Origin of the sequence: Lactobacillus sp. ESL0791, assembly GCF_029433255.1 — a bacterium.
GTDB lineage: Bacteria > Bacillota > Bacilli > Lactobacillales > Lactobacillaceae > Lactobacillus.
The window spans coordinates 633,780-691,450 of the sequence record NZ_JAQTHU010000001.1 but is presented as its reverse complement, the minus strand read 5'-3'; the positions used below and the strand labels follow the sequence as shown (position 1 = coordinate 691,450).

55 protein-coding genes and 1 pseudogene (1 of these 56 only partly in view) are annotated in these 57,671 nt (G+C 39.4%); 7 read left to right on the top strand and 49 right to left on the bottom strand.

The genetic code is table 11. The annotated features are described in order from the left end of the window. The 5 genes in view from PT285_RS03405 to PT285_RS03385 are tightly spaced (at most 17 nt apart) and all read right to left on the bottom strand, a layout consistent with a single transcriptional unit that may run on beyond the window. Positions 1-299, bottom strand: partial view of a TIGR01906 family membrane protein gene (locus PT285_RS03405; RefSeq protein WP_277147842.1) — the 5' portion only. It extends 301 nt beyond the left edge of the window; 299 of the gene's 600 nt are visible here — the first part of the coding sequence; its start codon is at positions 297-299; its stop codon lies beyond the left edge, outside the window. Then, a complete protein-coding gene (locus tag PT285_RS03400; protein WP_277147840.1) occupies positions 296-1,066 on the bottom strand; it encodes a TIGR01457 family HAD-type hydrolase in 771 nt (256 codons plus the stop codon). Before PT285_RS03400 ends, PT285_RS03405 begins: the two co-directional genes overlap by 4 nt. Beyond that, complete coding sequence (locus tag PT285_RS03395; RefSeq protein WP_277147838.1) at positions 1,063-1,674, bottom strand: YutD family protein; 612 nt, start codon at positions 1,672-1,674, stop codon at positions 1,063-1,065. The genes PT285_RS03400 and PT285_RS03395 overlap by 4 nt, the downstream gene beginning before the upstream one ends. Continuing rightward, complete coding sequence (locus PT285_RS03390) at positions 1,655-3,049, bottom strand: bifunctional UDP-sugar hydrolase/5'-nucleotidase (RefSeq protein ID WP_277147836.1); 1,395 nt, start codon at positions 3,047-3,049, stop codon at positions 1,655-1,657. Before PT285_RS03390 ends, PT285_RS03395 begins: the two co-directional genes overlap by 20 nt. Positions 3,050-3,066: 17 nt before the next feature. Next, positions 3,067-3,399, bottom strand: a complete 333-nt coding sequence (locus PT285_RS03385) for a hypothetical protein (protein ID WP_277147834.1) — start codon at positions 3,397-3,399, stop codon at positions 3,067-3,069. An 86-nt stretch (positions 3,400-3,485) separates the two neighbouring features. Here PT285_RS03385 and PT285_RS03380 point away from each other — a divergent pair, with 86 nt between their 5' ends. Next, on the top strand, positions 3,486-4,859 hold the full coding sequence (locus tag PT285_RS03380) for a glycerophosphodiester phosphodiesterase (RefSeq protein ID WP_277147832.1): 1,374 nt from the start codon (positions 3,486-3,488) through the stop codon (positions 4,857-4,859). 52 nt (positions 4,860-4,911) lie between these two features. On the opposite strand, the gene PT285_RS03375 is transcribed toward PT285_RS03380, so the two are convergent. Further along, a complete protein-coding gene (locus PT285_RS03375) occupies positions 4,912-5,910 on the bottom strand; it encodes a substrate-binding domain-containing protein (protein ID WP_277147830.1) in 999 nt (332 codons plus the stop codon). Between the two features lie 148 nt (positions 5,911-6,058). Here PT285_RS03375 and PT285_RS03370 point away from each other — a divergent pair, with 148 nt between their 5' ends. Beyond that, positions 6,059-7,165 carry an aminopeptidase P family protein gene (locus tag PT285_RS03370; protein ID WP_277147828.1) on the top strand — a complete coding sequence of 369 codons (1,107 nt, stop codon included), beginning with the start codon at positions 6,059-6,061 and terminating at the stop codon, positions 7,163-7,165. Between the two features lie 63 nt (positions 7,166-7,228). On the opposite strand, the gene PT285_RS03365 is transcribed toward PT285_RS03370, so the two are convergent. Together PT285_RS03365 and PT285_RS03360 are read right to left on the bottom strand one after the other, a co-directional pair. Further along, positions 7,229-7,594: a DUF1269 domain-containing family protein gene (locus PT285_RS03365; protein WP_277147826.1), complete on the bottom strand. Its 366-nt coding sequence runs from the start codon at positions 7,592-7,594 to the stop codon at positions 7,229-7,231. Positions 7,595-7,611: 17 nt separating this feature from the next. After that, positions 7,612-8,037 (bottom strand): DUF948 domain-containing protein, encoded by a 426-nt coding sequence (locus tag PT285_RS03360; RefSeq protein ID WP_277147825.1) that lies wholly within the window; start codon positions 8,035-8,037, stop codon positions 7,612-7,614. A 110-nt stretch (positions 8,038-8,147) separates the two neighbouring features. Here PT285_RS03360 and PT285_RS03355 point away from each other — a divergent pair, with 110 nt between their 5' ends. Next, positions 8,148-8,963 (top strand): mechanosensitive ion channel family protein, encoded by an 816-nt coding sequence (locus PT285_RS03355; RefSeq protein WP_277147823.1) that lies wholly within the window; start codon positions 8,148-8,150, stop codon positions 8,961-8,963. Positions 8,964-9,009: 46 nt separating this feature from the next. Here the strand turns inward: PT285_RS03355 and PT285_RS03350 are convergent, their stop codons facing one another. Both PT285_RS03350 and murI read right to left on the bottom strand, forming a co-directional pair. Then, positions 9,010-9,630 carry an XTP/dITP diphosphatase gene (locus PT285_RS03350; protein ID WP_277147821.1) on the bottom strand — a complete coding sequence of 207 codons (621 nt, stop codon included), beginning with the start codon at positions 9,628-9,630 and terminating at the stop codon, positions 9,010-9,012. A 3-nt stretch (positions 9,631-9,633) separates the two neighbouring features. Next, positions 9,634-10,428 carry a glutamate racemase gene (murI, locus tag PT285_RS03345; RefSeq protein ID WP_277147819.1) on the bottom strand — a complete coding sequence of 265 codons (795 nt, stop codon included), beginning with the start codon at positions 10,426-10,428 and terminating at the stop codon, positions 9,634-9,636. Between the two features lie 83 nt (positions 10,429-10,511). On the opposite strand from murI, the gene PT285_RS03340 reads away from it, so the two are divergent. Further along, positions 10,512-10,922: a YslB family protein gene (locus PT285_RS03340; RefSeq protein WP_277147817.1), complete on the top strand. Its 411-nt coding sequence runs from the start codon at positions 10,512-10,514 to the stop codon at positions 10,920-10,922. A gap of 48 nt (positions 10,923-10,970) precedes the next feature. Further along, positions 10,971-11,342 carry a large-conductance mechanosensitive channel protein MscL gene (mscL, locus tag PT285_RS03335; RefSeq protein WP_277147815.1) on the top strand — a complete coding sequence of 124 codons (372 nt, stop codon included), beginning with the start codon at positions 10,971-10,973 and terminating at the stop codon, positions 11,340-11,342. Positions 11,343-11,377: 35 nt separating this feature from the next. On the opposite strand, the gene trxA is transcribed toward mscL, so the two are convergent. From trxA to PT285_RS03225, 22 genes are all read right to left on the bottom strand, one after another. Continuing rightward, positions 11,378-11,689 (bottom strand): thioredoxin, encoded by a 312-nt coding sequence (gene trxA, locus PT285_RS03330; protein WP_277147813.1) that lies wholly within the window; start codon positions 11,687-11,689, stop codon positions 11,378-11,380. Positions 11,690-11,767: 78 nt separating this feature from the next. Beyond that, positions 11,768-14,116: an endonuclease MutS2 gene (locus PT285_RS03325; protein ID WP_277147811.1), complete on the bottom strand. Its 2,349-nt coding sequence runs from the start codon at positions 14,114-14,116 to the stop codon at positions 11,768-11,770. A gap of 53 nt (positions 14,117-14,169) precedes the next feature. Beyond that, positions 14,170-14,484: a DUF1292 domain-containing protein gene (locus tag PT285_RS03320; RefSeq protein WP_277150594.1), complete on the bottom strand. Its 315-nt coding sequence runs from the start codon at positions 14,482-14,484 to the stop codon at positions 14,170-14,172. A 2-nt stretch (positions 14,485-14,486) separates the two neighbouring features. Then, on the bottom strand, positions 14,487-14,915 hold the full coding sequence (gene ruvX / locus PT285_RS03315) for a Holliday junction resolvase RuvX (RefSeq protein ID WP_277147809.1): 429 nt from the start codon (positions 14,913-14,915) through the stop codon (positions 14,487-14,489). Further along, positions 14,915-15,172 (bottom strand): IreB family regulatory phosphoprotein, encoded by a 258-nt coding sequence (locus tag PT285_RS03310; RefSeq protein WP_277147807.1) that lies wholly within the window; start codon positions 15,170-15,172, stop codon positions 14,915-14,917. Before PT285_RS03310 ends, ruvX begins: the two co-directional genes overlap by 1 nt. 51 nt (positions 15,173-15,223) lie before the next feature. Continuing rightward, positions 15,224-17,863: an alanine--tRNA ligase gene (alaS, locus tag PT285_RS03305; RefSeq protein WP_277147805.1), complete on the bottom strand. Its 2,640-nt coding sequence runs from the start codon at positions 17,861-17,863 to the stop codon at positions 15,224-15,226. Between the two features lie 273 nt (positions 17,864-18,136). Continuing rightward, the gene (locus PT285_RS03300) at positions 18,137-20,239 is read right to left on the bottom strand and encodes a Dam family site-specific DNA-(adenine-N6)-methyltransferase (RefSeq protein WP_277147804.1); all 2,103 of its coding nucleotides are present in this window, start codon (positions 20,237-20,239) and stop codon (positions 18,137-18,139) included. Between the two features lie 128 nt (positions 20,240-20,367). Beyond that, on the bottom strand, positions 20,368-22,530 hold the full coding sequence (locus PT285_RS03295) for an AlwI family type II restriction endonuclease (protein ID WP_277147802.1): 2,163 nt from the start codon (positions 22,528-22,530) through the stop codon (positions 20,368-20,370). Between the two features lie 302 nt (positions 22,531-22,832). After that, the gene (locus PT285_RS03290; protein WP_277147800.1) at positions 22,833-23,180 is read right to left on the bottom strand and encodes a hypothetical protein; all 348 of its coding nucleotides are present in this window, start codon (positions 23,178-23,180) and stop codon (positions 22,833-22,835) included. A gap of 92 nt (positions 23,181-23,272) precedes the next feature. After that, positions 23,273-23,479, bottom strand: a complete 207-nt coding sequence (locus tag PT285_RS03285; protein WP_277147799.1) for a hypothetical protein — start codon at positions 23,477-23,479, stop codon at positions 23,273-23,275. A 271-nt stretch (positions 23,480-23,750) separates the two neighbouring features. Continuing rightward, positions 23,751-24,101 carry an SLAP domain-containing protein gene (locus PT285_RS03280; protein WP_277147797.1) on the bottom strand — a complete coding sequence of 117 codons (351 nt, stop codon included), beginning with the start codon at positions 24,099-24,101 and terminating at the stop codon, positions 23,751-23,753. A gap of 27 nt (positions 24,102-24,128) precedes the next feature. Then, a complete protein-coding gene (locus PT285_RS03275; RefSeq protein ID WP_277147795.1) occupies positions 24,129-24,290 on the bottom strand; it encodes a hypothetical protein in 162 nt (53 codons plus the stop codon). A 55-nt stretch (positions 24,291-24,345) separates the two neighbouring features. Further along, complete coding sequence (locus PT285_RS03270; RefSeq protein WP_277147793.1) at positions 24,346-24,939, bottom strand: histidine phosphatase family protein; 594 nt, start codon at positions 24,937-24,939, stop codon at positions 24,346-24,348. Positions 24,940-25,054: 115 nt separating this feature from the next. Beyond that, entirely contained in the window at positions 25,055-26,791 is a 1,737-nt protein-coding gene (locus PT285_RS03265; protein WP_277147791.1) for an SLAP domain-containing protein, read from the bottom strand. Between the two features lie 80 nt (positions 26,792-26,871). Then, positions 26,872-27,696 carry a hypothetical protein gene (locus PT285_RS03260; protein ID WP_277147789.1) on the bottom strand — a complete coding sequence of 275 codons (825 nt, stop codon included), beginning with the start codon at positions 27,694-27,696 and terminating at the stop codon, positions 26,872-26,874. A gap of 157 nt (positions 27,697-27,853) precedes the next feature. Continuing rightward, positions 27,854-28,246: a type II toxin-antitoxin system HicB family antitoxin gene (locus PT285_RS03255; protein WP_277147787.1), complete on the bottom strand. Its 393-nt coding sequence runs from the start codon at positions 28,244-28,246 to the stop codon at positions 27,854-27,856. 131 nt (positions 28,247-28,377) lie between these two features. Then, a complete protein-coding gene (locus tag PT285_RS03250; RefSeq protein WP_277147785.1) occupies positions 28,378-29,736 on the bottom strand; it encodes a DEAD/DEAH box helicase in 1,359 nt (452 codons plus the stop codon). Further along, positions 29,729-30,685, bottom strand: coding sequence for a bifunctional oligoribonuclease/PAP phosphatase NrnA (locus PT285_RS03245; RefSeq protein WP_277150592.1), 957 nt, complete (start codon positions 30,683-30,685; stop codon positions 29,729-29,731). The genes PT285_RS03250 and PT285_RS03245 overlap by 8 nt, the downstream gene beginning before the upstream one ends. A 51-nt stretch (positions 30,686-30,736) precedes the next feature. Further along, positions 30,737-31,870, bottom strand: a complete 1,134-nt coding sequence (dinB, locus tag PT285_RS03240; protein WP_277147783.1) for a DNA polymerase IV — start codon at positions 31,868-31,870, stop codon at positions 30,737-30,739. After that, positions 31,863-33,314, bottom strand: a complete 1,452-nt coding sequence (gene zwf, locus PT285_RS03235) for a glucose-6-phosphate dehydrogenase (protein ID WP_277147781.1) — start codon at positions 33,312-33,314, stop codon at positions 31,863-31,865. The genes dinB and zwf overlap by 8 nt, the downstream gene beginning before the upstream one ends. A 135-nt stretch (positions 33,315-33,449) precedes the next feature. Continuing rightward, positions 33,450-33,713: a Txe/YoeB family addiction module toxin gene (locus PT285_RS03230; protein ID WP_277147779.1), complete on the bottom strand. Its 264-nt coding sequence runs from the start codon at positions 33,711-33,713 to the stop codon at positions 33,450-33,452. Beyond that, positions 33,706-33,996, bottom strand: coding sequence for a type II toxin-antitoxin system Phd/YefM family antitoxin (locus PT285_RS03225; protein ID WP_277147777.1), 291 nt, complete (start codon positions 33,994-33,996; stop codon positions 33,706-33,708). The genes PT285_RS03230 and PT285_RS03225 overlap by 8 nt, the downstream gene beginning before the upstream one ends. A gap of 422 nt (positions 33,997-34,418) precedes the next feature. Here PT285_RS03225 and PT285_RS03220 point away from each other — a divergent pair, with 422 nt between their 5' ends. Then, positions 34,419-36,020, top strand: coding sequence for an ABC transporter ATP-binding protein (locus PT285_RS03220; protein WP_277147775.1), 1,602 nt, complete (start codon positions 34,419-34,421; stop codon positions 36,018-36,020). A 142-nt stretch (positions 36,021-36,162) separates the two neighbouring features. On the opposite strand, the pseudogene PT285_RS03215 reads toward PT285_RS03220, so the two are convergent. The 4 genes and pseudogenes from PT285_RS03215 to PT285_RS03200 form a co-directional block, all read right to left on the bottom strand. Then, a pseudogene (locus PT285_RS03215) lies at positions 36,163-36,432 on the bottom strand (type II toxin-antitoxin system YafQ family toxin); the annotation flags it as partial. 38 nt (positions 36,433-36,470) lie between these two features. Then, the gene (locus PT285_RS03210; RefSeq protein ID WP_277147773.1) at positions 36,471-36,758 is read right to left on the bottom strand and encodes a damage-inducible protein J; all 288 of its coding nucleotides are present in this window, start codon (positions 36,756-36,758) and stop codon (positions 36,471-36,473) included. Positions 36,759-36,969: 211 nt separating this feature from the next. Next, positions 36,970-37,932, bottom strand: coding sequence for an SLAP domain-containing protein (locus PT285_RS03205; RefSeq protein ID WP_277147771.1), 963 nt, complete (start codon positions 37,930-37,932; stop codon positions 36,970-36,972). Between the two features lie 109 nt (positions 37,933-38,041). Continuing rightward, positions 38,042-38,965: an SLAP domain-containing protein gene (locus PT285_RS03200; protein ID WP_277147769.1), complete on the bottom strand. Its 924-nt coding sequence runs from the start codon at positions 38,963-38,965 to the stop codon at positions 38,042-38,044. 277 nt (positions 38,966-39,242) lie between these two features. On the opposite strand from PT285_RS03200, the gene PT285_RS03195 reads away from it, so the two are divergent. Then, the gene (locus tag PT285_RS03195; protein WP_277147767.1) at positions 39,243-39,626 is read left to right on the top strand and encodes a hypothetical protein; all 384 of its coding nucleotides are present in this window, start codon (positions 39,243-39,245) and stop codon (positions 39,624-39,626) included. A gap of 599 nt (positions 39,627-40,225) precedes the next feature. Here the strand turns inward: PT285_RS03195 and PT285_RS03190 are convergent. The 13 genes from PT285_RS03190 to PT285_RS03130 form a co-directional block, all read right to left on the bottom strand. After that, a complete protein-coding gene (locus tag PT285_RS03190; RefSeq protein WP_277147765.1) occupies positions 40,226-41,281 on the bottom strand; it encodes an SLAP domain-containing protein in 1,056 nt (351 codons plus the stop codon). Between the two features lie 201 nt (positions 41,282-41,482). Next, positions 41,483-42,511, bottom strand: coding sequence for an SLAP domain-containing protein (locus PT285_RS03185; RefSeq protein WP_277147763.1), 1,029 nt, complete (start codon positions 42,509-42,511; stop codon positions 41,483-41,485). Between the two features lie 129 nt (positions 42,512-42,640). Next, entirely contained in the window at positions 42,641-43,417 is a 777-nt protein-coding gene (locus tag PT285_RS03180; protein WP_277147761.1) for an ABC transporter permease, read from the bottom strand. Between the two features lie 3 nt (positions 43,418-43,420). Continuing rightward, positions 43,421-44,191, bottom strand: a complete 771-nt coding sequence (locus tag PT285_RS03175; protein ID WP_277147759.1) for an ABC-2 family transporter protein — start codon at positions 44,189-44,191, stop codon at positions 43,421-43,423. Continuing rightward, entirely contained in the window at positions 44,181-45,134 is a 954-nt protein-coding gene (locus PT285_RS03170) for an ATP-binding cassette domain-containing protein (RefSeq protein WP_277147758.1), read from the bottom strand. Before PT285_RS03170 ends, PT285_RS03175 begins: the two co-directional genes overlap by 11 nt. A gap of 264 nt (positions 45,135-45,398) precedes the next feature. Further along, positions 45,399-45,860 (bottom strand): preprotein translocase subunit YajC, encoded by a 462-nt coding sequence (gene yajC, locus PT285_RS03165; RefSeq protein WP_277147757.1) that lies wholly within the window; start codon positions 45,858-45,860, stop codon positions 45,399-45,401. Between the two features lie 72 nt (positions 45,861-45,932). Then, entirely contained in the window at positions 45,933-46,958 is a 1,026-nt protein-coding gene (gene ruvB / locus PT285_RS03160; RefSeq protein WP_374211461.1) for a Holliday junction branch migration DNA helicase RuvB, read from the bottom strand. 27 nt (positions 46,959-46,985) lie between these two features. Then, positions 46,986-47,570 carry a Holliday junction branch migration protein RuvA gene (gene ruvA, locus PT285_RS03155; RefSeq protein WP_277147755.1) on the bottom strand — a complete coding sequence of 195 codons (585 nt, stop codon included), beginning with the start codon at positions 47,568-47,570 and terminating at the stop codon, positions 46,986-46,988. Between the two features lie 2 nt (positions 47,571-47,572). Continuing rightward, the gene (gene mutL / locus PT285_RS03150; protein WP_277147754.1) at positions 47,573-49,444 is read right to left on the bottom strand and encodes a DNA mismatch repair endonuclease MutL; all 1,872 of its coding nucleotides are present in this window, start codon (positions 49,442-49,444) and stop codon (positions 47,573-47,575) included. A 2-nt stretch (positions 49,445-49,446) separates the two neighbouring features. Further along, positions 49,447-52,017 (bottom strand): DNA mismatch repair protein MutS, encoded by a 2,571-nt coding sequence (mutS, locus tag PT285_RS03145; protein WP_277150590.1) that lies wholly within the window; start codon positions 52,015-52,017, stop codon positions 49,447-49,449. Between the two features lie 130 nt (positions 52,018-52,147). Continuing rightward, the gene (locus PT285_RS03140; protein ID WP_277147753.1) at positions 52,148-53,980 is read right to left on the bottom strand and encodes an RNA-directed DNA polymerase; all 1,833 of its coding nucleotides are present in this window, start codon (positions 53,978-53,980) and stop codon (positions 52,148-52,150) included. 388 nt (positions 53,981-54,368) lie between these two features. Further along, a complete protein-coding gene (locus PT285_RS03135) occupies positions 54,369-55,952 on the bottom strand; it encodes an ABC transporter ATP-binding protein (protein WP_277147752.1) in 1,584 nt (527 codons plus the stop codon). Then, on the bottom strand, positions 55,942-57,537 hold the full coding sequence (locus tag PT285_RS03130) for an ABC transporter ATP-binding protein (RefSeq protein ID WP_277147751.1): 1,596 nt from the start codon (positions 57,535-57,537) through the stop codon (positions 55,942-55,944). Before PT285_RS03130 ends, PT285_RS03135 begins: the two co-directional genes overlap by 11 nt. Positions 57,538-57,671 lie beyond the last annotated feature (134 nt).

Genomic DNA, 57,671 nt, shown 5'->3' with positions numbered 1-57,671 from the left:
GCAAAAATAACTAAGATAAAAAGCTTCTTAACATCGGCAAAATGGGCAGCCGCCATTTTAGAAGTTGGAAAATTCGTCATTTTTAATTGCTGTTGAAATGGCCAAACTAAGTACCATAGCAACTGATTATAGTTATGCATTATTTGCATAAGTGACATTTTGACCGTCTGGTTAGTTTTCTGGATCAGAATAAAAATTACTAATAAAGGCCAACTTGCAATAATTGCCCCTACCACACTGCTGGTAATTGCAAAAATAAAATGATAAAGCGGGGAAATAAGACTATTTTTCTTACTCATAATGGAAACTCATCTAAACTAGCAACCGCAAATGTCGGCTGCCGCTTTTCTTTAATATCTTTCTTACTAGTAATGCCTGTAAACACAAGCAGCTGGTCAACTTGACTATTGAAGCCAGCTTTAATATCGGTATCATAATTATCACCTACTAGCAGGGTTTCATTTTTTTGATAGCCAAATTTAGCCAGGGCCATTTCAACAATAACTGCTTCCGGCTTACCAATATAAAGCGGTGATTGCCCGGTAGAAGCGGCAATCATTGTACACTGCGAGCCGTTGCCTGGCAGCCACTCATCGGCACTAGGGAGATTCATATCAGCATTAGTCCCGATAAAAGTTGCACCATTTCTAATCGCATTACAGGCAATTTTAATTTTATTATAAGTTAAGTCGGTGTCCATCCCAACAATAACATAGTCAGGATTTTTTTCGTTCAGCTCAATTTCAGGATGCTGCAATAATTCAGACCACAAGCCAATTTCACCGATAATATAGACCCCTATTTTTTGGTGCGGATTCTCACCTAAAAGATAACTTGCCGTTGCCATGCTAGGTGTATAAACATGCTGGATATCAGTCTCGATCCCATGCTGTTGCAACTTATCAACCACCATTTGCGGCGTTCTTGTCGTGTTATTCGTTAAAAAAATATAGTCCTTACCTGCAGCATTCAGTCGCCGAACAAACCGCACGCCCGAAGCAATTGTTTCTTTTCCCCGGTAAATAGTTCCGTCCAAGTCCAGCAAGAATAAGCGATAATTTTTCACTGATTACTGCCCCTTCTCTTTCTAATAACAAAAGAATGATGATTTCCGTGTTCTTTTTTGACCGCAACTGTTTCTTTCTTTTTAAATTTTGTTTGGTGAACACGCCGCTTTTTAAAATTATTGCCCGTATTATTTTTCCGGTACCGTGAATGCTGAGACGAAAAACGGCCATGGCGTTTACGTTCATGCGTCTTATATTGGTGCACGGGGGTAACTAACTGCAAGACAAAATATGGACCACCAGGATTGCAGTATTCAAACAAATAATCAGCAATTGTCTGCTCCTTCTTGTCAAGCGCTGCCCTGACATTTTCTTGAAAAAAGCCCTTTAGGCGCAGGTGGTCACTAGAAACATCCCCTACTAGAAAGTCATATTGGTCAAGATACGGATCATACTTTTTGCGCAGCATTTCTGTATCCAACGCATCATTTTTATTAAGCAAAACCTTATAGAGCTGGTTATTTATTTTCAATTCCGTTCCATCTTGCGCAACCTTAGCCAACGAATGACGCACAGGCTGCTCTTTTTGAAATTTATTCTCCCGTTTCGCAGCAGAATCCCGTTCATCGGTTTGTGCTGAATTACTTTTATAGTTTTCGCCTGTCATCTTCTTCACTTCCCGTGTTAATTGGATATTTCTTCGTCAAATAATCACCGATAACTTCACGCAAAAATTTTGGAAAAAGAAATTTATTGCGGCCAACAATTGCCAGCGTCGGGAAAAATGGCACCAAAACATAATGGTCTAAAACCGCAAGGCGATATTCCTGATTAAAATCAATTTCTTTTCCATGAACATAGACCTTTTTAGTATGATGGTCAAAGCGCAGGCCCTTATACTGCATCTGTCCAAAAATCTTGCCTCGAAAACTCATCCCCTGCAAATGAAAATGATCCAGATAATGGCGATTTTTTTCGATTTCCATCACGAGCCGCCAAAGATCGCTGCCCTTTAACGTTGAACGCACAACGTGCATTGAATGCGGCAACGCCTTTTGCAAATCGCATTTGGTTAAGATTCCAGCCTTAAACGGTGTCAAAAATAAACCCGAACTAAGCATGGCAATATCCGTGCCAGCAAAGTCAGCAATTGCATCGAGTGAAATTTTAATGGCTGCCTGCCGATTGTCAGCAAATTTTTCCGGCAGCTCGGCTACCTTTTCCTTAGACAATATTTTTTGGCCCCGATCGCGGTATGCCTGAACTACCGTCTCATCTTCCGGCAAAGCTGGTAAAGTTGCCGTTGCAATTACCTTCGGAACAAGCTTTTTCACCCGGTGCTGTGCATCAAGCTCCAGATGGATATCGCCAACATAATTACCCCACTTACCCGTCTGCGTGATCCAGGTGCCGTTATCAAACTCACCATTTCTGAGCAGATCATGGCTGTGACCGCCAATAATTAAATCAATTGGGTAATTTTTTGCAAGCCAGTGATCAAACCGTAACCCAATATGGGTCAGCAAAATTAAAACATCGTACTGGCCTTCAAGTCGCGGTAATACCTTGTCCATTGCCTTTTTAAGCGACAAAACGTGCCAGTGATTAGGGGCATAGGACAACGGATAGTCAGCAGTCAAACCGATCAGCGCAATTCTTGTCCCCTTCTTGGTCGTAATTATTTTAGCCTGCAGCGCCCATTTGGGCATGTCCCCATTTTCTTCACGTAAATTAGCCAAGACAACAGGAAAAGCCGCATGATCAAATAAATGTTCCAGCGCCCGGTGAGAATTAGAGATACCCTCGTTATTGCCAACTGTCAAGGCATCATAGCCAAAGCTGTTCATCAGCTCTACGTTGGCGTGCCCCTTGGTTGCGTCGGTCAGAGGATGCGAGCGATCCATAAAGTCCCCGGCATCAAAAGTATAAACTTGGTCAACGCTTTGATCGGCCTGCGCCTTTTTCAAGTAGCGGCCAATCTTAGGGAAATGTTCAAAATGTGAATGAAGGTCGTTAGTATGTAAAATACGGATTGTTTCCATTTATTTGTTGCTGCTTTCTAGCCTATTCGATTGGACTTAAGAATCATTTGGTACGCATCAGCTACTTTGCCCTTAGGCTTTTTCCATTCGACCCACTGCGGGTTTTTCCAATCATCTTCGTTCGTCAAAGTTTCAAGCTGGTAAGTTTGGTTGATGTACTCTTCGTAAGTGACTAATGCTTTGGTCCGCGGAATATTCAACTGCAAAATCCGCACGTTTTTGATCATATCATGATCAACAGCCAGTTCGGCAATTCCGTTCTGGTCAATATTTGAAATCTCAAAATATTTGCTGCCGTCATTACGCGTTATCTCTTCAATTAAATCCAATTCTTCATACTGCTCAGCCATTCAACCACACCTAACTTGAAATAAACAGAAAATATAGAAAAAAAAGTGTAACCATGCTATTGTAATATGCGATAGGGGTTGTACACATGAAACGTAAAAGCCAATTATTTCTGGCCCTTTTTTTTAGTTTAATCTTTTTAACAATGAGCGGATTTACCGTTGTCGGCCACCGCGGTGACCCCAGCAAGTATCCTGAAGAAACAATTCAAAGTGACAACGCCGCTTTCAAATCGGGTGCCGACTATGTCGAACTCGATCTGCGCCTATCTGCGGACGGCGTGATAGTTATTTCACATGACGATGACCTCTTCCGCGTCACACACACACATGCAATTGTAACACAAAATAACTGGCGGGCCCTCAGCCAATTAACCTATGATAATGGTGAGCACGTTATGTCGCTTAGTCAGTTATTTTCGTATTATAAAAACAAACCAAATGCAAAATTTGTTTTAGAAACTAAAATTGACCACAGCGTCGACCCCTCATACGAACTAGAAGAAAAAATCGCGGAAACGATTAGCAAATACCATATGCAGAAGCGAGTCATGATCCATTCTTTTTCTGCTGCCAGTCTCTTTAAGCTGCGCGAGCTAATGCCGGATGCCTATCTGATTTTGATTGTCGGCAGCCTCAAACGGATGAATTTCAGCAATTTGCCCCAAATTAATGCGGTAAACGTCTCATCAGATGTTATTCAAAATCATTCTTGGTTGATTCATTGGCTCCACCTGTTAGACAAGCAGGTTTACGTCTGGGCCGAGATGGATGAATCACCGCAACTGTGGCACTGGCTGATCAACAAAAATGTTGACGGAGTTGTCACCAATTTCCCGGCTACCGGTTTTAAATATAAGTTGGCCAAGGAAAACACCAGAAAGTATGATATTCACCGCACCGGAATATATTTTGGCAAGGACAAGACACCAATCATGATGAATCCGTATGTCAGAATCATGCAAAAAAGGTTCGTATATCCCGGACAAAAATTAAACGTCATGTATGGTGTGCGGGTACATGACCACCTCTACTACCAAATTGCCGAAAAAACATTTATTTCTGCAGAATTTGTCAATCTTGATTTAACGGAAAAAGACATCATGCCGTATGAAAATAAGCAGCTCATTGCCAAGCCCGGTAAAATGGTTCGGCTTTACTATTATCCCGATAACCAGTCCCAGGGCACCAAGGTGTTGCCAGCAGACCAAATTTTCAAAATTATTAATTTCAACGGCAGTCCTAAGAGCATGTGGCTGTATACTCAACTTGGCTGGGTCAAGGCTAAAGACGTTCTCTTTTACGGCTTTTTTGACAATCATGATTTCCAAGAATATAACCGACTGCCCCGGATGAGCCGTTACACCAATATTGCCCTGCTTGTCTTCCAGCAGCCGGTTCCGGTCACACCGTCATATACTAAATTAGTCAAGCAAACCGGCAAAATTATTTACCAGTTTTAACGAAAAAAGAACGATTTCAGTTCATCATTCACTTGAAATCGTTCTTTTTATTTTATTGATTTGCAGTACTTTGCTTTTTCAATAATTCGTACGGCAGCAAAATATGGGTATCAGCCACTTCTTCATCGCGCATTAATTTCGTCAGCATCCTCATGGCAACGGCACCGATATCGTATAATGGCTGCTTAATCGCCGTAAGTGACGGCCGGACAACGGAAGCAATTTGGGTTGCATTAGTCACAATCTCCATCTCCTCCGGAATCTTTTTGCCTGCATCCATTGCCGAATTCAAAATACCAACAGCAGCAATGTCATGACTGACAAGAATGGCATCAATTCCATCTTTTACCAATTGTGAATACAGGTTATAGCCATCAGAATAATCCTTGATGTTGTCATAAACGTGGCCTTCACCCAAATCATGATCAGCCATAAATTTTTTATATGCTGGGAGCCGATTTTCCGCATTGACAACTGCGTTAGCGTCAGCAATTACCAAGGCAACATTGCGTTTACCATCGTTATACATCAAATTATATGCTTCAGTATCAGCCTTTTGGTAGTCAATCGTCACGGATGCAAATTCCTGCCGGTTATCTTTGGTTCCTGCCAAAACCACCGGCGTATCGGTCCGCTTAAAAGCATCAGCCGCTTCTTTGGATAAACGGTCAGACATATAAATTGCCCCATCGACTTGCTTATTGAGCAGGCTTTGAATCGCCTGATCCTCTTTCATCAGCCGGTTCTCGATCGTGGTGATGATGATATTGTATTTGTAAATCAGTGCAATATCGTCAATCCCCTTGGATAATTCCGCAAAGTAGAGGTCGGTTAAATCCGGGACGATCAGGCCAACCGTCGTTGTACGCTTGGAGGCCAGTCCTTGTGCAACCGCATTTGGCTGGTAGTGCAGACGGTTAATTACTTCCATTACCCGTTCGCGTGTATCCTTACGCACATTCGTATTGCCATTTACTACCCGCGAAACAGTAGCCATTGAAACCTTAGCTTCACGAGCAACATCATAAATTGTTATTTCTTGCTTACGCATTTTACATTTCCCCAGTTCTAAAAATATTTAGTATTTAATTTACCATTTTTCGCAAAACATTGCGAGCGTTTACACCTGTTCTTTCATTTTTTCATATAAAAAAGCATGATATACTTTTAAATAAGCGTAATACAGAAAGGATCTTTACATGAATTTAGATAAATTACAGGAATGGCTGCAGCAAACTGCTACCGATGTCGCCTACATCTCAAATCCAACAACTATTGCTTATTTTACAGGTTACGAAATGGAACCGCACGAGCGGATTTTTAGTCTGCTGGCCTTTAAAGATGCTGAACCCTTTGTTTTTGTTCCGGCCCTCAATGCCGAAGAAGCCAAAAATTCTGAATGGAAGGGTAACGTTTATGGTTACCTCGACTCAGAAAATCCGTGGCAACTGATTGCCGACAAAGTCAGACAAACAACTAAGGAATACCAATCTTGGGCAATCGAAAAGGACTTCTTGTCCGTTGCCCACTACCAAAATCTACGTGAACAATTTCCAGCCGGAGATTTTACTGCCGACGTGTCACCGTTTATTCAAAAAATCCGGCTCTACAAAACCCCAACAGAAATCAAAAAACTGCAGGCTGCTGGTGCTGAAGCAGACTTTGCCTTTCAAATTGGTTTTGATGCCATCAAGACCGGTGTTACCGAACGTTATATTGCCGGTCAAATCGAATACCAATTAAAATTACAAAAAGGCGTCATGCATGAAAGCTTTGAAACCATCGTGCAGACCGGTGCTAATGCTGCTAACCCGCATTTAGGCCCAACAATGAGTAAGGTTAAGCCGAACGAACTAGTTTTATTTGACCTCGGCACCATGCATGAAGGCTACGCATCGGATTCCAGCAGGACGGTTGCCTACGGCACGCTTAGCGCCAAGGAAAAAGAAATCTATGAAGTTAATCGGGAAGCTCAACAGGCCGCAATTGATGCAGCTAAGCCGGGAATTACTGCCCAAGAACTCGACAGTGTCGCCCGTGATATCATCACTAAGGCCGGCTACGGCCAGTACTTTATCCACCGCCTGGGCCACGGAATTGGTAAGGAAGTTCATGAATATCCGTCAATTGTTCAAGGCAATGACCTGGTGCTGGAAGAAGGGATGTGTTTTTCAATTGAACCCGGAATTTACATCCCAGGACTTGCCGGCGTGCGAATTGAAGACTGCGGCGTCGTAACCAAGAACGGCTACGAGCCATTCACCCACACAGACAAGGAACTAAAAATTTTGCCGCTTAAAGATTAAAACAAAAAGGCAAACTAAAACTGCACTTCAATTTGAGGTGCAGTTTTTATAATATGCAATTAATTAAAGATTTGGATAAGGTGCAGAAGAAGAATTAGTTTCCTTTTCCGCATTGTCGATATCAGAAACAGATTTTTCAGCATTATCATTTGCAGAGAGCTTATCATCCTTAGAATCATCAATGACAATATCATCAAAGTCTTTTAATTCCGAATCGTCCTCAACATTTTTAGAAAATGCAGATAACTGGTTCTTAACTACTTCGGTACCGTTATCATACTTCTTCTTCAGGTCCTGAACCGTATTGTTGTCCTTGACTTTCTTCTTCAAACTATCAATTTTTTCATCGCTTATTAAAAGTGAGCCAGCCACGAAGCCTGCTGCGCAACCGACAACAGTACCAACTAAAAAACTTGTAAATTTACTCATGCTGTTTATCTCCTTTATTAATCTTCGCCCCGGCGGCGTTTACGTCGTGCCAAAAGCGAAGTTAGTACGGAGGAAACAAAGCCGGTACGTCCAATATGTGCATTGCTGACGCGTTTTGCCATCTTCCTCGAAGAAGCATTCACCGCCGAAACACTTTCACCAAGATCAGCAGCCGCTTTAACTACCGGATCCAATGTTTGCATTTTATTATCAACATCGGCCATCAATGAATTGGTTTTATCCAGCAGGCTGCTAGTCTGATCAAGCAGGCCGTCAACATCATCTGTCAACTTCTTAATTGCCTCATCGGTTGACTGAAGCGCCTTATTGGCTTCTTTAACTGCTTTTGTCATCCGCACAAGCAGTGGGATAGTGAAAAGTACTAAAATTAGAAACACGCCAGCAGCAATTAATCCTGCTAATGCACTTAAAGAAACTACCATCTTTTACCTCCAATTTAACATCTAAAAAAAGTCTATCATTAAAACACTTTTATCTCAATCTATAAGTAATCTTCTGCTATAGTAAACATTATAAAGGAAAGGGCTTAAAAATGCAGACACAACTTTTTTCAGGAAAAAATGCTTACGATATCAACTGGGACAAAATTGGTGAAAACCTCTTAACAATCGTTTGGCAGTTGCTGGTAACCACTCTAGTTTTTTATCTGATTTCTCATTTTGGCAAAAAAATCATCAAGTTTTACCTTGATCGCAGAAAAAAGAACTACAGCAAACGGACCAAAACGGTCACAGCGTTAATCAATAGTGTCTTTCAGTACACTGTGATTTTCTTTTATTTATTCGGTGTCCTCTCGATCATTGGTATCCCCGTTGGCACCTTGCTTGCCAGTGCCGGAATTTTCTCCCTTGCCTTAGGTATGGGGGCACAGGGTTTTGTGTCTGACTTAGTCAACGGCTTTTTTATTCTGAGTGAAGATCAGTTCGATGTCGGCGACACCGTGCAAATCAACGGTCAAACAGGCACCGTTATCCAACTAGGACTGCGGACGACTAGATTAAAGGGCGCGGACGGCTCAACTATCTATATTCCTAACCGCAATATCTCCCTTGTACAGAATCTCGCCCACGGCGGCATTGGTCTCGATCTTGATTTGCAGTTGAATGCTGCTGATGATTTTGCAAAGGTTAAAAAATTAATCACGCAAGTAAACAAGACAACCAAGCCTGAAAGGCGATCACTTGTCCAAGAACCCAAAATTGTCGGTATCACCACACAAACGGCACAAACCGTCACCTTTACCATTCATTTTCAGGTTAGTCCTGGAAGAGAGTCTGCAATCCACAGTCTTTACCTAGAAAAATATCTCAAAATTTTACAGGAAAACAATATTAAATTAGCAGGTTAAAAAAGCTGGAGAAATTTTCTCCGGCTTTTTGTATTAGTACGGAATTCTACTTAAACTGGTTAATCCACGCAGGAAATTCTTCCAATAATTTCTTGATTGCCTTGCCGCGATGGGAAATTTCGTTCTTTTCGTCAAGCGTCATTTGCGCAAAAGTTTTGCCTTTTTCCGGAATATAAAACAAGGGATCATAGCCAAAGCCATCTTCACCACGTGGACTGGCTAAAATTCTGCCCGGGCATTGACCACTAACAACTAAGTCGCGATCAAAATTCTCCGGCTTTGAAGCAACAATCGTTGTTGTAAATTTTGCCGTCCGTTTATTTTCCGGCACGCCACCCAATTCTGCTAATAATTTGGCATTATTTTTGGCATCATTATGTTCATCACCGGCATAACGCGCAGAATGAACACCAGGCGCGCCAAAAAGTTGGTCGACCATCAAGCCAGAATCATCGGCAATCGTTAATAAACCGCTGAAGTCAGCCAGTGCGTGCGCCTTTAGCTTGGCATTTTCTTCAAAAGTCGTGCCCGTTTCATCAACCACGGGCGGATTAATCAAATCACTGTTGGTTTTGATATTTACATTAATTCCCGCCTTTTTAAACGCTTCTTTCAGCTCCCTAGCTTTGCCCTGATTGGTTGTCGCAAATAAAATTTCTTTCATCATTGTTTATCCTTCAATATGTTTGGCAGTAAAATTAGGCTCTTGTAAAAAGGATTTTCCTAACTCATTAACCATCCTAACGTCACCCGTCGTGTAATATTCATGCACTCCTGGCTCAGCAGACGCACTAAGTAAATTATCGCGCTGCAAAACATTGTACGTGTACTGTGCCACCTGATCAGCTGGGTCGACAATCTGCACCCCTTGGCCCAGCACCTGTGCAAATTCTTGGCGAATAATCGGGTAATGGGTGCAGCCCAAAACAAGCGTATCAAATTCCTGCCCTTTCAGTGGCTGCAAGGTTTCTTTTACTACCGGCAATATTTCTGCATGCGGCGCATCCCGCTCAATCAGCGGCACTAATTTCGGTGCTGCTAACTCCGTTACTGCAATTGCGGAATCACGAAGGCCGATTTCTTTTTTATAAGCATGTGAATTGGCCGTTACTTGAGTGCCGACAACCACCACTTGCTTATTTTTGCTAGTCTTAATCGCCGCCACGCTACCCGATTGGATCACCCCAATAATCTGCGGCGCGACTTCCTTCTGAATCGCAGCCATCGCCGCTGCCGTTGCCGTGTTACAGGCAAAAATAATCAACTTGACATTTTTCTGCAGTAAAAAATTAACACTTTCTCTGGTTAAAGCGATAATTTCCGCTACCGACTTATCGCCATAAGGAATATTGGCATTATCACCAATAAAAACCGTCGCTTCATGCGGTAATTTTTGCACAACTTTTTTCACAACAGTCAATCCGCCCACGCCAGAATCCAAGAGTCCAATTGGTCGATTATCCATATTACATTACTCCTAACAAAAATTGTTTCCTACTTCTAACAGTTTACGGTACAATTATAAATAATAAAAGGGATGATTTATTGATGGACGAAAATAAGACATACACGAATGAACATGTTTACTTTGTTAACCAGTTGTACCGGGATTTTCTTCTCCCGACAATTTTAGGCGATGACAATGCAGCAATTCTCTATTGGGCCGGCAAGCGGGTTTCCCGCCACTACGACCTTTCCTCATTTGAAGATGTCAACAGTTTTTTTATAACCGCAGAATTTGGCGAATTAACTAAAATTAAAGAACGAAGAGGTTCGATTATACTAGAATTAAGCGGGCAGAATGTTAGTGACCGTTTAAGCAGCGACAGCCAGGAATTTTCTCTGGAGGCCGGCATTATTGCCGAGGCAATTCAAAGGGAAAAGAAGCAAACCACCGAATGTGACGCTAAAATCCTTGCGAAAGAGCAAAAAGTACAATTTACCGCCAGCTTTGATTAGAATATACTTATAACTAAAAAAGATTTTGTGGTAGAAGGAGAAAATCTTATGTTAAAGGAATTCAAACAATTCATTGCCCGCGGCAATGTCATGGACTTGGCAGTTGGCGTTATCATTGGCGGGGCTTTCACGGCCATCGTCAATTCATTTGTCACGGATCTGGTCAACCCGTTTATCGGCTTATTTCTTGGGAAAATTGACCTGTCTAATCTGGTTGTGAAAGTCGGAAGTGCCACTTTTAAGTACGGCAGCTTCATCAATAACGTAATTAATTTCTTAATTATCGCGTTTATTGTCTTTCTGCTGATCAAGGCTGTCAATAAGCTGACCAAGAAGGGCCAGGAAGAAAAACCAGCTCCCTGTCCATCTGCCGAAGATTACCTAAGGGAAATTCGCGATTTGTTAAAAGAAAAGAATTAAAAAAATCAACCTGTCACATCAGGTTGATTTTTTAATTAAGCAGTATATTGATTTAAGATCTGATCAAGCTTAGCCTTGGGTGTATAGCCCGTAATTCGGTCAACAATCTTGCCGTCTTTCTTGATTACCAAGGTTGGAATTGCCATGATGCCTAAGTCCTGCGGCGTCTTTTTATTTTCATCAACATCCATCTTTGTAAACTTAACGTCTTGGCGTTCCTCTGCCAACTGGTCAATTACTGGTGATTGCATCTTGCACGGACCGCACCAAGTTGCCCAAAAATCAGTCAAGACAACGCCTGTATTAGTTTCTTCTTCAAAATTTTGGTCTGTAATTACGTCAACCATCTTTTACCTCCATCGTAAAATAAATATTTCTTATTGATGTTCTTAATTATAATAAATCAACTTACTTTTTACAAGTAATTACTCCAAGTGAACAATTGTTGCTCCTGTTCCACCTTCATTAGCGGGTGCATAATTAAAACTTTTAACATGACTGTTTTTCTTCAAGTACTGCCACACGCCCTTCCTGATGGCACCGGTACCAATACCATGAATAATGGTCACTACATCAAGTCCGGCTAATAAAACCGAATCAATGTAACGGTCAAGGTTAGTCATTGCCTCATCATAGCGCTGACCGCGTAGGTCCAACTCACCATGGGCATTATTGCGCCTCAGTGAGCTGACTGCTCGTACTGGCGTCTTTTTAGCCGCAGAAGAAGCGGCAATCTTTTCAACATCCCGGTCACTAACTTTAACCTTCATAATGCCCAGCTGCACCTCGTACTCATGATCGGCTAATTTTTTGCTGATCGTGCCGGTCTGACCATAAGACAAAACTTTGACCCGGTCACCGACACTGACATGGTGACGACGTTTCTCGCGCTGCAGGACCTTATTATTCGCCAGCTTGGCGTTTTCCTGCTGCAGACTGTTTAATTCACCCTTGGCATCGATTAACTCATTTTCCTTGGTTCCATGATGCTGTTCTAGCCGGGCAATAATTTGATCAGCCTTCTTGCGCTTCTTGGCAACAATTTCGTTTGCCCGCTCCTGAGCGAATTCCAATTGTTTCTGCACCCGCTGATTATACCAATCGAGTGCCTGCTGTAATTTTTGTTCAAGCTTTTGGCTGCGGTCGAGGCTGGTTTCAAGATGATTGCGGGCAGTCGTTGCCGCCTTGGTTTGCTTATTCAAGCGTTCGATCATCTTATTAATATCAGAATTGGTATCGGTCATCAAGCTTTCGGCATTCTTGACCACATCCTCGCGCATCCCCAATTGACGCGCAATTGCAAAGGCATTACTGTGTCCCGGAATCCCTATCTGCAGGCGGTACGTCGGCGACAGTGTCTTTAAGTCAAATTCCATCGAGGCGTTAGTTGTCCGCGGCCGATTATAACCGTACAGCTTTAATTCAGGATAGTGGGTCGTCACCATTATCTTGGCTTTTTTCTTCTGTAAAAAGTCCAAAATGCTGATCGCCAAACTGGCCCCTTCTTCCGGATCGGTACCGGCGCCAATTTCGTCAATTAGTACCAAAGTTTCCGCACTGACATTTTTCATGATCGCAATCACGTCATTGATATGTGAAGAAAAAGTACTGAGTGACTGCTCAATCGACTGTTCATCGCCGATGTCGGCACAAACTTCTTTGAAAACACCCACCTGACTGCCTTCTCCGGCCGGAATAAACAATCCGGCCTGGGCCATTAACTGGATAATGCCCACGGTTTTAAGCGTAATTGTTTTACCGCCGGTATTAGGGCCCGTGATCAGCATCGTATCAAAATCCTGACCCAACTTGATATCGTTAGGTACCACCTTCGACGGATCAATTAAGGGATGCCGTGCCTTCAGCAGATTGGTAATATGCTGATCATTTAAGCGTGGCTCACTCGCATTCATTTCCTGCGCCAGCCGTGCCTTAGCCTGCAAAAAGTCCAGCTTGGTTAGGGCTGCAGCAATTTTAATTAAGTTTTCTGTTTCCGTACGTGCCATTTCCGACAAATTGCGCAAAATGCGGTGAATTTCCCGGCGTTCCTGCGCCAGTAAGTTTTGCTGGCGGTTATTTAAAGGCAAAACTGCACTCGGTTCCACAAACAAGGTTTGGCCACTGGCACTCTGATCGTGAACAACCCCGCCAAACTTTCCCCGGTATTCCTGCCGCACCGGGATGACATACCGTTCGTCACGAATTGTCACAATCTGCTCCGACAAGTATTTACTGCTGTTGCCTTTAAGGTAGCCTTCCATCCGCTGCTTAATCTCTTCTTCATTGCTGTGCATGTCGTGGCGCAGGCTAGCAAGGGCACTTGATGCCGTGTCAAGAACCGTGCCGTCATAATCAACCGCCCGCTTCAATTCATTAAACAGCAATTCGGGAACATCAAGCTGAGAAGTAATTGCAGCAATCGCACTCAGATCTAATTTTTCGGGATCAACATCATCAAGAAAATCATTAAGATCATTAGCAAGGGCCAAAACAAGCAAAAGATTTCCCAATTCCTGGGCGTTCAAATTTGCTTTGACTTTCAGCCGTTTAATACTGGCCCTGACATCAACAAAAGCAGTCAGCGGCAGCTGTCCTTTGACTCGCAGCAAATTCACCATAGCCAGTGTTTGTTTCAGCGAATGGGCAACTGTGTCATAATCACCACTGGGTAACAATTCTTGCGCTTCCTCCTTAGCTGGCACAGTAATTGCCAAATTGCTCAGCTTTTGTGTGATTTTACCAAATTCTAAAGTTTTTAATATCTTACTATTCATTTCTCCAAAATATTTCTATCAACAAAAAGGGCTGGCACTGCCAGCCTTTTTTGTTACTCACCACTTAACCGGTCATCGTCCAAAAAGGTGTTAAGCACTCCCTGAACCATGTTCCATTCGTCATCTGCTTCGATTTCGTGCAAGTCACTGCTTGTCACATCACCGTCCTCATCAGCATCATAACTGAATGCTAGAACTTCAACATCCTCATCATCGCCAACAGCAGCGGGATAAAGGAGAACATAGGACTTATCGTAGTCATCGGAATGAAATGTAAATAAAATTTCGTATAGTTCTTCGTTGCCTTTTTCATCAACTAGGGTAATCTGGCGGTCTTGATCGCCAGCACCATGAATTTGTTCTGTCATCATTAGTCCTTTCGCTTCTGGTCCAGATAATTTTGTAAAATCAGAACCGCAGCCATCTGGTCAATTACTTCTTTTCGCTTATGACGGTCATGAATGCCGGCTTCTTCAACCAAAACCCGCCTTGACTCAATTGTCGTTAAACGTTCATCAGAATAATAAACCGGCAAGCCAAACTTTTTTTCAAGCCGTTTGCCATACGCCTTGCTACGTGTTACTGACGCGCCACTTGTACCATCCATATTTTTGGGTAAGCCTAAAACAAAACCATCTGCATTATATTGATGCACCAATTTTTTTAGCGGTCGCATGCCAAAATTAAAGCGTTCCTCATCAACTGGGATCGTCATCACCTTTTGTGCAGTAATCCCTAATTCATCGCTGACAGCAACCCCCACAGTTTTGGCGCCAACATCTAGGCCAAGCAGACGCATTACTTTTCTTTGCCTAGATAATTCTTAACCAGCTCTTCAATAATTTCGTCGCGTTCATGCTTTAAAATCAAATTACGTGCATCATTATGTCTTGGGATGTAAGCAGGATCGCCAGAAAGTAAGTATCCTACAATCTGATTAATTGGATTATAGCCCTTTTCTTCAAGCGCATTGTAAACATCCTCCAGAGTTTCATGAACATTTTTTCCTTTATTTTGGTTAAAGTCAAAATGCATTGTCTTATCTAGCGAACTCATAACATACCTCCTAGCATAATTTTACTTGAAAACGAGCACAAACTCAATCATTTAATTTTGTGAAATTTCTGCAACTAAAGTGTCAATCGCCTTTTGCAGGCCTTCAGGTTTCTTCCCACCAGCTTGTGCCATGTTTGGACGGCCGCCCCCGCCGCCGCCAAAGATTGGCGCAGCAATCTTGATTAAGTTGCCAGCTTTCAGGCCTTTCTTCAAAGCCTTGTCTCCTAGGCTGACAATCATGTTGGCCTTGCCGTCACTAGCAGCCGCTAAAATCAGAACGTCAGACTTGCCGCTGCTCTTCCAGTTGTCGGCAAGTTCACGCAAATCATTCATGCCCTTAACATCAACTTTAGCAGCAATGACCGATAAATCACCGGCTTGCTTGACGTTATTAAAGATCTCACCGGATTTTGCTTGATTAATCTTCAAGTGCAAGTCCTCAACCTGCTTTTGACTGTTGTGCAAATCCTTTTCCAGGCTATCAATCTTGTCGGTAATGTCCTCCGGCTTGGTTGACTTAACCTGCTCTTGAACTTCTTCAAGCAAATTAGAACGGTTAGCCAAATATTCATAGGCTTTCTTTGAGGTCACAGCTTCAATCCGCCGCATCCCCGCGCCAACGGCAGATTCAGAGATAATCTTAAAAATACCGATTTGGTTAGTGTTAGCACAGTGCGTCCCGCCACAGAATTCACTGGAGAAGTTACCCATCTGCACAATCCGCACTTCATCACCATATTTACTATCGAATAGGGCCAAGGCACCCATCTTTTTCCCAGTTTCAACATCGGTAATCGTGGTTTCAACATCCAAGGCTGCCCAAATCTTCTGGTTGACCAATTCTTCAACCGATTGAATTTCCTTAGCGGTCATCGGTTCCATCGCCGTAAAGTCAAAACGCAGGTAATCCGGCTCAACTAAACTGCCGGCCTGGTGAGTATGCTCGCCTAAAACACTGCGCAGTGCCGAATGAAGCAAGTGCGTAGCTGAGTGCGAGTGGCGTAAACCTTCACGGCGCTCACGGTCAATCTTTAAAACATACTCTTGACCTTTTTCTAAAGGCAAAATCACGTCAACAAAGTGCATGTTCTGGTCATTTGGCGCGTGCTGAACATCCGTCACTTGGGCAACCAGTTCACCGGCCTGATTATAAATATCACCGTGGTCGGCAACCTGTCCCCCGCGCTCACCGTAAAACGGGGTTTTATCAAAAATCAAAACCGCATGATCACCGTCAGCCCGGTCAGCCAATTTGTCGTCAACGATAATATCGATTAATTTGGCATGCTTTTCTTCGTACACGCCGTATTCAAATTTAGACTTGTCCTTGATGTTCATCAAGGTAACGTCCTGGCTGCCCATTGACTGCAAATCACCACGGGCCTTGCGTGCCCGATCTTTTTGCGCCTGCATTTCGGCATCAAAGCCTTCTTTATCGACTTTTAAGCCGGCATCCTGTGCCGATTCAAAAGTCAATTCGTAAGGAAATCCGTAGGTATCAAAGAGCTTAAAGGCATCCTTACCGGAAATCGTCTTATCTTTTGCATCCTTGGCTTTAGCAATCAGATCATCAAGCAAGGTTAAGCCAGAATCCAGCGTTACCTGGAATCTTTCTTCTTCATTCTTGATCACCTTAGCAATAAAATCTTTCTGGTCGCTGACTTCTGGGTAGTGACTCTTCATGATTTCGCCAACAACCGGCACTAACTTGTATAAGAATGCACCTTTGATGCCTAAACGCTGACCATTCAGATCGGCACGACGGATCAACCGGCGTAAAACGTAGCCGCGGCCCGAGTTAGACGGCAAGGCACCGTCGGCAATGGCAAAACTAACGGCCCGCACGTGGTCGGCAATGATCTTGAAGGCCGGCGTATTTTTGTCATCAACCTCATACTTTTTGCCAGCAGTCATCTTTTCTGTTGCGTGGATAATCGGTAAAAAGAGGTCGGTTTCAAAGTTGGTCGGCGCATCCTGCAAAATCGACAGAACACGCTCTAGACCCATGCCCGTATCAATGTTCTTATGAGGCTGATCAACATATTTGCCGTTTGCCAAATGGTTATATTGGGAGAAGACAATGTTCCAAATTTCTAGGTAGCGGGCATTTTCACCGCCAGGGAAGTTTTCCGGATCGTCTTCGGCAACGTCATTATTTTCTTGACCACGGTCGTAAAAAATTTCGGAATCAGGCCCACATGGTCCTTCACCTATATCCCAGAAATTTTCTTCCAGTTTCACAATATGGTCTTCAGGCATCCCCGTTTCAACCCAAATCTTTTGGGCTTCGGTGTCTTTCGGGTAAACCGTGCAGTAAAATTTGTCCTTATCCAGCCCTAACCAGTCGGGACTAGTTAAAAATTCCCAAGCCCACGGAATTGCTTCTTTCTTAAAGTAATCACCAACCGAAAAATTGCCGAGCATTTCAAAGAAAGTTTGGTGACGGGCAGTTTTACCAACATTCTCAATATCGTTGGTTCTGATTGACTTCTGCGAACTCGTGATGCGCGGGTTCTTCGGCACAACCGAACCATCAAAATATTTCTTCATTGTGGCCACGCCAGAATTAACCCAGAGCAATGTCGGGTCGTCCTTAGGAATGAGCGACTGGCTTTGTAAAACCATGTGACCGTGTTCTTTAAAGAAGTCTAAGAACATTTGCCGAAACTCTGAACTAGTTAATTTCTTCATTATTTTCTCCTTTTTTGAATATAAAAAAACACTGTTACAAAATTTAAGGACGCACATCATACGCGGTACCACCTTAATTGCAACAGTGTTTTGTTACCTCTTAATTATTTTAATTTTAAAACTATCAGGAGCATTTTTTAGTAGGAAATGGGCCTTCTCAACAAGCGACCCTCTCTGTGAACTGCCTTACTAAAAAACATGTCTTAAGTCACCAGTTATTGTACTACTTGGAATGGTTTTGTCAATATACACTTGATAACTTAACACTACACATTAATTATAGTTTGTTACTAAAACTTCGACAGTTCTACTTCTACCAGCTGATGTTTGATAATTACTATTATTATAATTATGATCAATAACATTCAAATTATACTTGGCTGACCATTTCTCAAGAATTTTGTTTTCAAGATTCTTATGTAAAATTACGTTAGATAAAGCAAATCTAACTCCAGCTTTATCGGCTCTATCCAAATAATTATATAGATCAACTTCATCTTTTTCAGTCCATCCACTATTTTCATTGTAAGTAGCTTCTGAAATAAGATATGGTGGATCTGCATATATAAAATCATCTTTCTTAAATTTAATTTGTCTAAAATCTTTGGAACTAAAATATAATTTTGGATTTTTTAAAATTCTTGAAAAGTCTACAAGTTTATCCTGCATTTTTTGGTTAAAATCTCTTTTACCTACTGGAAGGTTATATTCTCCTTTTGAATTAAATCGTACCTGATTATTAAATCCAAAAACAATAAGTAAATAGAATTCTAATGAATTAGGATTAGCATTATAGTCCGAACGTAGTTTTAGAAACCCTTTTTTATTAAATTTGCTAAGGCCTTTAGCACTGTCACATCCATAAAATTCATAACCGTTTAATTTTGAATTTGATAATTTATATTCTTTTATTCTGCTCTCCACATTTTTAATAAAATCATTAATATTAGTCTTTGCAAGAAATTTAAAAAAATCCATAATATGTGGTTCTATATCATTCATAATATATAAATCTGCTATATTATCGCTAATAAGATTAGCTGTGACACTACCGCCTCCTACGAACAAATCGATAAACCTTGAGTATTTTTTTGGAAATAAAGGCTTAATTTGAGGTAACACTTTATGCTTGGCCCCAGTATAATTTAAGGGAGATTGAATCACTTGATCGTATTTTGTATCAACAATACATAAATATAACAACTCTTTATGATTAGAAATTTTGGATTTACCTGTAGTAAATGCATTAAAATCTGTTGAAAAAACCTTTACCTCCCCCCTTTTTTTAAGAATATCAATTATTTCTTCATTTGAAATTTTAGCATTTGATCTTGAATTACCTTTCTTTGCCATATTATTATATGAAACCAAAATATATCTTGCATTTATATTTGAAATTAGATCACTAAATGCTTGGGGAGCTTTTGAAGTTGTATAATCTGACGACTTTTCTTTCCTATTTATAGCTTTTTTTGCAACTCCCTCAACAGCAGGCTTTTTCCATTCCATTACATTTTCTAGAACATGATACATACTCTCATATCCCCTTGAATTATATGGTGTATCAATATAAACAAGATCAGCTTTAACTTTTTTAACTAATTTATTTGCGTCTTCATTATAAATTTCATTTTCCCCATTAATATTAAGATCTGGACACCTTAAATAGATAGGCCTATAGCTATCCATGTGCTTTCTGTATGAGTCAAAGTGTCCAACAGTATTTGATACTTTATCCATTGCATATAATAAAGAAGTTAAAAGAAAAGACCTTTCACGCTTATTAACATTCTTTAATACCTCAATTTTTTCACGAATTGCATCAATTTTTTTAGCATTTTCAATAGAAAAATACCTATTACCAAAATTTTTTGTTACATAACCTTCTACACCTTTTAAAGAATTTAATTTAGATAAAATTCTTTTTATTTTCGAAATATCAACCTCTTCATTTCCAAACCAAGTTTCATACGTAATATAATTTGAAGTCAAAATATCATTGACTATAACTTTTTTCCCCTGTGCTCTAAACAAATTAGCTACAACACCTGTACCAGCAAATATATCAGCAACAGTTTTTACATTAGTCGTATTTTCACTTACAGTGCGATTGATAAAATTTAGCATTCTTTGCTTACAACCTAAATAACGTCTATTATTTATATGCAAAGGCTTTAAATCAACATCAAAAAGATTGAGCTGTCTTATATTCTTATGAGCCACCCTCTTGTCAATTAGTTTTAATTGACTCGATGTCCACACGTTTTGATGTCCTCTTTTCATTTTAGGTGAAGGGATATATTTTTTTTGTACCCAATTATTTAGGGTTTGCCTTGTAATACCATACTTAGCAGTTATTTGATTAGTAGTCATCATTTTAGGCATCACTTTCTTTTTACAATAAAACATATAATACATCGACACCTATAATTACGCAAATATTTTTAAATTATTTTTAAAATATGTTAATCAATATAATTGTTTTATATATTACAAACACAAAACTAGCCAATTTCATTTAGTATTTCTTGTTTCCATTTATTATCAAATTTTGTATTAACTAATGGCGCATATGATTTATCAATCTTTTCCCATATTTTTACTTCATCAATCCCTTTAGTTTCAATCCAGTGCTTAAATGTAACGATATCAACCGGATAAATGATAACTCTACTTTCTCTATGCTTATTACCAGTTTCTTCAATATCGGTAGCTGCTACTGAGCGCCATATATTTTCTGTATTTTTATCTGTTTTTGATGTGACAAAATAAGTTTGTACTGGAACAGAACTAGCTGCTGAAAGATTCGCTGAATGACGCAATACTGGCTCCCATTCTCCTCGCTTAATTGCATTTTTATCCATTAATGTTGCTTCTAACTGCACAGTTCTATCTTTGTACTTAGCAATAATATCACCTGCTCCTACTTCATCTTTGTTCTTTTGACCAGGTGCTTGAGTAATAGGATAACCATCAGTATCTAAAGAAAGTTGCATTGATTTTTTTAAATTATATTTATTTTTAGATAGATAATACCACCCTATGGCCACAATCCATTCAAAAATTGTTGGAACAGTTGCATCTTTTGTCGTATAACGCAGAATTTTATTATCATCACGTTCAATAAACAATGGAAGTAATTTTAATAATCTTTTTTGCGGCATGATTACCTTTAATTTTTCTAGCAGGACTTTATTTTGTTCTTTAAGCTGCTCCTCTTTAATTTCTTTTTCAGTTTTATGCCCATAACTTTTTAGATATACTTCAAGGACTTCTTGTACAGCCTTTTCAGATAAACTAAATATTTTTTCTAATGTAATATCAGTTTGAAAATCAGAGAAAATCGTATTTTCTTGTAGATTACTAGATAATTCCTTTGTTTCAAAGATATGTTTATTAAAAGGATATTTTTTATCAATTGCCTTCCAAAATTTAGGAAAAGTTAATGATACAATTCCTTCGTTACTTGTTATAACAGAGCCAATTTTTGTTAATTTCTCGAATGATTTATGATATTCATCTATATTAACTTCTCTAGTATTAATAATTGCAGCATCAACATAAAAATTATTGCTATTACCTTTACTAATAAATTCATTTTCGGCATTATTTTTCAAAAAAACATTTAATTCTCGTGAATTTTTTCCTTTAAGCATAAAAATATTTTTGTTGCCATTAAATCTTTTCTTTATTTCATTTTTTCCTTTACCATTTACAATTATTAACAGTTTGTCCAAATTATCTTGCGTATGACATTTTGCAAAAGCCCTATTAGACTTATAAAAATTATAATATAGCTCTTCCATTTTACCTGATTTACGATTTTTAAAAGCAATATTTTCCAAAAAATTTTTCTTGTCTAAAAGACTATTATCATCTCCAAAATGTTTTATTTGTTCTTTATACAATGCAACATTATAATCATGTATATTCTTAATTCCAAATTTAGATGTGATTTTTTTAATATAATCTGTTATGTTTACTTGATTGTATGGCGTTAAAGCACTTAAGCTTTTAAAAAGTAATCCTTCTTCAATACTTGATTTCTTTAATAAAGCAGCTATCAAGAAATTAAATGGAGAATACATACAAACCTTAGTTTTATCAGTTTCTTTATTATAATTAATTTTATTGACTTTAAACTTTGCAAGCTGTCGTAATATTATTAATGAATTATCAGCAATAGAAATATTGTTTTCTAATTTGGAACGAGAAATTTCTTTAGTTCCATTAGCACTTAATAAGGATTTACCCACAGGTGTAACTATACGTTGCCCATCAACTAATCCCAACTTTACGAGATTACTTGTATAATGTCTTGAGCGTTGCTCTATATTTTTATCAAGAAATTTAAGTAACTCAGAGTCTTTTTTTAATTTTCCTGTCAAAAATTTATTTTGTAGATTTTTTACAGCTACTCCTTTTTTAAAATTTTTAATTTTATTTGTATCTCTATTTTTAAATTCATTTGAAGAAGCAACTCTCTTATAAAAATTATATTGTGTTAAATTTGGATATGCCCCCCATGTCCAACTTTTAGAAGTTTCATTCTGCATATTATTTAATATAGATAAATAAACTATTAAGCTTGTATAATATGCTCCACTCCTGCCATTAGTATCTTCTAAATTAAAAACACTAAACCGATTTTTATTTATAATTCTCATTTTAAATCCTCTAAAAATTTTAGATAAAAACACTGTTACAAAATTTAAGGACGCACATCATACGCGGTACCACCTTAATTGCAACAGTTTTTTGTTACCTCTTAATTATTTTAATTTTAAAACTATCAGGAGCATTTTTTAGTAGGAAATGGGCCTTCTCAACAAACGACCCTTTCTGTGAACTGCCTTACTAAAAAAACATATCTTAAGTCACCAGTTATTGTACTACTTGATGCATCTTTGTCAATAATCACTTCATTGCTTATGACCATTTAATTAACGATTATTTGTTAATTGCACGACTAATTTTCCTTAGTCACATAGTCATTAATATCCAACTTATACTTCTTCACAGTTGCAGGCTTACTGCTTGAATCCGTGATAAATAATTCTAATTCAATTCTATCATCATTAAACTTCACTTCGTAATTTTGGAAATTATTAGTTTTCTGATATTTCAAATAGCTTGCATGGTCTACTAAAGCAACAATCTTCTTAGCCTCATCATCAGTTATATGCTTCAAGTCCTTAACTGGAACCCTTTTTCCATCATTTAACTCTTGATCAGCTCCTTGTAAGGCGGTTATCGCAGCCTTAATCTCTGCATTTGAACTAATCGTTGCATCATAAACTCTTTGAGCTTGCGCCACTCACTATCATAATAAGTTTTAGATGAAAAATAACTATAGCGCTCACTTGCTCGTACTTTTAGTGCTTTATCCAATAATACTTTTAACTCAGCTCAATCAGAGTTTGTTGCAAGCACCTTGTCACTCATCACATCAGCTTCTGTATTAGCAACTTGCAACTTCGGGCCGTATGCATATTTAACATTATCAGCTTTGACTAAATTATAAGCATCCTCCGTGGCCCATTTATCATGAAATTGATAAAAACAATTCTGCTTTATTTTGTCCTGGTAACCGCAGATACAATTCCTTAGTAACACTATAAGTGATACTACTCTTCTTAAGCGTCACTTTACGCTGGTCTTGAGTAGTATTTTCATTCGCTAGTTCACCTTTTTCGTTATATACAATCAGCCTCAGCGGTAATTGCAACCTTTTCATACTTAGCAATTGGCAGTAAAGTTTTAGTAGTATAAGTTGGAGTTAAGCTTTTGCCATCTTAATCATATTTTTCGTCAAAATACTTATTAGTTCCCTTAATCCGCAACAGACAGTAATCTCCTTCTCCCGTATCCCAATCATCATTACCATCTATTTAGGCATCAAAATAACCTTTTGACCTAATTTAAAATGCTTAGGCTTAGTCTGATCGCTCGTAGCATCATAAATATTGATCATATTTTTCTTATCAAACATCTTCTTAGTCAACTTGATCGTTACCTGATTGGTCAACAATTCCTGCTTGTTGACCGTGTTAACATTAACAGCTTTGATATATCCACCATGGCCGATACTATAATATTCTTGACCATTAATGGTTTTATATGGCAAATAAAACCAATTCCACACATCATCATGGAAAGAATAGTGTTTAGTTTTGGGATCAGTAATTGGGCTAATTTTACGGGTAACCTTAATGGTTTTCTTTTGCTTGAGCAGCAAACTATGACCGTGGTAGGACCAAAGTTTTTACCCTTTTTTATTATAAACACGCGTATTATGATTCAGATTCAGCTTAACCGTTGTTGCAGCTACTTGAACCTGCTGCGGATTATTAGCAAAAATCGCGGTTGGTGCAGCCATTAAGTTGATTGCAACTAATAATAGATTTAATTTTCTATTCTTTCTCATTTACTACCTCAAACCACATCTTATAAAATCATTTTATTAGGCAGCCAGTTTAAATTTATTCCGGCAATTTTCTTGCATCAATCATTTCTTTAAAAGTAAATTTGCCGTTGTCATATCCAAAATGCAGAACGCAGCAGTTAGGCATATCGCCCACTTGGGCCGCAATTTCCGTAAAAGACATCCATTTGGCGATAAACGAAATAATTGCCGCACCATGACTGACAATCAACACTTGTTGATGATCCGGCTTGTTCATAATTTCCGTAATTGTTTGGTTCATCCGCTCCGATACATGCAAAGTCGACTCGCCGCCATATGGTACGAGCAAATTGACTTCAGCCGGATCCTTAAAAGTAGCCTTAGGCAGCAGATAATCAGGCTCGGCTTCAAACAAGCCAAAATCAAGTTCCTTAAGTCCCTTTAACCGCTTATATGGCTGCTTGGTCACCAGTTCTAAAGTATCACTGGCCCGCTCTTGCGTTGAAGAATAGGCGTGATCAAAAGTTAATCCTTCAGCTGCAAAGTACTTCCCCACTTTGGCAGCCTCCTTGATACCCTTTTCGGTTAACGGTGAATCGGTCGAGCCTTGGGCCAATCTTTTTTTGTTAAAAATTGTTTCACCATGGCGCATTAAATATAATTCTTTCATTTTTCTACTTTCTTTATATAATAATAATTTTCTATAGCTTTAATTATACAACTATCTTTTAGTAAACAAGGGCAAAATAAAAAGAAAGCTGCTTTTTCAGCCTTCTTAAATTAATTTATTTTTCTTCCACTGCGTAATCAGCAATGTTTAATTCATGTGGAATATCCTGATATTTGCCACTTGCATCCTTAGCAATTTCTGTCAAAATCAGTTTATTTTTCTTCAAATTAAAATTAACCACATACTCAGGATACTTTCCCCCTTCAAAAGCTCTTGATGCAAGATGACCAACACTAAACCCTTCATTCTGAGTCAATTTAGCAAGATTTTTCACCGGTACCTTTTGACCGTTAAGGGCTTTCCCAGCAGCGGTCAACTCTGCATTGGCAAGGTTTACTTCCCCCACACTGCTATCTTCAGCAGCAATAACTTGCTTGGCTGTTGCTAATGCCGAATCATAGTTTGCGCGCAGCGTGCCACCAGATAAAAGATACTTTTCGGATTTTTCTACTGCGGCACCCGCGCTAATTAAGTTTTCTAGGTTCTGCCGATCACTTTTAGTTGCTGTAACCCGCTCTTTTTCTGCATCCTGCGCACTATTAATCGGCTGCAAGTATGGTCCAGAAGCATATTCAACGTCACTAGCTTTAATATAACCGTCAACCACCTGTTTATTAGTATCCTGTGATGAAGCAGTTTCTTTGGTTGGAGTGGGACTGCTCGTTAAATCGTAACTTTGTTTGTCCAACTGATAAAAGAGTTCAGCTTTCTGTTCACTTGGGACCCAGAGATAAACTGCTTCATTAACTTTTGCCATATGATTATTCTTAAGTGAATCAATGTATAGTTCAGGATACAAAGCGGTTCCTTTAGCATTATAAATTTTTGCATTTGTCTTATAACCCACTCTAGTCTCTGATAAATCTTCATATGCGGAAACTTCCAATTTATCGGTTGCACCGTTTGCATTGGCATCACCATCAACATATTCATCTTTACCAGCCAGACGATAATAATCATCCGGATCTTCATTCGTTACATACAAATTGCGGTCAATTTTAAACTTGCTTCCCTTTCGAATAACTTGATCAGTCGGATTAAAGAAATTACCGTCGTCACTATTAGAATAATTAAGCGGTCCACGATAAATTTTTAAATTTTGCGTAGCAGTAACTGTAATTGCTTTATTAGTATACAGACTTATACCATCAATATATTTAACATTACCGGCTTTAATGTAACGATTTTTACCCAGTGAATAATAATCCTGTCCTTTAATCATTCGATAAGGCAGCCAAGCTCTTGTAGCCACATGGACTCCCTCAGCATCTTTAGAAATGCCCCACTCAGCCGTATAATAATCTTTTGCTTCACTAATCGGCGCAACTTTACCTGCGTATTTGACAAAAGCACCTTTAGCAAGTACCTGCGCTTTTTTCCTACCGTTTTTATTATAAACACGTGAATTATGATCAAGCACCAGCTTACCCCGCTGAATATTTTTACCATTAAGGACATTAACATCAGCTAATTTAACATAACCATTATTCCCTACATTTAAATAACGCTCACCTTTAATTGTGCGGTAGCCATAATATTTAAGTGCTTTATCTGTCTGCAGCTCAAGCAAGTCTTTGTTATCAATCTGCGTCGGCAGTTTCCCAAGTTTGCCATATTTTTTATAAATATGGCCATTCTTGTCATAAAGATAAGTTTCGCCCATATTAATTTTAAAAGTACCTTTTTGCGACTTAGCTGCCCGAACTTGAACATTACTTGTCACTAAAAATGAACTTGGTACTGTTAATATTGCTGCTGTTAACAAGGTGAACAATTTTTTATTTCTTTTCATAATAATAGCCTCTTTAAAAGTGAGTTTTATAATTACATTATTAATTATAATTCATTTAAAGTACAAACAATCAACAAATTTTAATTATTAGGCCTAGCCTCCACAAACTTATCAAGTAGAACCATATTCAAAAATAAGGTAACAATGTCAAACAATAAAAACAATCCTAAATCACCTGACAAATTAATTTTGTTATTATAATCTGGCAGATAACGGTAGGGAATATTAAACAGCACGTGTTCAATATTGGCATCAAGATGCGCCAAAATTTGCCAGCCATTAATTACAAGCCAACTAACCACGATAATTAGCAAAAGCCTTGTCAAAAAAATGACTAGCTTTGACGAACCCGCAGGCCAAAAATCAATTAAGGCACGCTGACTAAAATTAAGAAAACTAACAATTAAGTAAACTGCTAATCCCATTAGCAGGAGGACGCATGCCACTTCAACTGCTTTACCAAATTCGCTGCCGCTGAAAATTTTTCCAATAAATTGACCAGTTTCATTCAGCCAATATTTTGAAGCTGGATACAAACAAAAAAGGCCCAGGAAAAATTCAATTACTTCCAAAACATCTAGATAAACGAAAGCGATAAATGAGCTAAAGGTGTTTGCTAAGTAAATATAACGATCCTTTACCGGAACCAGGCGCCAGGTTTGGCTGCGATTGAATTTCTCATTCTGCCAGCAAGTCACCAGCAAATAAATGGCGTTGGAAACAAAGAACAACAGAAAAAAACAAAGTCCAAATGCATTCATCAGCGTGTCGCGCGTAATTTCGGTGCCCCAAACTACAATTATCATTGTTACGAGAACCGCAACTAGTTGCAATAGCCAAACACGGTGAGTTATCCTAGTTTTCTGTCGGAAAAGGACTGCAAACAAATGGCCAAAAATATTCATTACTGTTCCTCTTTCATTATTTCGATAGCTTATAATAAATTGATTATAAAGATTAGAGATACAGAAAAACGAAGCTGCGTACAAATTTTACCGTTAATTAAAGATTCGTTGTAAACAAAAACTGCTCATTTCAACATGAACAGCTCGATTGAACTAATTAAATCAATTTTTCCTTTAAAGCCGCCGTTAGTGTCTGCGAAAAATTGATTCCTTTGCTTTTGCCCAATTTATCCAAATAACTAGGAATCGTTAAGGTCTTTTTGACTAATTTGTTCTCTTCCTTTTCTCTTGCAAGTTCGGTATTTACTTCAATTGGAATTAACAATTCGCCCTTGTCATAATGAATTTCTGTTTGCGTGCTTGCCGTTGGAATTGTTTCGCGATAATCTTCTTTAACCAATAAAACACCGGTTAACGCCTGCTTGGCGGCTGCCAAAGCTTCAGAAAGATTGTTGCCATAGGTAGCCACTTCTGGAGCAAAATCAGGGAAAGAAACTTCGTATTGTCCAGCTTTATTTAACGTGAATATAGCAAAATATAAGTACTTCATTTGACACATCTCCTCTAGTATTAATATTTACTTGTTTTCACAAAAATTATAACACGTATTATTCCACGTGTAAGCATTTTGAGAAAAATAAGGCTTTCCTAAAATTCGGAAAACCTTATTATTAAATCTATTTACTTTTCATCCCGACGCTTTTTTCGCATTCTTTTCGCTTTGCGCACTTCATGGCGTTGCTCAATTTTACGTTTTTGTGCCTTATCCTTTTGAATCGCCTGTTTAATCTTGCGCTTATAACCGGGCTTACGCTTCTTTTTCTCTTTTTTCACGTAACCATTTAACTTGGGATCAATCTTATGGTTAGTCGAAGAACGTTCGCTGCGGCGATGGTAATGGTTACGGGGAACTAATTCACCATTCTTAATCTGCACAAAATCAAAATGAATCCCCATATGCTCTAAGCCAGCAATGCGATTCATTTCTTCTTCACGGATCAAGGTTACAGCGTGGCCCGTTAAGCCATTACGGCCAGTGCGCCCAATTCGGTGGATCACAAATTCCAGATCACGCGGAATCTCATAATTAATCACCAGGCTGACACCGTCAATGTCAAGTCCACGGGCAGCCAAATCCGTTGCCACCACATACTGAAACTGACCCTGAGCAACTTCGCGTAGAGTCCGTTTACGTTCCCGTTCAGTAATGCCGCCGTGAATTTTAGCAACTTTGAGCCCCTGAGATTGCAAATAAGCAGTTAATTCATCAACCCTTTGCTTAGTATTAGCAAAAATCAGGGCGAGATACGGCTGCCCCATCGTCAGCAGCTGATACAAAATGCCCTTGCGGCTCTTGCTCCCGACATCTAACAAATCATTTTTGATGCCAGGCGCAATTACGGCCGGATTATCAATGGTTACCTGCTCAGGCCGTTTCATATATTTTCGCAGGAAATTAGTCAGCTTGACCGGAATCGTTGCGGAAAAAACTGCAAACAAAACATCTTTGGGCATCTTCTGAGCAACATAATCAATGTCAGCCAAAAAACCCATATCCAGTGTCATATCAGCTTCGTCAACGATCAAAACCTGCGCTTGGTCAACCAGCAACAATTTTTTCTGAACAAAATCATGCAGGCGCCCGGGCGTAGCAATCACAAGCTGAGGCTTGTTAGCCGTCAATTTTTGGATCTGCCGCTCCCGATCCGTGCCCCCTGCTAAATGAGCAATTGAAATGTTCAATCCGGATGCATCCCGCAGCTGGCGGGCAACTAAATAGAGCTGCTCGGCCAATTCTCGGCTGGGAGCGGTAATCACAGCCTGGGTGTACTTATGATCAACCGCAATTGCGTTCAGAACCGGTACCAAATAAGCATGCGTTTTTCCAGAACCGGTAACTGCCTGAACAATCGCATTTTTACCGTCAAGCAGCAGGGGAATAACCTCCGCTTGCACTTTGGTTGGTTTAGTAAAATTAATTTTCGCTAGGCCAGCACGTATTTCCGGCCTCAGTTTTTCATCTGTAAAAATATTATTCATGATCCTCGTTATATTTCTTGGTTACCTCAACCAATTCCGCAAAAATTTGCTTAACCTCAGCCATGTCAGCAGCATTCGCACCACTGGCCAATGCATGGCCGCCACCATCATGTTTTGCAGCCAATTCATTAATTACCGGACCCTTGGAGCGGTAATGTACGCGGAAAGTCCCGTCCTCTTTTTCAACAAATACATTCCAAGCAATGACATCTTTGATCCGACCTGGACTGGAAACCGTGCAGGAAGCTTGCTCAGAATTAACCCCCAATTTGTGCAGCGTCTTCTGGGTCAAAATTGCATAAGCAGCACCGCTGGGATCAACTTGCATATATTCCATGACACTGGCTTGCAGCTTGGCCTGTTCAAATGTGACATCGCTAATGTTGCGGGCAATTTCCGTGATATTAATACCGGTTGCCGTCAACTTAGCCACAACATTAAAGGTATGCTCAGTTGTTTCCGGGTACATGAACCGGCCAGTGTCGCCAACAATTCCCGCATACAGCGGATAAGCAACGGCTTTATCCACCGGTAAGTTTTCGGCATATAAAAAGTCGGCAACAATTTGTGATGCCGCCGGAGCCGCGTCATCAACATAACTCATCTCCGCATACGGTTCAACATCCGGATGATGGTCAATTTTAATTAAAAAATCACCGCAATCATAAAGCTTGTTGGCAATTCGCGCTGTGTTGCCGGTGTCTGTCGTAATGACCAAGGCTCCCTGGTAATCGGCCTTGGTTACCGGGTCCATGTGGTTAATCCAGACAAGATCACCCTCATCGTTTTCTCCCGCACACAAAATCTTTTTAGCCGGAAATTTCTTTTTCAGTGACCGCGCTAAGCCGGCCTGAGACCCTAACGCATCGGGATCCGGACTGGTATGCCGGTGCAGGATGATCGTTGGATACTCTTCAATTTTCTTATAAATTTCATCAAACGTGCTCATATTTTTCTCCTTAAAAACATTAATATTCAGTGTACCAGAAAAAACGCTCATTTAGTTCCCCGAAAATAAATCAATTTGGGCATAATCCGTCCGGCTGAAATCCGTCACGGTCACTCCCAGCAGCCTGATCCCCTCATTAAGATAGCCGCTTGAAATCGTCACAAATAAATCTTTGGCAGAAGCATACAACTCATTTTTATCATTAGTCGCCTGTGACAGTTTGCGTCTTTTGGTGACCGTTACAAAATCTAAATTGCGCACCTTAATCACCACAGTATTGGCATAAAAACCTCGTTCACGCATTTCCTCTTCAAGGCGCGCGCAATAATTGCGCATGTTCGTCAGTGCCGTCTGTTCAGAAAAAATGCTGGGCTCATACGTCCGCTCAATGCCGATTGACTTGCGGTTGCGCTCATCATCGGCAACAACCCGCGACAAGTCAATTCCGTTAGCGTGTTCCGCCATCAGATAACCCATTTTATTAAACTGCTTCAGCAGCGTCCGCACCGGAGTTTTTTGTAGGTCGCCACCGGTATAAATGCCCATCTTATGCAGTTTTTCCTGAGTTTTCGGGCCAATGCCATGAAATTGGGCAATTTCCTGCTTAGCTAAAAATCCTTTGGCCTCGCTGGGTAAAATAATGGTTCGGCCAAAAGGTTTGGAATATTCGGAGCCCATTTTTGCCAAAAATTTATTATAGGTGACGCCAAAAGAACTGTTTAGCCCAATTTCTTGGCGAATTTTCGTTTGTAGCCGAACTGCCAGCTGCAGTGCCGACTTTATCCCCAGCTTATTTTCTGTGACATCAAGGTATGCTTCATCCAGCGAAATTGACTGCACCTGATCAGTTATTTCGTGCATCAGCTGGTGAATTTCAGCGGAAACAGCCCGGTATTTGGGAAAGTTGGGTGTGACAAAAACAATTTGGTCACGCGGGATCAGCCGCAGGGCCTTCATCGTCGGCATTGCCGAATGCACCCCGTATTTGCGGGCCACATAATTAGCCGTAGTCACCACCCCGTGACCGTTAGTTTCGCGGGGATCACGTCCAACAATCAGTGCTTTTTTGGCTAAACGCGGATTATCGCGGGTTTCAACTGATGCATAAAACGCATCCATGTCAAGGTGAATAATCCGCCTGTGCGTATCATTGCGCGGCAGCAGGTCGCCTTCTTTTTCATTCATAAATCCAGTGCTCAGTGGCCGACTCAAAAATATGATTAGCGGCTTTTGGTCCCATGCGGTATGGCAGGTATTCACTCATCTGCGGCTGGGCGGACTGGTTATCTTCGGCCCAAACATTTTCAACAGCATCAATAAACTGCCAGTAACGTTTTAGTTCGCTCCAGTGGGTAAAGTTAGTGGAGTCGTTGACAAAAACATCCCGCAGCAAACGCTCATAGCCATCAGGCACCTGGGCCAATTCTTCTTTAGAAAATGAATAAGCAAGTTTTTCTCGCCGGATTCCCGGCTCAGTGATTTTTTTGCCATTAATCGTCAAATAAATGCACATCTGCGGGTCAATTTCAATCGTTAAATTGTTGGAATGAACACTGCCGTATGGATTGGATTGGTGCTTCAACACCACATCAATCCGACTTTTCTTTTCCTTCATTTCCTTGCCCGTGCGGAAATAAAGCGGCACTCCAGCAACAGGACCTTTGGCAAACTTGATTTCACCAGCAACATAGGTTTCAGTAAGCGAATTATCCGCAACATTAGCTTCTTGCCGGTAACCAAACGTGTTATCCGTTCCTAGATACTGACCGCGCACAAAATGCTGCATTACTTCCTCTTTAGTCGGAATAAGCAGGCTATCTAATAATTCCTGCTTGGCAGCATGAATGCTAGCAGCCTCTAAATTTTGGGGCTGGGGCATCGCTAGCAGGGTAATAATCTGAAAGATATGATTTTGCACCATGTCGCGCAACGCACCCGAAGTTTCGTAGTAGCCGCCCCGGGCTTCAACTCCCAGCTGCTCCGACAAGGTTACCTGAATATTCTTGATGGTCGCAGTATTCCAGATGTTTTTAATCAATGGATTGGTAAAGCGCAGCGGCAAAATGTTCTGCACCATTTCTTTGCCTAAGTAATGGTCAATCCGAAAAACATCATCTTCCTTAAATGAGGCATTGATCTGTTTGTTCAGCTTCTCGGCCGAGGCTAAATCGTGTCCAAACGGTTTTTCAACAACAATCCGGTTAAAGCCGGTACTAGTCAGATGCTGGTCATTAATATGCGTGGCAATTGTGCCAAAAAAACGTGGGGCCATCGCCATGTAGAAAATGCGATTACCTTCAGCGCTATAACGGTCATTAAGATCCTGAGCCAATTTTTTCAGCGTTTGGTAATGTTCAACGTTAGTGACATCGTGTGATTGATAGTAAAAATGACTAGCAAAATCATGCACATCATTTTCGTTTACTTCAGCGTGCGTTTCATGGATGGCATCACTGATCTGCTCGCGCAGATAATCATGCGACCATGGCCTTCTGGCTGTGGCAATCACCGCAAAATCGTCATGAATCAGCCCTTGTTCATAAAGATTGAATAATGCAGGATAAAGCTTGCGGTGCGCCAAGTCGCCGCTGCCGCCAAAGATAATCATTACTACCGGAATATTTTTCATAAGGAATTGCCTTTCTAAAATTCGCTACCCATTACTTTTATTTTATAATATTTTGGCAATAAACAGTAGCCGGGTGCATGAAAGAGCAAAAAAATGATCGCAAGCATTTTTAAGCCTGTGACCAATGATTTACTTTTAATAGTGATATTTAAGTTGGATAATTTCAATTTGTTTGCTAGTTACACCATAGACCATCCTGTGTTCTGCATTAATTTTTCGCGACCAAAATCCACTTAGGTCATGTTTCAGCGGTTCCAGATTTCCTAAACCAGAAAAGGGATGCCGCACCGTATCAAGAATTAGTTTATCAATTCTTTTACTGAGCAGCTTATTTTCCCTTTTCCATTCAAGATATTCCTGCCAAGCATTTGCAGAAAACAATACCCCAAGTTTAGTCATTTGCCAAACTCGCAAACTCTTCCGGCGTTAAAATATGATTATTGGAATCATCACGATCAAGCTGTGCAATTGATTCTTTTAATGCCTTGCGATTAGCCTTTGATTTAAGGAAATAATCCGTTTCTTGCCAAGAATTATATTCTTCTTCAGAAATAACGACGACATTTTTATTTTCTGGACGGGTCACGATCACTGTTTCGCCAAAATCAGCGACTTCATCAGCATATTTTTTAAAGTTTTGCCGTAATTCTCTTGTTGTGACTGCCTTGATCGAATTTGTCATGTTAATTCACCTCATTTTACATTTTATCATGTGTACACAAATAAATATACACTTTAGATTTTAAAATCTATTATTACAACAACATTAGTAAATAATTTTTGTTGAGAAAGCAAGTTGACAAAATATAATTTGCAAGCATATACTTTAGCTGATCAAATTTTAACAATTAAGTTTTTTCATAACTTTAAAAATCATAGTGGGAGTCGCAAATGTTTGCTTACAGAAAGATCTTTGTAAAAATTATCTTAATTTAATATCTATCAGCACTCACAAAATAAATAAGCGCATATTTTTTGTCGTATTTTAAGCGACAAAATATTGAATATGAGGCCCCTTTTATGTACTTCCTAATAATGACACCTACCTTCTAAAATTTTTTATTGGTTATTCGATCAGTAATTAATTTAGTGAGGTACAAAACATTGACAATTAAAAAATACCTTTTGCAAAATTGGCAAGGTAACTTATTTGCTGCGGTCTGCGTAATTTTACGCAGCTTATCCGAAGTCCTTGCAGGTTTTGCGTCGGCAAACGCCATTACAAAACTGGTCAGTCATAATCTTCCCGGCTTTGGCAAATGGTTGCTTATTCAAATCATCCTATTATTAATCTTTTGCCTAGGAATTTTCGCTGAATTATATTTCGGCAAAAAAGCCATGCAGAGAATGGACACAATGATCAGAACGGACATTGCAAGCAACATTTCCCAACTGTCTTACAGTGACTTTCACCGAAAAAATCCCGCTGATTTTGAATCTTGGCTTACTAATGACATTCAAATAATTAATCAGCAAGGCTTCCAAAATCTGCTTGATATTATTTCCGGTGTCTCTGGTTTTATTTTCGCCATCTCTGGCCTGATGTATTATCACTATTCACTGGTTATCCTGACACTAATTTTGACAGTAATCATGACAATTCTCCCCAAACTTTTCAATAAAGCCATTGAGCAAAAATCATTGGCACAAAGCAAGGCACTGGAAAGAAGCATGAATCTTTTTACAGATGCCATCAACGGTTTTGATGACTTGCTCCTATTGAATTTGGAAAAACGCATTGTTAAAAAAATTCATCAAGGTTCCAAAGATATTGAACTTTACGCCAATAAATACAATCAAGTTGATGGGTGTATGACAGCGACTATTAACGCTTACAGCACTTTTTGTCAGATTGCAATCATAGGTTTGACCGGAATTTTATATTTGGCAAAACTCGTGCCCGTGGGTTCAATTATGGCGACCCAGACTTGTGCAGGAAGCGTCTTTGCCGGAATAACTGGCATCACAATCAGTTATATTGACTACAAAGCCATCAATCCACTGTTTAAAAAGTTCAATACCATCAAAGTCAAAGACGCCCATAATAATAAAATAGTTGTTTCTTCGTTTAAGCATGACATCCAAATTAAAAATCTGTCTTTTCACTATCTAGAAGGTAGTGACATTCTGAAGGACATTAATTTTACGATTGAAAAGAATAAAAAATATGCTATTATTGGCCCATCTGGTTCAGGGAAAACCACTTTAAGTAAGCTACTCACGGGAAGCATCACTTCATATCGCGGCCAAATTTTATTTGACGGCATTGATTTGCAAAAAATCGCGCCTGAAGCACTCAGAAACCTGATGGTAATAATCAGCCAAAATCCCTTTATTTTTAACGGCACAATTAAAGAAAATATTTTGCTAGGAAGATTTTTCTCTGACAAACGGCTGACACAGGTTATTGAACAGGCTGGGCTCAGCGAATTTATTGCTGCTCTGCCTAATGGCATTGACACAGTTATCAGCAAAAGCGGCAATAATTTGTCGGGTGGACAAAAGCAGCGGATCGCAATGGCCAGAGGGATGATTAGTGGCGCAAATATTATCATTATGGATGAAGGAACTTCGGCTTTAGATAAGAAAAAGGCACGGAAAATTGAAAAAAACTTAGTTAGCAATCCTTCGCTGACTGTTTTGATGATCACCCATCATTTATCTGACTCTACTCGTTCAAAATTAGATGGTATTTTGCAAATATAGATAATCTTTCTATTTATTACTAAACCCCAGCAGTTGGTTAACCAAACTAATCAACTGGTTGGGGCTTTTTTTAGAAAAATTATACAGAATATAAAAACCAGTTACTCACTAATTAAGTAACTGGCTTAAGATAATTGAATTTTTATTTAGTAGTTTCATGAAATAAATCATTGTGGCTACCAATTCTAATCAATCTAATCGCGGGTTCAGTTTTATGCGGCATATAAATGACAAGTACATCAACTTTGCCATCTGCCAAATGAAATTCATAAAAGCCACTGTATTTTTCTTTAAGATGGTTGAGCAAATGCGGTTGATAAGACATATTTACCATGCCAAATATTGTTAATTGTTCAAGTGCCTGACGTAAATCCACAATCAGTTCTGGATGAGTCTTTTTAAGTTTTTGATAATCCTTTTTAAACTACGGCTCTGGTTTCAATTTGTAAGTCATTTGTTCAAAAATTTCATTAATTCATCGACATTATTAAATTCAGGCGTATCATCAGATATTAACCCTAATTCTTTTGCTTCAGCTAAAATCAGGGCCTTTTTAGTTTTCTCAGAAGGTTCCTCTGTTTCTGTAAGAACTTCAAAAGGAACTTTTTTCTGAAGTACCAACTGTTTTGCAGCTAAATTAAAATAGGCGTTGACACTTAACCCAATATTATTTAGTTCTTTAGTCAATTCATCTTTAAGATTGGCATTCATGCGCACCGTAGTTGTACTAATTGCCATAATCATCACTTTCTTTCACTTAATTGACTTCATTATGCCACCTTTTTGCAGTCATAATTATTATAAGTTTTTATAATTTAAGCTTGTTTAAACAATTTCGACATATATTTTTGCCAAATCAAAAAATTTTATCACACTAAGACATGCTTGATCAAATAACTACTAAAAACCAGCTACTTGCAACAGTAGCTGGCCTTAACATTAATTATGACTATTTATTTGGTACAGTAGGAACTTGGACATCTTCTGCCGTATTACTTAGATCCAATTTAGGTCCATCAATATATTTAACATCGGATGCTTTAATAAACAAATTTGTATCATTAGATACTTGATAAAAAGTTACGGTCGTATTAGTATCCGGATCTATCGTGCTTACAGCACGTGATACTGTACAAATATCGCCCTTTTTAAAAATTGTCTTTGTTATTTTACCTGATCTATCATATGTTTTAGCATCATTTATAAAGCCAACTTGCGTATAATCACTAAACCAATGTAATTCTTGTCTTAAATTGACTTTAGTGTAATGTGTACTTATAAATTCATCAGTGTTTTTTATTCTGTAAAAATTCGGTATACCATTGTATACATCGTTCATCGCATCAAAATCATCAATATTGGCTGTTCTGTCGAAAATTAATTTTTTACCAGGTTTTAGGTACTTATCAAGTTGTCTACCATGGCTGTCATAGAGAGCTATTTTGGAGTGTCCACCTGATTCTACTGTTGAGCCATTAATCTCATTAATATAAACAAATTGGCCATTGATTTTTTTAACATTTACTGCCTTAATATAGCCACCATGACCAATACTGTAGTATTCCTTGCCTTTAATAGTCTTATATGGAAGATAAAACCAATTCCATTCATCATCGTGATAAGAATACCGTTTACTGCTTGGATCGGTAAGTGATTGCACCTTGCCAGAATAGGCAATTGCTGCACCTTTTTTCAGTAGCGAACTACCGCCATTGTAACTCCGCAATTTTTGTCCATTTTTATTATAAACGCGGGTACTATGATTCAAAGTCAACGTCCCTTGTTTTTCATTTGTTCGCTGGTCAGTGCTTTGCGCAGCGTAAGTTTGATTACTGTTAGCAACTATCGCTGCCGGAGCAGTCATTATCATTGCTGCTGACAGCATCGTAATTAATTTTTTATTCTTTTTCATCTTTTACCTCAGAGTAAAATTTTAATAACTCCTTAAACTAGAAAATTATTAAATGCAAATATAATTTTTGGAACTAATTCCTAGTTCTTTTGCTTAAAGCAAGGTTTCCTTAGTTTAAAGAATTAAGCTTAGGACCACTAATATATTTAACATCGTTTGCTTTAATGAATAAATTAGTGCTATCAGATATTCGATAGAATGTTTCTGTCTTGTTGTCATCAGGGTCACTCATACTTGTAGCAACGTTTGATATTGAACAAATATCGCCCTTCTTAAAGGTGGTATTTGTTGTTTTACCTAATTTAGTATATGCTTTTGCATCATTTACAAAATAAACTTGTGTATAATCACTAAATACTTGTAGTTTTTGCCTTAAATTTGTTTTAATAGCATACGTATTAACAAATTCATTAGTATCTTTTATTCGATAAAAAGTAGCTGTACCATTTAAGTTATCAATCATTGAATCAAAACTGTCTGCAGTGGCAATTCTATCAATAATTATCTTTTGATTAGATCCCAAATATTTATCTAATTTTTTCCCATGAGAATCATAAAGAGAAATTTTTTGCTTACCAAATTCTTTTGTTACGCCAGCAGCATTATCTACATAAAGAAAGTTTCCATTAATACTGTTTACATTTACAGCCTTAACATAACCTCCATGACCAATACTGTAGTATTCTTGACCTTTGATCGTATTATATGGAAGATAGAACCAATTCCATTCATCATCATGATAAGAATATCGCTTACTGCTTGGATCGGTAATTGATTGCACCTTGCCAGAATAAGCAATTGCCGCACCTTTTTTCAGTAGTGAACTGCCGCCATTGTAACTCCGCAATTTTTGTCCATTTTTATTATAAACGCGGGTACTATGATTCAAGGTCAACGTCCCTTGTTTTTCATTTGTTCGCTGGTCAGTGCTTTGCGCAGCGTAAGTTTGATTACTGTTAGCAACTATCGCTGCCGGAGCAGTCATTATCATTGCTGCTGACAGCATCGTAATTAATTTTTTATTCTTTTTCATTTTTTACCTCAAAAGCATGATTACACTTTTCGTTCTATAAGATAGAGTTTAGTACAAAAGTAGTATTAATTAATATTCAAATTCAAAGCTTTAGAATTTCATTAAAATTAAAAATCAATTATCTTTAACAGCAGATAACTTAACTCAATCAAAGTCTATTTTCTATCTGTTGGTGCTATGAAATAAATGATTTTGATTATTCTAGGTTTTGATTTTAATTTGTGTAAAAAATTATCGAGAATTGCAATATTAAATTGAACACTTTTTAAGCAGAAACTTGGTAAATCCGATCAAGCTCCCGGTCAAAGTTAGTCACACGATTCCTAAAAAATTCTGGGGCAAGTGGTACCAACTCGATTATGGCAAGACCTATTCTATTCAAAAATATACTAAAACAACTGAAGCTTTCTATAGTACTGGTACCAAGCCTTATCCGCATGAGGTAACCGTGAAGAAATACAATTCCAATAAATATTTGATCTATCCAGGTACCAAGACCCCAACTTACAAACAATACCTGTCTCTTACTCATCTTACTTACAAAGGCAAGACTTATCGGGCCTTAATCTTTAATAATAAGAAAGACAAGATTAAGGCTTACTACTTTAACCATAAGCTTCCAGTACATTATTCTGAAAAACTTCATGAATTCTATAAATAATTTACAGCAAGAGAGGCTAAAATATCGTGATCTAAGGTTGGAACCTCAAGCATCTTGACTAATTATTGCTATGCTGAGCTCACTATATTAAAGTGTCTGGGGAAAAAACTCTAATTTTTATAGATATGCTTTAAACGCATCCATAAAAATCGAATGCTGCCAGAATCATTCCGGTTTAAAACATTAAATAAGTTATTCATACACTTAACTTGGATTAGAAAGTGTCTGGGAAAAAACTCTAATTTTTATAGATATGCTTTAAACACATCTATAAAAATCGAATATTGCTGGAATTATTTTTAACTTAGATAAGTTTTTTGCAGCATAATCCGATTAATTATTTATATCCAAAAAGGAACGTTAATATTAAAAACTAACGTTCCTTTTCGTATCTAGTTTTTTCCCAGACACTTTTATTCAAAGCTTGATAAAATTCCTTAAATTCATTATGTCTATCAAGTCGAGTATAACTCTTAAATTTTTATTTTTTCATATTTTAAGTATAGCAAGAATAAATTTAAAATCAATATTTGCTATATCTATATTTAAACTAAAAACCAGCTACCTACAACAGCAACTGGTTTTAACATTAATTATGACTATTTATTTGGTACAGTAGGAGCTTGCACATCTTCCGCCGTATTACTTGGCATTAGCTGTGGTCCATATGCGTATTTAGCTTCAGTTGCTTTAACAAACAAATCTGTTTTAAATTCATGAGACAAATCATCAGCTTGAAGTTGATAAAACAGTTCAGCTTTATGCTCTTCTGGCACCCAAAGATAAATTTCCTTAGAGACTATTTCAATTCGACCTTTACCAATCTGGGCCGTAGTCGGAGCATCTACTTTTGTTTGTGACTGATTACCAAGAATTATCCCTTGATTGCCAGTATTAGTCGTACGGACCACTTTTTCACCCTTGCTTGTATATAAATCTACTGCATTGGTGAATACAACATTCATATAATTGCTATAAGGCAGCAATAATTGCCGGCCCTGAACAACGTCTGCAGTATCTAGCCCGACAAAATTATCTGTCCCCTTAATTCTAAAATATGAGGTATCACCGTCATCATCAGCATATCTACCATTTAATCCTCCATTGTCAGTACTTCTGTCTAAAGTTAATGGGCGGCCTAAAGTAACTTTTCTACCAGTTGTTTTGCCATCTTTATCTAAAATCTGTACTTCAGAGTATTCCTTCGGAAGTCTTGGAAGTTTTAGATAGCTAGCATAAAGATAACAGCCATTAATTTGTTCAACATTAGCCGCTTTTACATAGCCCCCATGACCAATACTGTAATATTCCTGTCCCTTAATCATCTTATATGGTAAGTAATACCAATCCCAGTTATCGTCATGGTATGAAAACCGCTTGGTGCTCGGATCAGAAATTGGCTGCACAGTACTTGCATAAGTAACTGCCGTGTTCTTTTTCAGTAGCGAGCTGCCGCCACGGTAACTCCACAGCTTTTGCCCTTTCTTGTTGTAAATACGGGTATTGTGATTCAAAGTCAGTTTGCCCTGTTTTTCATTTGCTTGTTGGTCAGTTTGCGCTGCGTGAGCCTGGTTACCAGTGGCAGCTGCTGTTGTTGGCGCAGTCAGTAGCAGTACAGCTGACAACATTGTAATTATTTTTTTATTCTTTTTCATTTTGCACCTCATAGTTTATAGTTAGGATTTTTTTATCCTATAAGCTATACAGTAACATAAAATTTACTCTTGCTTAACAGGCAGTTTAAAACTTTAACATTTCGTTCCAAATAAAAAGTAGAAAAAGTGCAGCTTATTAATCAACGCAAAAAAATACCGGTGAAAAATAATATTTTCACCAGCATTAATTTTTTTCAATTTTTATTGTTCTTGCTTATTAGCCTCGGCATCCTTTGCCGTATTACTTGGCTTTACCTTCGGTCCATAAGCATACTTAACATCTGCAGCCTTAACAAATAGTTCAGATGCATCTTCCGCGTAAATACTCTTATTTTGCAATTCATAGAATAGTTCAGCCTTTTGGTCTTCAGGCACCCAAATGTAAAGTGCATTAGCAACTGGCTGCAAATCGCCCTTCACCAGTTTGCGAGCAAAAGATGATTGGGCATTTGCTTTGTCTTCATTGCCCAAATCGATTTCTTTAGAAGGATCAACATGATGGATAACTTTTTCACCCTTATCGGTGTAAAGGTATGCATCGTTCAGCAAGTAAACATCCATATAATTACTCATTGGCAGCAAAAGCTGCTTGCCCGGATTGGCATCAAGGTCAATAAATTGATTGGTGCCCTTGAGGCGGTAATTCAGCCCATCATCGTCACCATCAATACTATGACCATAAAGATCCACGTCATTAGCAGACCGATCCAAAATCACCCGCTGTCCCGGCTTGAGTACCCTTTTCCTATTTTTTTCTTTACTGTCAAAGACCTGAATACCGCCGCGAAATTCAGAACCTACCTGATATTTAACCCGGTTGGTATAAAGATAGTGCCCATCAATTTGCTGCACCTTGCTTGCCCTAATGTAGCCGCCATCAGCGATCGCATAGTATTTTTTACCATTAAAAATTGTAAAAGGCAGGTAATACCATTTCCATTGGCTATCATGGAAGGAATAACGCTTATTGTACGGATTCTTGATTGCTTTAATCCGTTTAACATGCTTGACCGATGTCCCCGCTTTCAATTCGGCGCTGCCGCCTGCATAAGTAGTTAAACGATTACCATTTTTATCATAAACATTTGCATCATGACTTAAAATTAATGTGCCCTGACCAGTCTTTGGCGTTTGCGTAGTAGTTTCCGCCTGCACCTGACTAATATTAATTACCGGTGCAATGACTAGTAAAGCCGCTATCAACATGATACTTATTCTACTTTTTTTCATGACATTCACCTCAAAAGTAATTTCTTCTATAATCATAATACTACAAAAATAGGCTATTCCAATAGGGAACAGCCTATTTCTTTTATAATCAGAAAAATTAACACTGTGCGTGCACCAAGTTCTACTTATTTAGCTTCCTGTGCTTTGATAATTATTCAAAAACAAACGCCAAACTTGGTAGACCAATATAAAGAATAAAACACAAACCAACGGGATAAGAACCAACCACAGCCATTCATGATGAACCGCAATTTTTTCTTGGGGAATTGCCGCCACCCAGCCAAGCGGCAGCACAAAAGTCAAAAACACTTTTAATATCCCTGAATAAATTGCCAGTGGGTACTTACTTAACTCAAAAAAGTCAAAGACACTTGAAGCTAAATCCGCAAGTCCGTTTGACAGCAGCGAGACCATGTTGCCTAGCAGGGCCAGACTCAGGAAGATTAACGAAGTAAACAGTGAAATAAAAATAAACATCAGCGTGATGTACCAAGGATTTTTCAGGTAGTGATCCACAACAATTAGTAAAATCAATGCAACTAATAAGTCACCCCACGCGTCTTCATCAACTCGTTCATTAATCAACTGAAAAAGTGGATTAACCGGTTTTACCAGAATCTGGTCAAGCGAACCTTCATGAATATGGTCAGAAATGTTCAGGGTATTGATGAAAAAGCAGCGGAAAATTGCAAATGACAAGGTAGCAAGTGCGTAAGTCAAAAGCAACTGCGTGAACGTAAAGCCCTTAATCGTCGGCACCAGATTGAATAAAAACCGCAGGGCAACAATATTGAGCACATTCTGTACCATCATCCCGATAATCGCAAAGTAAAAATCAACATCATAGATTGCTAACGACTTCAGATTTGTTTTTAAATAAACATAAGCCAATCTAAAATATCTCATGCTCTAACCTCCTTGAATTACAAGCCGGTCAAGCGACCGCTTAAACAATAAATTGTAAATAAGGTAGAGTACAAACAGATAAAATATCTGCCAGCAAATAACTTGGAGGAAATAATGCCCGCTTGGATTTTGTGCAAGCAAACCTACACTGCCAAAAGTATACTGAAAAGGCAGCACGCCAGCAATTTGCTTAATCAACGCCGGATAAAAATTGGCCGGAAAGTCGTTCCCCGACAGAATCAGCAAAATTGCCGACTTAAAGGTTGCAATGCCCCAGATACTATAGGTATAAAATGAAAAACTGCCAATAACCAGTTCCAATTCAAAATAAAGCAGGTAGGCAAAAATTGCCGCGATCGTCACCATTAAAAAAGCAGTTACTGAAAACTTGAAGTCAAGCAAGCAGAAGTAAATTAAAATTTCGGGTAGACCGACTATTACAAGTTTAGCAAGTGAATAACCAATCCCCTCAAACAAATATTTATCAAAGAGCGAAATTGGTTTGAGCAGGCTGACTGAAATGTCACCCGTTCTGACCTCATCGTTGATATCATAACTTGTTTTCGGAAACAGTATTGTCAAAAGCTGCATCAAGACCAGATAACTGACCGTTTGCCTAAACTCGGAAACGGGCCGACCGACAAGAACTGCCTGCCATAAAAAGTATTGGACGATAACCGAAATTAAAGCCGAAAAAAGATAGAAAACAAGGGCGTACTTAGACGAAAAGCCCTTCTTGATTCCGATCTTAACCAAAGTAAGTTTAGCCTGCATCGCAATCACCTGTTTCTTTAGCTGCGCATGCGAGCAAATATTCTAGCTTAGCGCTTTTAACCTCAATCCGGTCAACTTCAAAATTACTGGTAATCAGTTCCAGTGTGTCTTTGACATCACGTTTAGCTAGATCAGCAATTTGGTAATCACCATTTTCAAGCTGCCGAATATTTGTAAAAGCATTCTGCAGCTCTTCTAAACTTGCGCTGCTGGCAAACGTAATTGCCGTCGGCACATCAAGCCTTAAAATTTCACCAATACTTTTATCAAGCAGCAACTGTCCATGATGCAAAATAATAATGCGGGAGGAGACCTCCTCAACTTCGGTTAAATCGTGCGATGTAAAAATTATTGTTTTATTCGTCAGTGTCTTCAAAAAAGCACAAATACTTTTCTTAGTGACCACATCAAGACCAATTGTTGGTTCATCCAAAATAATTAATTCCGGATCATGAATCAACGCGGCAATAAATTCCGCCTTCATCCGCTGACCTAAACTAAGTGTGCGCACCGGCTGCTGCAGAAATTCATCGGCATCTAGCAGGCGCGACAAATGCGCCAGCCGCTTACTAAAGTCATTATCGGAAACACCATAAATTTCCTTGTTGAGCTTGAAGGTATCGAGTGCGGGTAAATCCCAGCGCAGCTGGCTTCTCTGCCCAAAGACAATGCCAATCTTCATTGCATTCTTCTGCCGGTTGCTAATGGGTTCACGCCCAAAAGTCAAGACGTTGCCAGTACTTGGTTTCAAAATACCCAGGATCATTTTAATCAATGTTGACTTGCCTGAGCCATTCAGGCCCACCAAACCAATGTGTTCACCAGGTTTGATTGTTAAGGATACATTCTTCACTGCGGAAAAAGCTTGGCTTTTTTTATGAAATAATTTCGTCGAAATTGTTTTTTGATAAACTTTTGCGAGATTTTTTGTCTCAATTAGCATCTATAAATATTCTCCGTTCATTGACAGCAGAGAATTTTAATTTATGCTGCTAAAAAAGAGAATTTTCTTTTACAGCAGCAGCAAATTCTCTGCTAATTTTAAAATATTTTCTCTTCTTTGTTCTTGCTTAGTATTTGCCATAATTAACACTCTTTTCTTAAAATAATTAGCTTAATTATATCGGAGATGCGGGGAAAAATAAATATCAATTTGTGCAAAATAAAAAAGCACCGCACGGTACTTTTACCCATCAACTATATAAAACTATTCCTTTGACGGTGTTTCATCTTTTGAATGTTCCGGCTCATCGGCAGGTTTTTCTTCCTCCGCTTTTGCTGGCTCTTCTGCAGCTGCGTCAGTTTTTTCTTCCGGCTTTTCTGCTGCCTTGGCATTCTCTTCCTTAGCGGTTGGTGCTGGTTCTTCTGCAGCTGGCTCGGAAACAATCTTCTGAACGGCCATCCGGCTAAAGGTTAAATAAATCCCGTCTGCGTCAACAACAATCGTCTTGTCTTTGGTGTTGACCGAATCAATTTTGGCATGTAACCCGTCAATCAAGACAACCGTATCACCCTTTTGCAGCTTATTCATCATTTCCATCCGCTGCTGCTGCTGCTTTTTTTGCGGTTTCATCATCGTAAAGTACATCAGAACCATCAAACCAACAAATAAAATAATCATCCACATGCTGCTGCCATTATTGTTAGCAGCTAAAAATAAAGTATTCACTATTACACCTCAACAAACTCTTTTAATAAAATATCAATACCTTAATTATACAAAAAATATTGTACTTTGACACTATTCTTCGCTAGGAAGTGGAATATTCAATTGTAAATATGCCTTTTCCGTTGCAATTCGGCCTCGCGGCGTCATCAAGATGAAACCGTGTTGCAGTAGATAAGGTTCATACAGCGCCTCCAGCGTTTCAACATCTTCACCCACATTAGCTGCCAGCGTCCGCACGCCCACCGGGCCGCCTCCGTAACTTTGAATCATTGTCCGCAAAATTTTCCGGTCAGTTTGGTCAAGTCCTTCATCATCGACCTGCAGCTGGGTAAGCGCATGTGCGGTCGTTGCTAACGAAATCACCTGCTCGCCCTTTACTTCGGCAAAATCACGCACCCGCCGCAGCAAACGATTAGCCACCCGTGGGGTTCCCCGGGACCTGCGCGCCAGTTCGTGGGCAGCTTCCGGGGCAATCTGCACATTAAAAACGTTACTGGACCGCTGAACAATTTTTTCTAGTTCTTCAACACTATAATATTGCAGGTGTTCGACAATGCCGAAGCGGTCACGCAAGGGTGCGGACAGCTGCCCAGCCAAGGTGGTAGCCCCAATCAAGGTAAAGGGCGGCAGCGGCACATGGACAGCATGTGTTGTTTGCCCCTCGCCAATCACAATATCGACGTAGTAATCTTCCATTGCCGAATAAAGGACTTCTTCAATCGGCTTAGCCAAGCGGTGAATCTCGTCAATAAAAAGCACGTCCCCCGGATCAAGATCGGTCAACAGGGCTACTAAGTCCCCGGCCTTTTCAATTGCCGGGCCGCTTGTGCTTTTTAAATTGACGCCTAGCTCGTTGGCGACAACAAAAGCCAGGGTAGTTTTTCCTAAACCCGGTGGTCCGTATAATAAAACATGATCCAGTGATTCATCCCGTTTTTTCGCCGCCTTAATGTAGACCGCCATTTCGCGTTTAACCTGCTCCTGACCCAAATACTGGGCCAGCGTTTTTGGCCGCAAAGAAAATTCTTCCTGTTCTTCTTGTGGGCCGATAACTTCACCAGAGGTTACACCCTTTTCTTCATCTGCCACCAGTCTCACTTCCTTAAATTAATTTTTTAACACAAACTACTTCTTAAGCAGAAGTGCTAGGCCTTTCTTAATATATTGTTCAGCCGTTTGCGCATCTTGCTTTTCCAGTTTAGGCGTGATCCGGTTAACTTCTTTTTGCGTGTAACCCAGAGCAAGCAAGGCCAGAAGGGCATCATTAAGCGCCGGCGTAATTTCTTCCTTATCTTGGCGGTCAACCTTCTGGACAAAGTCGCCTAGTTTTCCTTTTAGGTCAAGGACAATCTGCGATGCGGTTTTTTTACCGACACCGGGAAAGCGAGTCAGGTAGGTAACCTCACCCCGTTCAATTGCTCCAGCCAGCGAATTGCTGTCTTCCGCAGCCATGATTGCCAAGGCCGATTTTGGTCCAATACCGCTGACACTGAGCAATTTTAAAAACAGCTCCTTGTCATCCTGACTGGCAAAACCGTAGAGTGTAATTCCGGTGTCGCGCACAATTTGTTCAATGTAAACGCGCGCGGTCTGCCCTTCTTGGTATGACAAGGGAGCTGGGCTATACACCTTATAGCCAACCCCGCCGACATCAACCACAAGATAACTCGGCGCCACTTTCGTGATTGTTCCTTCAAAATATTCGTACATTATTATTTATCCTTTTTAAACATTCTGCGTAAGTCTGACTGACCAATGCGCACAACGACCAAGTTACCCTCGCCATCGTGGTATGGATCAGACGTTTTGCGCAATGCTTGCAGCAAGCCTGTCGCTTCGGCCGTGGACAATTTACTGCGCCCACTGACCTCGCGTTTTGCCTGCTGACTGGCGATCCGGTTAAATAAGCTAGCTGTGCTAGCCTGATCCACATTTAAAAAGCTGTCAAGAATCTCCCGTACCGCTTGCTCAATATCCCCGCTGAGCCAGGTCGGATATGAGCGCAAAATAAAGGTATGATCCCCAAAATCCGCTAGAAAAAGCCCAATTTTTTCGATTTCGGGCAGTTGATCCTTAATCTGAATAAAATCCAGATTATTGAATTCTAACACAAGCGGTGTCAGCAAGCCCTGCTGGGTGATTTTTTTACCAGTAAAAACCTGCTTAATTTTGTTAAAAGCAACCCGGCGCCTAGCGGCAACCTGATCAAGCAAAAACAGATCGCCATGATTTTCCGCTAACAAAAGGTTCCCGGTTTGCCCGACATAAGTAAGTTCCGGCAGATTATTTGCTAGGCTTTCATCGCCTGCCGAAATAACTGTCAAATCGCTTTGATCATTTGTAAAAGGCGTCAGTTGGCTTTGCTTTGCCACATTGTCATCCCAGGTAGCGGTCAACAGGTAGCGATCATCCTGGCGCGGCTTATTCAAATCAACATAATTATTTTCTTGGGGTACGGTAACAATGGCCTGGTCTTCATGCACCTCGTCGTTCATTCTTTTGGTATCAACGACATCTTTGTTCAAGTTAAACTTGAGCTGGTCAACCAGTGTATCGGTTTGCCCCAGCTGCACATTGGCAACCGCATCTATCTGTCCGCTATTAGCAGCAAGCGCGCTGCTCACAGTGGACGTGAGCAACCGGCCCAATTCCTTTTCCTTGGACAGGCGCACCTCTCGTTTAGTCGGATGCACATTAACATCCACTAGCAAGGGATCGACATGAATCGCAATTATGGCTACCGGATAATGCTTATTAGCAAGCTGTGAGCCGTAACCTTCCATTAACGCTGAGGTTAAATTAAAGTTTTTAATGTAACGCCCGTTAAGCAATAGCGAAACAAAATTGCGCGTTGACCGCGTCAATTCGGGTTTAGACAGGAGACCGCTGATTTTAAAATCATTATCCTGATTTTTGAACGGAAACATCTGCTGCGCAATCCGACGGCCATAAACCTGGGCCGCTGTCTGCTGCAGATCGCCATTGCCCGCCGTGTGCAATAAAATCTTGCCGGAATTAACTAGGGTAAAGGCGACGTCGGGATACCCCAATGCAATTCGGTCAACAATGTCGATTAACTGCATTGATTCCGTCCGGGCGCTGCGCAAGTATTTTAAGCGTGCCGGAGTGTTATAAAACAGGTCATTAACCGTTATTTGGGTTCCTTTGCGTGCCGCAGCATCTCCCTGATCTTTTTTCACACCGGCACTAAAAGCGGCACGTGTGCCGGTCTGGCCCTTTGTGCTGGTTAAAATCTCAACGTGGCTAACGGCAGCAATTGAAGCAAGGGCTTCACCGCGAAAACCTAAAGTAGCAACGTTAAACAAATCGTGTTCATTATTAATCTTACTGGTAGCGTGCCTAGTAAAAGCCAAATCAATTTGGTCGGCTGCAATACCCGAGCCATTATCCTGAACAATAATCTGCTTTAAGCCGGCATCAATAAATTCAACCCTGATTCTCGTAGCGCCGGCATCAAGGGCATTTTCCACCAATTCCTTGACAACGCTGGCAGGGCGCTCGATTACTTCCCCGGCTGCAATTTGGTTGCTCAGATTTTCCGATAATTCATGAATTTGTGCCATGGCTAATCTTCACCCTTCAAATCTTCCTGCCAATTTTCCACCAGCTGCATCACCTGCAGCGGCGTTTTATCGGCCAGGTAAAGGTTAGAAATTTCGTCAATAATATCCTTTTCAGCAGATGACACTTCCGGTTCTGCAGCTGCTTCTTCTTCAGCTTCGGTCTTGTTTTCACCGACAAATAAATTCAGCTGCTGACTTGCCGGACCAATGCTGCTGCCTTGAGCTTCAAGCCTTTTTAACAACTTTGTTGCCTCGCGCAAAACCTTATTAGGCAAGCCGGCAAGTTGGGCTACGTGAATCCCGTAGCTTTGGTCGGCCGGACCCGGTAAAATTTTATGCAGAAAAATCAGCTTGCCGTTTTCTTCTGTGGCACCGACATGAATATTTTTCAACCGGTCCAGACTTTGATCAAGATCGGTCAGTTCGTGATAGTGGGTAGCAAACAGCACCTTGGCGCCGACTTCATCATGCAGGTATTTAACAATCGCACCGGCAAGTGCCATTCCGTCATAAGTAGCGGTGCCGCGGCCAATCTCGTCAAACAGGATCAAACTGCGCTTGGTTGCGTACTGCAAGGCCTCGTTTGCCTCATTCATTTCTACCATAAAGGTACTCTGTCCGGAAATTAAATCATCGGCAGCACCAATTCGCGTAAAAATTTGATCAAAAATCGGCAGGGACGCACTGTCTGCTGGAACAAAGGAACCAATCTGGGCCATCACCACAATCAGCGCCATTTGCCTCATATAAGTGCTTTTACCAGACATGTTGGGGCCCGTAATTAAATAAATGTCAGTCGCGGAATCAAGCCGCAGATCATTCGGGATGTACGCGCCCGCCTTCATTACCTGCTCAACAACGGGATGCCGGCCGGCAATGACCTTGACATCCTGCTTGTCACTATGAAAACTGGGCCGACAATAATTATTCTGCTCGGCAACCTCTGCTAAACTGCAATAAACATCAAGGGCGGCTAACTGGTTTGCCAGTTTCTGCAAAGCAGGAATATATTTTTTAACTTCTTCACGCAGTTTCACAAATAAATCATATTCAAGATCGGTCGATTTCGTTTGGGCTTCCAAAATCAGATTTTCATGCTCCTTTAATTCTGGCGTAATGTAGCGTTCGGCATTGGTCAGCGTCTGCTTACGCGTGTAGCGGTCAAGCGGCACCTTGCCCTTGTTAGAATTAGTTACCTGCAGGTAATAACCGAAAACCTTGTTGTAGCCAACCTTCAGGTTTTCAATCCCCGTCTTCCGCCGCTCGTCTGTTTCCATCTGGGCCAGCCACTGCTTGCCGTTGTTCATTGCGTCATGGTAGCGGTCAAGCTGCTGGTCAACACCCTGCTTGATTAATCCGCCTTCGGTTGTCAAAATCGGTGGATCCTTCACAATAGTTGTTGTAATCACCTGAGCCACACCCTTTAACGGGTCAATTTGACTAGCAAAATTTTGTAAAGTTGAATTCTTTGCCTGATTTAAGGCATCCAAAATTACGGGCACAGCTTCAAGTGAATGTGCTAACTGCAGCAATTCACGCGCATTGACACTGCCAAAGGCGACACGGCCAGTCAAACGTTCTAGATCATAGACACCTTTCAAGGCATCAATGATGTTTTCCCGTGTGAAATAGCCGTCGAGCAGTGCTTGGACCATTTCCTGACGATCAGTAATTTTTTCTGGGGACAACAAAGGCCGGGCAAGCCATTGTTTTAAGAGTCTGCCACCCATTGCCGTATGTGTTTTATCCAATACCCAAAAAAGCGAGCCCATCTTCTTGCCGGTTTTGGCAGAAGAAATTAACTCAAGATTATTCTGGACTGTGTGTGACATCTGCAAATACTGGCTGATTTCGTAGCTTTTAGCCACCTGCAGGTGGGCTAAGCTGCGTTTTTGGGTTGTCAGCAAGTAGCCGACTAGCTGCTGAACGGCCGCTTTTTCCGCCATGTTAGTCAACCACTGCTCGACATAGGAAATTTCGGCGTGTTTTCCTTCCAATTTTGCCGGTTTCGACACCGTAATATTCGCATTCCGCATGAATTCTTTGTCTTTTTCCGTCAAGGGACCATTATAAACAACTTCCCGTGTCCGCAAAGAAAGCAGTTCATTTGAAACGGCGGCAAATTTTTTCAAGTGGGTCGCATAAATTTCTCCAGTCGAAAGATCGCTGTAAGCTAGACCAAAACCGCTTTTCGTTGTTACCACCGAAGTTAAATAATTAGTTTCCTTGCCTGCACTCGGCTTGTCGCTCATCATTGTTCCCGGCGTGACTAACTGAATAATGCCGCGCTTAACCATGCCTTGGGCCTTTTTAGGATCTTCCAGCTGCTCGCATAAAGCTACCTTATAACCCTTTTCCACCAGCGTATTAACATAGGTTTCCACCGCGGCGTGGGGAACTCCTGCCATTGGAATCGGATTTTTAGTTTTATTAGAGCGGTGAGTCAATGTCAATTCCAGAATTTGCGCACCCTTAACCGCATCATCTTCGAATAACTCGTAAAAATCACCGACACGATAAAAAAGAAAAGCATCGGGATACTGCTTTTTGATTTCATAATATTGCTCCATCATCGGAGTGGTATCTGTGTTAGCCATTTATTCCTCTTTTTCTTTTTATTACCTTACCTATTATACGCTAAAGCACGAGGCAAAAGAAAAAAGACCGCAGCTTAAACGATCCCTTCTTTGACTTTGTTAAAATTTATAAGTAACTAAATTTATTATTAATACCAAAAGATACAAAATGAATGTTTTTATTCAAGCATTCTAAAAAAAATCTATTTACATTTCCCTTTTTTCCAAGATGTAATACATATTTATAATTCAGTACAGTTATATATCCATATTTATAATCTAAGTTTGGTTTTAACACATTGCCTATTAATTGTTCTGAAATCACATCGTTTTTTACTAAATCATAAAAGAAATATTTGAATAACCATAATTTTTGAGCCATAAAATCAGTTTTATTTATATCATAATGCTTTGTAACACTTAAAAACATATCATTAATAACCTTTAACATTTTTTCTAAGCGATAATTTGATTTTATGTATAAAATCAAAGCAAGACACAACGTATAATCATCAAGTTTTTCATTCATGAAATTTAACAAATCCTTTTCACTTAAGTATTCTCTAGTATCAACATCAAAAATAACAAAATATAGCATAATTTGATAAATTTCCTGATTATATGAATTATTGAAAAAAACTTCAAGTTTTTCTCTATAATCCTTACTGTTTTTCAAAAAAAATTTACTTACTATGTGTTTTAGCTCATCTCTATTTACACCTAAATTTATCATTTCTTTAGTTAAAAAAACGAATTTATTTGACATGGTAGAATATTGCATTGATATTTTCATAAGCTTTATATATACATTAAAATTCGTTATGTCATCAAAATAAGTAAAAACTTTATTAATATCTTTTGAATTACTTTTATACGTTTTAACTAAAACATTACTAAGAACAGAAAATAAGCATTTTATAGCTCCCTTATTACCATGATTTTCTTCCTTTTCACACATATCTATAAAATCAGAAATTAATTTTATTTTTTTGTAAAATTTTTCTGTATCTTTAAATTTATTTAAATAGTTAAAAATATTTGTTTTATCCAAATCATGTGAAAATGGGAACTCTTCAATATATGTTTTTTTATCATTAATTATCAAATCATACTTGCTACAATTATATCTAAAAGCATTTAAAAATTCATTTTTTTGGTTATCGTCAAAATAAGAATAAAGAATATCATCTACGTATCTGTTATATTTAATTTCACCTTTATATTTAGATGAATTAGATAAAGTAGAATCTAATTCATCATCAAAATAGCACATATACAATTCGGCAATTATTGTGCTAATAAGGTTGCCGGTTGGAATACCATGTGTTTCACCATATTGTGAATTTCTTATTAGTCTATCTAGATTATTAGAAAAGCCCTTACTTGTATCTTTTTTTGATTCATCTCTCCCTGAAATAATCCATGGTATAGTATGGGTATACAGAGAAGGGTAAAAATTGGACAAATCAGAATGTAGTCTCTTATCTCCATCATTTAGTTGCATTTCTTTTATTTGGTCTGTCTTTGAAAAACTAAAAAACAATTCACCAAAATATTTAGACGTTGAATGGGTATCCTCTAAAAATTTATCAATAAATTTAGATTTGTTTTCACAAACGAAGTACACTAATTCTATATAGCTAAATATATTAATCATTTTATATTCTCGCCTTGAAAAAACAGTTTTGGGTATTGTAAACGAAATTGGCTCAGTCCATGTACTTTTGGGAACATTTTCAAAAAATCTACGTTTAAATTTTTCATCTAATAATAGTGAAACTTCATCCATATTAAAAATATCAGGTAAAATTACATCAGATTTCACATAATTACTTTCGTATATACGTTTTTCATTGTTTTTATCTTTTTTTGACTTAACGTCATAATACCCAAATTTTACCAAAAATTTTGGGGTAAATATTTTATCATACAGGATTTCTTCTTTAGTTCTTTTAACCAATATATTTCACCCACAATTACTAAAATTTTCAAATAATGGTTATATTATAAATCAAAGCACTGAAATAGAACAGGTAGCACTTCATAATTTTATATACGCCTTTTAGTTCACCGTGCTACATCTCATTTCTTATAGAAATTGTACCGCACGATTCAAATATACTTTTCTATTTTAGCTGAACCTTGCTTTCAAAATAAATTATAACTAACTTACTTTTGTCACCTACTACAATTCTCTATTACCTACATTGAATAAAACTATCTATTTATTTTCATTAACTTTGCCAAGCAATTTTTTAAAATAATACTTGATAATAATACAAGCTATGGCAATCTCGTTAAAAAATAATAGTACTTAATCATTGTTCATATAAAATCTAGCAAAAATCTTATTTCTTTTCTAAATGAATTTCGCGGTCAAACAGCTGGCGCATGTCTTCATTGAAATTATGCGCGATAAAAATCACGGCCGCCTGGGTGGAAGTTACCTGCCGTAAAATTTCCATTGTTGCCGCTTGGTCGATCGCACTGGTTCCTTCATCAATTAAAATAATTTCACTGTCATGCACTAAGGCCCGGACCAAAACAATCTTTTGTCGCTGGCCGCCGGAAACATTGAGCTTGTTAAGATTAATTTCTTCATTCAAGCCATTATTAAATTTGCCAACATCCCCAGCAAATTGCACTTTAGCAACTAATGGTGCCAGCCGGTCTTGCAATTTAACGTTAAACATTGTCATGTTATCGGCAATCGTTGCCGGAAACAAGACGGGATCCTGGGGGATATAGCCAACTTTACTTAAATCTGGCTTAATGACGTCACCAGTTTTATCGGTAAAAAGCACTTGCCCCGTTGTCGGCTGAATTTCACCTAGTAAAATTTTAAACAGGGTTGTCTTACCAACGCCCGAATCACCCGTCAGCAAAATCTTCTCGCCTTGCTTAATTTCAAGATCAGGAAAAAGCAGCCGCTCACCGTTAGGAAATTTCAAAGTTAAATCTTTAGTTTGCAAGGCAACAGGTGTTTGCACATCATGGACAGACTGCTGGGCCAGTGGTTCTGCGTCCTTAGCAATTGCTTGATTTAACGTTTCAGCACCCTTTATCTGCCCGTAGGCGCCAACCATCATGTTGATAGCCATGGTCGCATAAAAGCGAAAGCTGCCCAAAACACTGATTACCCCAAACAAAATCTGATGCCTAACAATTAACACACCGGCCATGATGAATAAAATCAAACTGAAAACTTGCGAAACTAAACCATCAACCACTGACAAACTCTGCATAACGCCCGTTTGCTTAACATTGGCTTCTTCAACTTTATGCGCCGACTTGTGCATTACCTTAAACAGCTTTTCGCCTGCCAAATAGCGTTCCAATTCGTCTAAGCCCGACAGCCACTTAGCAACCTGATCAAGATACTTTTTGTTGCTGCCCGAAATTCGCATTGAAGCTTTTTGCATTGGCTTTGCCGTTAGTTTCGGCAGCGTTAACGAAATTGCCGTCATTAAGGCAATTACCAGCAAGAGACTCCAATGAATGACTGCCAGTAAAATCATTACCGAAATTAATTCACCAGCGCCATTGAGCATAGTAAAAAAGGCCGCCAGATAACTCTGCTGATTTTGCTGCAGGTCATTGGTCAAACGATTTTGCGCCTGGCTAACAGTGTGATTTTGTCTATCATAAAACAAATGTTGGTTTAGCTGCTGACGAAGACTGATCATGTACTCCTCTTCTTGCTTACTCGACAAGTACATCGTTAGGCTATTCAAGCCATAACCTAGACACAGGACCACTAAACTTGCCGCAGATGCCAGCAAAAAGTTCCGCAGATTACGCTGCTGCGCTGCTGTCGTCTGCAAGATCAAAATTCCCGCATTAACAAGCGGCAAGGCCGGATTAAGGACATTAAGAACTATCAATAAACAGAAGCGAAACGGATTAGTTCGGTAAAAATTTTTAACGGTCATCTTGCACCTTCTTCGTAGTTTCCAAATGAATTTCCTCATCAAACAATTGCCGCACCTGCGGGGTTAGATTATGAGCAATTACTAAAACCGTTTGCTGGCTGTTAGTAACTGTCTGCATAATTTTGGCTGTCGCCTTACTGTCAATTGCACTGGTTGCTTCATCCATTAAAAGCAAATCCGGATCATGAATACCGGCTCGGGCCAGCACCACCTTTTGCTTTTGCCCACCGGACAAGTTAGCACGGTCTAAGTCAACTTCAGTTTCAGTCCCAGCAGGAAATTTAGCTAAATCGGACGCCAACTGAAATTGCTGCGTTACCTCTTCAAGTTTGCTATTCAATTTACTATTAAACATAGTAATGTTAGCGGCGATCGTTGCCGGAAACAGCTTGGCATCTTGTGCTAAGTAGCCAATTTGCGAAAAATTCGGCTTGACCTCCTGACCGTTTTTATCAAAATAGGTGATGATTCCTTGCTTAGGCTTAATCTGACCTAAGAGCACCTTGAACAAGGTTGACTTACCCGTACCCGAATCTCCTGTCAGTAAGAGCTTGGTTCCCTGTTTAACCGTAAAATCGGGATAAGTGATGGTTTCACCATGATCATATTGCACAACTAAGCCTTTAACACTAAGGCTGGCCGGAGAAGCCAGTTCCTTTTCTTTTTCAACCGGGGTTAGCAACTTAGCCGCATCCTGGCGCAATTTTTTAGTCGAGTTAATCTGGGTCATAGCCGCTGTCACACCATATAAACCGTTAAAGATTGTGTAGGCAAAACTACTGGCAACCATCCAACTACCAAAATCGATCTGGTGGGTAAAAAAGAGAATCCCGCTCCAAACCGTCAGCAGTGTTTGGGCCACCGCATTACCGCTGCCGGTAAACAGCCAAGAAATGGCCTGCACTTTTTGCCGGGCAACATTAGCCTGTGCTAAGTCATGGCTGCACTTGTCAATTTCATGATTCAGCCTAGTAAAGGCGTTGTAACGGCGCAACTCATTCAACCCGGCAAACCAATTAGCAATCGTATCTAAAAATTGCGCATTCCTTTCCGAAGCAGCCTTGGTTGTTTTAGCTGTCTGCTTTTCCATGATCTTGGGTACGAGCATCACAAGCCCGCCCGCAATCACCGTGGCAATAATTAACGACCAATGCAGCACTAACAGGGTGGCAACGGACATGATAATCATCAAAACATTACTCCAAATTTGCACCCAAGGGGCCGCGTAATTATCACTCAAAACTTGCATGTTATTACCCAAGTCGTTCTGCATCTGCGCTACAGTTTCATTATTGGCACCGTAATAATGACGTACAATTCTGTCACGAATTCCATCCAAATAGCCTTGAATTTGTTTAGTAAAAAGATAGGTTGACCACGGCGACAAAATTGTCGTCACAATCCCAACGCCAATCTCAATTAAGATCCAAAAAATAAAATCGTGCAAATTTCCCACGGCTAAAGCCGAAGTGTAAAATCGACCCAGGTATTCCGTCATTGTTGAACCAAAAGCCAAGACAACGTAGAGCAGCAAGATAAAAATTATCCGTGGCAGATTGGACTTACATAATCCTTTTAAAGTCATTTGAACTCCCCTCTAAATTAAACTTATTTTATTATTAGTGTACTTTATCATTTTTTAATTTTTTAATCAATATATTTTCAGTAATAAGTTGCTTTTAGCTACTAAGCTGTCAAAAAGTGAACCAAAATAAAATC

Bases quoted from the DNA above. Each gene is read 5' to 3' on its own strand.
- PT285_RS03395 (WP_277147838.1), bottom strand. From the start codon at position 1,674: ATGACAGGCGAAAACTATAAAAGTAATTCAGCACAAACCGATGAACGG.
- PT285_RS03390 (WP_277147836.1), bottom strand. From the start codon at position 3,049: ATGGAAACAATCCGTATTTTACATACTAACGACCTTCATTCACATTTT.
- PT285_RS03385 (WP_277147834.1), bottom strand. From the start codon at position 3,399: ATGGCTGAGCAGTATGAAGAATTGGATTTAATTGAAGAGATAACGCGT.
- PT285_RS03380 (WP_277147832.1), top strand. From the start codon at position 3,486: ATGAAACGTAAAAGCCAATTATTTCTGGCCCTTTTTTTTAGTTTAATC.
- PT285_RS03375 (WP_277147830.1), bottom strand. From the start codon at position 5,910: ATGCGTAAGCAAGAAATAACAATTTATGATGTTGCTCGTGAAGCTAAG.
- PT285_RS03370 (WP_277147828.1), top strand. From the start codon at position 6,059: ATGAATTTAGATAAATTACAGGAATGGCTGCAGCAAACTGCTACCGAT.
- PT285_RS03365 (WP_277147826.1), bottom strand. From the start codon at position 7,594: ATGAGTAAATTTACAAGTTTTTTAGTTGGTACTGTTGTCGGTTGCGCA.
- PT285_RS03360 (WP_277147825.1), bottom strand. From the start codon at position 8,037: ATGGTAGTTTCTTTAAGTGCATTAGCAGGATTAATTGCTGCTGGCGTG.
- PT285_RS03355 (WP_277147823.1), top strand. From the start codon at position 8,148: ATGCAGACACAACTTTTTTCAGGAAAAAATGCTTACGATATCAACTGG.
- PT285_RS03350 (WP_277147821.1), bottom strand. From the start codon at position 9,630: ATGATGAAAGAAATTTTATTTGCGACAACCAATCAGGGCAAAGCTAGG.
- murI (WP_277147819.1), bottom strand. From the start codon at position 10,428: ATGGATAATCGACCAATTGGACTCTTGGATTCTGGCGTGGGCGGATTG.
- PT285_RS03340 (WP_277147817.1), top strand. From the start codon at position 10,512: ATGGACGAAAATAAGACATACACGAATGAACATGTTTACTTTGTTAAC.
- mscL (WP_277147815.1), top strand. From the start codon at position 10,971: ATGTTAAAGGAATTCAAACAATTCATTGCCCGCGGCAATGTCATGGAC.
- trxA (WP_277147813.1), bottom strand. From the start codon at position 11,689: ATGGTTGACGTAATTACAGACCAAAATTTTGAAGAAGAAACTAATACA.
- PT285_RS03325 (WP_277147811.1), bottom strand. From the start codon at position 14,116: ATGAATAGTAAGATATTAAAAACTTTAGAATTTGGTAAAATCACACAA.
- PT285_RS03320 (WP_277150594.1), bottom strand. From the start codon at position 14,484: ATGACAGAACAAATTCATGGTGCTGGCGATCAAGACCGCCAGATTACC.
- ruvX (WP_277147809.1), bottom strand. From the start codon at position 14,915: ATGCGTCTGCTTGGCCTAGATGTTGGCGCCAAAACTGTGGGGGTTGCT.
- PT285_RS03310 (WP_277147807.1), bottom strand. From the start codon at position 15,172: ATGAGTTCGCTAGATAAGACAATGCATTTTGACTTTAACCAAAATAAA.
- alaS (WP_277147805.1), bottom strand. From the start codon at position 17,863: ATGAAGAAATTAACTAGTTCAGAGTTTCGGCAAATGTTCTTAGACTTC.
- PT285_RS03300 (WP_277147804.1), bottom strand. From the start codon at position 20,239: ATGATGACTACTAATCAAATAACTGCTAAGTATGGTATTACAAGGCAA.
- PT285_RS03295 (WP_277147802.1), bottom strand. From the start codon at position 22,530: ATGAGAATTATAAATAAAAATCGGTTTAGTGTTTTTAATTTAGAAGAT.
- PT285_RS03275 (WP_277147795.1), bottom strand. From the start codon at position 24,290: ATGAGAAAGAATAGAAAATTAAATCTATTATTAGTTGCAATCAACTTA.
- PT285_RS03270 (WP_277147793.1), bottom strand. From the start codon at position 24,939: ATGAAAGAATTATATTTAATGCGCCATGGTGAAACAATTTTTAACAAA.
- PT285_RS03265 (WP_277147791.1), bottom strand. From the start codon at position 26,791: ATGAAAAGAAATAAAAAATTGTTCACCTTGTTAACAGCAGCAATATTA.
- PT285_RS03260 (WP_277147789.1), bottom strand. From the start codon at position 27,696: ATGAATATTTTTGGCCATTTGTTTGCAGTCCTTTTCCGACAGAAAACT.
- PT285_RS03255 (WP_277147787.1), bottom strand. From the start codon at position 28,246: ATGAAGTACTTATATTTTGCTATATTCACGTTAAATAAAGCTGGACAA.
- PT285_RS03250 (WP_277147785.1), bottom strand. From the start codon at position 29,736: ATGAATAATATTTTTACAGATGAAAAACTGAGGCCGGAAATACGTGCT.
- PT285_RS03245 (WP_277150592.1), bottom strand. From the start codon at position 30,685: ATGAGCACGTTTGATGAAATTTATAAGAAAATTGAAGAGTATCCAACG.
- dinB (WP_277147783.1), bottom strand. From the start codon at position 31,870: ATGAATGAAAAAGAAGGCGACCTGCTGCCGCGCAATGATACGCACAGG.
- zwf (WP_277147781.1), bottom strand. From the start codon at position 33,314: ATGAAAAATATTCCGGTAGTAATGATTATCTTTGGCGGCAGCGGCGAC.
- PT285_RS03230 (WP_277147779.1), bottom strand. From the start codon at position 33,713: ATGACTAAACTTGGGGTATTGTTTTCTGCAAATGCTTGGCAGGAATAT.
- PT285_RS03225 (WP_277147777.1), bottom strand. From the start codon at position 33,996: ATGACAAATTCGATCAAGGCAGTCACAACAAGAGAATTACGGCAAAAC.
- PT285_RS03210 (WP_277147773.1), bottom strand. From the start codon at position 36,758: ATGGCAATTAGTACAACTACGGTGCGCATGAATGCCAATCTTAAAGAT.
- PT285_RS03205 (WP_277147771.1), bottom strand. From the start codon at position 37,932: ATGAAAAAGAATAAAAAATTAATTACGATGCTGTCAGCAGCAATGATA.
- PT285_RS03200 (WP_277147769.1), bottom strand. From the start codon at position 38,965: ATGAAAAAGAATAAAAAATTAATTACGATGCTGTCAGCAGCAATGATA.
- PT285_RS03190 (WP_277147765.1), bottom strand. From the start codon at position 41,281: ATGAAAAAGAATAAAAAAATAATTACAATGTTGTCAGCTGTACTGCTA.
- PT285_RS03185 (WP_277147763.1), bottom strand. From the start codon at position 42,511: ATGAAAAAAAGTAGAATAAGTATCATGTTGATAGCGGCTTTACTAGTC.
- PT285_RS03180 (WP_277147761.1), bottom strand. From the start codon at position 43,417: ATGAGATATTTTAGATTGGCTTATGTTTATTTAAAAACAAATCTGAAG.
- PT285_RS03175 (WP_277147759.1), bottom strand. From the start codon at position 44,191: ATGCAGGCTAAACTTACTTTGGTTAAGATCGGAATCAAGAAGGGCTTT.
- PT285_RS03170 (WP_277147758.1), bottom strand. From the start codon at position 45,134: ATGCTAATTGAGACAAAAAATCTCGCAAAAGTTTATCAAAAAACAATT.
- ruvA (WP_277147755.1), bottom strand. From the start codon at position 47,570: ATGTACGAATATTTTGAAGGAACAATCACGAAAGTGGCGCCGAGTTAT.
- mutL (WP_277147754.1), bottom strand. From the start codon at position 49,444: ATGGCACAAATTCATGAATTATCGGAAAATCTGAGCAACCAAATTGCA.
- mutS (WP_277150590.1), bottom strand. From the start codon at position 52,017: ATGATGGAGCAATATTATGAAATCAAAAAGCAGTATCCCGATGCTTTT.
- PT285_RS03135 (WP_277147752.1), bottom strand. From the start codon at position 55,952: ATGACCGTTAAAAATTTTTACCGAACTAATCCGTTTCGCTTCTGTTTA.
- PT285_RS03130 (WP_277147751.1), bottom strand. From the start codon at position 57,537: ATGACTTTAAAAGGATTATGTAAGTCCAATCTGCCACGGATAATTTTT.